Consider the following 55,587-nt stretch of genomic DNA (forward strand, 5'->3'; position numbering starts at 1 on the left):
AAGCCGAGCGGGCCGGATTTCAGGTAATCGCGCACGCCGGTCTCGACCGACTGGATGTACGTCTTCGGCACGACGCCGCCGGTGATCGTATCGGTGAACTGGAAACCGGACCCGCGCGGCAGCGGCTTGATCTCCAGCACGACGTCGCCGAACTGGCCGTGGCCGCCCGACTGTTTCTTGTGGCGGCCGCGCTGCTGCGTCGCTTTTCGGATAGTCTCCCGATACGGCACGGCCGGCACATGGCCTTCGACCGGGATCTGGTTCTTGCCTTCCAGCCGCTCGCGCACGACGCGCAGATGCATCTCGCCATGACCGGACAGTACGGTTTCGGCTGAATCCTGGTTGTGATGCAGACTGAGCGAGGGATCTTCCTCGGCCAGGCGCTGGATGGCCGCCGACATCTTGACCTCGTCCTTGCGCTCTTTCGGCCGCAGCGCGAAGGCGAAGACCGGTTGCGGCGGCGCCAGCGTAACCAGAGGCTTGATGCCGCCCTTGGTCGAGCTCAGCGTCTGGCCGGTCCTGACGGCGTCCAGCTTGCCGAGCGCCACCGTGTCGCCGGCCTTGGCCGAAGTCAGCTTGACCTGGTCCTTGCCGAGCATCTTGTAGATGCCGGAGACCTTTGCCGTCTCGCCGCTGGGAAGGAACAGCTCGGCGGCGTCGGCGACCTGACCGGACAGGATGCGCGAGACCGACAGCTTGCCGCCATGCGCGGTGTGGATGGTCTTCATCACCTGGACCACGGTGGCATTGCCGTCGGGAGCGCCGAGACGCTGGCGCGTCGCCGCGATATCGGGTGCGTCGTGACGGATCGCCTTCAACAGGCGCAGCACACCGTTGCCCTTCTCGGCGGTGCCGATCAGCACCGGCGTCACCGTGCCGTCGCGCAGATCCGCGGCGAGGTCATCGAAGATCGCGTCCTTTGGCGGTTCGATCTCGTCCAGCAATTGCTCCATCAGGCGGTCGTCATGGTCGGCGAGCGTCTCCAGCATGGAAAAGCGCGCCTCGAGCTCGCGCGCCTTGTCGTCGCTCGGGATCTGGGCGACCTCGCTCTCGGCATATTCGCGATAGATGTAGGCACGCTCCAGAGCGAGGTCGATCGAGCCGATGACGACGCCGTCCTTGCGCAGCGGGATCTGGCGCAGCAGCAATGGCACCGTGCTTGCCGGCTGCAGCATCTTCAGCGTGTCGCGCACGCCTGATATCGCCTTGTCGACCTTGTTCAGGAACAGCATACGCGGCACGCCGAGATCGTCGAGCTTGCGCATGATCAGCTGCAGGGCAGGGATCTTCTTCTCGTCAGCCTCGGCGACGACCACGGCGACGTCGCAGGCAGCCAGCACCGGCTCGGCTTCGAAGGAGAATTCGATGGAGCCGGGACAATCGACGAAGGTGAACGGCTCGCCCATGAAATCGGTTGTGGCGAAGGTCGCCTCGACGCTCATGCCGTGAGCGCGCGCTTCCGGCGAATGATCGGAAACGGTATTTCCGGACGAAACGGGATTCTGGCGGGGAATGGCGCCTGTACGGGCGAGTATGGCTTCGAGAAGTGTCGTCTTACCGCTTGCAAAGGGACCGACTATGGCAATGCATTTCGGTCCCGTGCGTCGTCCTCCGGCGCGAGTACCCATGGCTGACCTCCACTCAGGCGTTTCCCTGTGAGCGGCGGCCGGCCTGTCGGCCGTCGCGGGCGAGGCTTTTTTCAATTTGCCACCTACCCAAAGGGCATCGTCCCACGGGCAGGCCGGGAGGGCAAGGGATTTGAGGTTGAAGGGATTTGAAGTTGGGGCCGGTTCAGCCGGTGCCGGTTCGGCGCGACGCCAGTGGCGTTGCCTCAATGCGCTGCACTGACACCGTCTCGGCAAAGCGCGCGAGCAACGGATTGAACAGGTCCGCACGCTCCCAGAAAGGCGCATGCCCGGCACCGGGAATGATGTGGCAATGCTCCCACAGCGAGCCGTAGGCGAGCGTTTCAAAATAGCCGAGCCGGACGAACGGGTCGTTCTCGCCATTGACGACGGCGACCGGAAACGCGGCCTGCTCGATCACCTGTCTCTGGTCGGCGCCCTTGCCGGTGAGCATGCCGCGCGTCACCGCGGCGCGCAGCCGGCCGTCGGTACGCAGGATGGTTTTGCGAAAGGACGGGTCGGCGGTGTCTCCGAAGCAGAGCGTTTCGAAGCGCTCGGCATCGCGTTCGGAATACGTCTTTTTGGACGCCAGTAGCATGTCCCAATGCGCATGGAAGCCGCGCAGCATGCCGAAAGGACCCTTCGATACCGGCGGCGCGCCGGTCAGCATCAGCCCGCCGACGGCGCGGTGAAAACTCGCGAGCTCGATTGCCACGTGCCCGCCAAGAGACCAGCCGAAGACAACGGCGCGACCGATGCCCAAGGCATCGAGGAGCTGAGCCGCCGATTGGGCAAGGCCGGCGATGGTGTAGTCCGTCGCCGGATCGCGGGCGTCCGACGATTCGCCATGGCCGGGCAGGTCGAAAGCAATCAGCCGATGGGCGGCGGCCAACGGGCTGTCGAACTGGCGGGCGAATACGGTGCGCGAACTGCCCGAGCCGTGGATCAGGACAAGCGGGATGCCGGGTCCCGACGACTGGCTGAGGCGCAAATCCGCTTGCGGCGTGCGGATCGTGCGGTGGGAAACGGCCATATCCGGTTGGACCTTCGAATTGTCTCGAGGTCAACATCGCATGCTGAGGTCACCATGTTGTTTAGAACGGTGGTTAAGAAATGATTTCTCGGTTTCTGCCGGCTATGATGGCCGAATCCACCACAGCTAACCCCCGGAGCCTGATGATGGAATCCACGCTCGACCTTCTCCTCTCGATCAGCAGCATCGCGACGCTCGGCCAATATGCCTGGTCGATGCGCGGGCATTTCCAGTCGCCGAGCATGTCTCAAGGCGCCATGATCATTTCGGCCGTCGTGGTCGGCACGGCGCTGTTCTTTCTGGCGCTGCTATGGATCGAGCGGCAACCGGTTGCAGCGAAGATCGGCGGGTTTGCCGTCGAACTGGCAAGCTCGGCGCTGTTCTGGTGGGCGATCTCGGTTTCGCGCAAGGCGCGGCTGCGTTTCGCGTTTGATCCGGACAATCCCGACAGCCTGGTGACCGAAGGCCCTTATAGCCATGTCCGTCATCCGTTCTACACATCCTACATCATCTTCTGGATCGGATGGGGTATCGCGACCTGGTCGGTGTGGGCGGTCGTGCCGGTCGCCGGCATCGTTGCGATCTATGTGATCGCGGCCTTGGACGAAGAGCGAAAATTTTCACGTACAAGGTTGGCCGGTGCCTACCAGGCCTATAGCGGACGTGCCGGCCTGTTCTGGCCGCGTTTTGCCCGCAGCCGGCAGGAGATGCAGCCGGCATCGGACGAAAGTGGTAGTCTCTAAGACACTGGATTGGATCGAGGATTTGCGACGATGAAGATTATTGGCTGTGGCAGCGTGCCGACGATTGTTGCGCCGGAAAAATACTTCACTGGCCGGGTTTTGCAGACGCCGATCATCGAGAAGGAGGCACCGGCGCGGCTACGCGCCACGCTGGTCAGATTCGAGCCCGGCGCCCGGACCCACTGGCATACGCATCCGCTCGGCCAGACGCTCTACGTCACGTCCGGTGCCGGTCTCGCGCAAAGCTGGGGCGGGCCGATCCAGGAGATCAGGGCCGGCGACGTCGTCTCCTTTGCGCCCGGCGAAAAGCACTGGCACGGCGCCGCGCCGAAATCGGCGATGACGCACATCGCCATGCAGGAGGCGCTGGAGGGCGTGCATGCCGACTGGCTGGAGAAGGTCAGCGACGAGCAGTATGGCGGCTGAAACGTCTCAGACCAGCGCGGCGGTGAAGCGCTGGATGCGCGTGCAGGCTTCTTCGAGCAGAGCCTCCGACGTGGCGTAGGAGATGCGGAAGTTCGGGCCGAGGCCAAAGGCCGAGCCGAAAACAACCGCCACGCCCTCGGCCTCGAGCAGTTCCGAGCAAAAGGTTTCGTCGCTGTCGATCACCTTGCCGCTCTTGGTCGTCTTGCCGATCAGCTGGGCACAGGAGGGATAGACGTAGAACGCACCCTCCGGCGATGGGCAGGTGATGCCGCGCGCCTGGTTGAGCATCGAGACGACGAGATCGCGCCGGCCCTGGAAGATCGCCTTGTTCTTCGGGATGAAATCCTGCGGCCCGTTCAGCGCTTCGACCGCCGCCCATTGGGCGATGGTGCAGGCGCCGGAGGTCTGCTGGCCCTGGATCATGTCCATCGCCTTGATCAGCGGCACCGGGCCTGCCGCATAGCCGATGCGCCAGCCGGTCATGGCATAGGCTTTGGACACGCCGTTCATGGTCAGCGTGCGCTCATAGAGCTTAGGCTCGACCTCGGCGATGGTCTTGAAGACGAAGTCGCCATAGGTCAGGTGCTCGTACATGTCGTCGGTCAGCACCCAGACATGGGAATGCTTCAACAGTACGTCGGCCAGGCTCTTGAGCTCCGCTTCGGTATAGGCGGCGCCCGAAGGGTTCGACGGCGAGTTCATCAACAGCCATTTGGTGCGCGGCGTGATCGCCTTTTCCAGCACGGCCGCCGTCAGCTTGAAGCCGTTGTCGATCGAGGTGTCGGCAAAGGTCGAGGTGCCGCCGCAGATCGCCACCATTTCGGGATAGCTCACCCAGTAAGGCCGCGGGATGATCACCTCGTCGCCGGGGTTCAGCGTCGCCATGAAGGCGTTGAACAGGATCTGCTTGCCGCCGGTGCCGACGATGGTCTGCTCCGGTCGATAGTCGAGATTGTTCTCGCGCTTGAATTTTTTCGCGATCGCCTCGCGCAGCGGCACGATGCCGGAGACCGGCGGATATTTCGTCTCGCCGCGGCGGATGGCCTCGATCGCGGCGCTCTTGATGTTGTCGGGGGTGTCGAAGTCCGGCTCGCCGGCGCCCAGCCCGATCACGTCGCGGCCGGCGTTTTTCAGCTCGCGCGCCTTCTGCGTCACCGCGATGGTCGCGGAAGGCTTTACGCGGGAAAGGGCGTCGGCAAGAAAGGCCATGACAGATATCTCCAGGAAGACCGGCGCGGCGAAGGCGCCGCGGCGCCTCTCATGTCGCATCATCTGGTCAAGCGCAAGCCCAGCGCAGGCATGGTCGAATGAGCCAGCGCGCAATGCTGGCAACAATAAATTCATCAACGATCGGTAAAAGCTTGAACGGCAGGGACCGTAGCCGGTCCGCCAGTCTCGCATAGCGAGGAACCGTGACGCGCAGCATCGAGCTTGCCCATATCATCCGCCATGATGACGGCACCGCCAGCGGTGTCTGGGGGGTCTATACGCTGCAAAGCGCGTTCCAGCCGATCTTCGCCTTCAACAAGGGCAAGCTGTCCGTCGTCGCGTTCGAGGGGCTGATCCGGCCGTTCCGCGACGGCGAGCCGCAGCCGCCAATGAGTTTCTTCAACAGCTGTCCGGCGGTCGATCGCCTGCATATCGAGGCGCTGACACGGACGCTGCACCTGCTGAACGCCGGCGCCTGCCTGCCGCGAGACGCCTCCATCTTCATCAACTTCGATCCATCGGTGTTCACCGACCGCGGCATCGCCGACAAGGCGCTGCGCGACATGCGACTGGTGCTGCACGAGGCCGACATCGATCCGCGCCGCGTCGTCTGCGAGGTCACCGAGCAGAAATCGGCGTCGCAGGAAACGCTCTACAATTTCGTCGAGGCGCTCAGGGGCAATGGTTTGCGCATTGCGGTCGACGATTACGGCGCCGACGAATCCGACATCAATCGCATCAAGGAACTCAGGCCAGACATCGTCAAGTTCGACGCCGACTGGATCATGACGCTGATGGAGTCCGGTGCCGGCTTCGCCTTGCTGACCGCCATGGTGACAAGCTTCGAAGAGCAAGGCATCCGTACGGTGTTCGAGGGCATCGAGACGGGCTGGCAGCTCGAGCTTGCCGAAAAGTCGGGCGCCTCGATGGTGCAGGGCTATGTGCTGGCGCGCCCCGAGCTTGCGCCAACCAGCTTCCACGTCTTCGACAAGAGCGGGCAGGCGGCCGCGGTGCCGGCCGATGCTGAGAAGGTTTCTGCGGCCGTTTCGCCATCGCGGCGGCCGATGCGGGCCTTTGGCCGCAGGGTGACATCGTGACCGGGCGGGCCGACATGCGGCGCAAGGTCGGCGAGGCGATCTTTGCCGACGAGGTCGGCATCGAATATGGCGTCTACGGCGCATTCCGGCTGAGGAGCGCCTACCAGCCGGTCTTCGCGCCGCGCGGCAGGTTTCTCGCCGCCGTCGCGGTCGAGGGACTGATCGAGCCGCATCGTGCAGGCAGGCCGGTGGCGCCTCAAATCTTCTTCGAAGGTGTGCCGGCAGCGGATCGGCTGTTTGTCGAAACCATGTGCCGGGTGCTGCATTTGCGCAACTTCCGCAACATCGGCGTCGACGGGCTCGACCTGTTTTTCAACTACAATCCGCTGATCAACGATGACCCCGCACGGGCGCTGGCCGAAATCAGGCTGATGACCAGGCATCTGGCGGATTTCGGCCTGCATCCCGGCATGCTGGTCTGCGAGATCACCGAGCAGGCTGCCGGCGACAAGGTGCTTGTCAGCCTGGCGCGCGAGATGCGGCGCGACGGCGTCCGCATTGCCATCGACGATTTCGGCACAGGGCATTCTACCGAAGAAAGGGTCGCCCTCGTGCAGCCCGACATCGTCAAGATCGACGGCACCTGGTTCGCCGAATTCTGCCGCCATGCCGCCGCCGAGCGGTTTTTCCGGCCGCTGGTTTCGACGCTGCACGATCGCGGCGCCAAGGTGCTGGTCGAAGGCGTCGAGAACGCCACGCATCTGCGCGTCGCGCTGGATGGCGGCGTCGACCTGCTGCAGGGCTTTTACCTTGCCCGGCCGGCGCTGGCCGGAACGCTGTTCGACGAGGAGCCGCTGTCGATCGACAGGCTGCTTGGCAGGGACAGCAACGTCATCCCCTTGTTCGGCTAGGATATGCCGATATTCAAGTGATGCCGGCCTGCGAACGGGGGGTCCTGCGCTTCCAGTGCTCACGTACCCAAACAGTACGCTCCGGTTCTCGGAACCCGCCCTTCTCGGCTCGGCCTGACTTGAATCTCGACATATCCTGTAATGCATCAGCGGCGCTGATGGTTACGCCAAAACAAATCACTGGATGAAGCCGCCGCTGCCGCGATAGAGGCTGGATCAAGCCTTGAGACGGGTGGTTGCGAGCAAGGGGAGCATCGATGATACTCTATGGAATGATCGACAGCGGCAATTGCTACAAGCCGCGCCTGTTGATGGCCAAGCTCGGCATCCCTTTCACCAATGTCGAGGTCAGCTCGCATACCGGCGAGACGCGCAAGCCCGACTATGTCGCCAAGAACCCGAACGCCATGGTGCCGCTGCTCGAACTCGACGACGGCCGGCGGCTGGCCGAATCCAACGCCATCCTGCTCTACCTCGCCGAAGGCACGCGGTTTCTGCCGGCGGACAGATACGAACGCGCGCTGGCCTATCAGTGGCTGTTCTTCGAGCAATACAGCCACGAGCCTTATATCGCGGTGCGCAGAGCGCTGCTCACCTTTCCAGAACGCGCGAAAGACGCGACACCCGAGCGGCTGGCGGTGACGCTGGAGCGCGGCAACAAGGCGCTCGGCGTCATGGACCAGCACCTGGCCGGGAGCAGCTTCTTCGCGGGCAGTGCGCTCAGCGTCGCCGACATCGCGCTCTATGCCTATACGCATACGGCCGAGACGGGCGGGTTTCAGCTCGACGCCTATCCGGCGGTTGCCGCCTGGCTGCAACGGGTCGAGGCCGATCCGGGGCATGTGCCGCTGGACTGGTTGCCTTAGTCATGCTTGTCGCCGCTTCGCGGCTCGCTCCGGGCGTTGGGCTTGTGGCCTTCGGCCAGTGGCGTGAATGCTCGCACGCCTTTGCTCAACGAGGGCAGTTTTGCGTAGGCCTCCCAAAACGAGGGAGTGGCAAAATGATTCACAGAGGCCGGGTCCGGCCGGCGCGATGATCAGCCAAGGCCTGCTCGGCAAGCTTGTCCAGCCTGCCGCCCTTGGCGTCGGCTTCGATCTCCCGGTCCCACATGTCGGCTTGCAGCGCCTCGAACCATGCGGCAAACGCCTTGAGCTCTTCGGGGCCTTAGTTCGGCGACGGATTTCTCAATCTGTTCAAGCTTGCTCATGGTCGATGGTACAATGACCGGGGTAAAAACAACCACAAAGTGGTCCCATAGGACCAAGGCGACGGTTCACCGGATTTCAGACAGCAAAAAGGCGGGACAAAATCCCGCCTTCCCATGCTTGGTAGCCTGATCGGGAGCGTTTTGGCCGGGCCGGCAGCAATCTGCTGCTTCGGCTTGTCGGGTCTTTCGCTCCGGCGCGCTTCTCGCGCGACCGCCAGTACATCCGTGACTTGCCGCGCGCCCCGGGCTATCGCCCGGCGCGCGCCATTTTCAAGATCAGGCCGCCTTGCTCAGAGATCCAGCGGACGACTTGCCAGTGCGGCGGTCCTGCTCGATCTCGAAGTTGATCTTCTGGCCTTCGACCAGGGTCGACAGTCCAGCACGCTCGACTGCGGAGATGTGGACGAAAACGTCCGCGCCGCCGCTATCAGGCTGAATGAAGCCGAAACCCTTGGTGGAATTAAACCACTTGACCGTACCTGTTGCCATTTCGATAGTCCTTACGTTTGCTTTAGTTTGACTGGACCGAAACCCAGCCGGTTTGTATCGAGATTTTGGAGATAGAACGTCAGCAAACGCGAATATCGCGAGGCCCGGATCGATCGGCCGAAATATCAATGGACCGCATATAATATGCCTTCGCGCAAAAAACAAGACGGGGCGGAAAATGGCACGGCGGCAACGCTGCCCAACGGCCGCCCCAATCGCGTGAGAGCGTCGTCGTTGCGCGCCTGACGCGGGAGGATCGCGCCGGCTTCGGGCGCGACTGGGTTTTGGGGAGAGGGACATGAAAATCGTTCTGCTTGCCGCTTGCCTGACGCTGGTGGCCGCCGAGGCGCAGGCGGTCTCGCGCTACGACCCGACCCGCATGAGCTGCGGCAAGGTGCAGGCGACGATCGCGCGCGAGGGGGCGGTCATCCTGCGCTACAGATCGACGCGCGTGCCGGGCCTGGCGCTCTACGACCGCTATGTGCGGAGCCAGCAATTCTGCGACATCGGCGAGGTCAGGGCGCGGGCCTCGGTGCCGAGTGCCGATACGAATTCGTGCACCGTCTACAAGTGCAAGCGGGTGGAGATCGACCGGCGCTTCCGCCGGCGCCTGCTTCCGGATTAGGCTGGTCGAGATGGTGCGCGGGGTGCCGGCCTCACCTGAATATCAGCACAGCTAAAACCCGAACGACACCTGCGCTGGGGGCGGCGGGCCGACGCGTACGCCTTCCATTGCCAGCATCTTTTCCTTGGTGGCCGAGCCGCCGGGCGCGGAAAATCCGCCGATCTTGCCGCCGGCGGCAAGGATGCGATGGCAAGGGATGACCAGCGGCACCGGGTTGGCGCCGAGCGCCGCGCCTGTCTCACGCGCCAGCCCGGCATGGCCGGCGCGTTTGGCCAGTTCGCCATAGGTGGTGGTTTCGCCGAAGGCGAGTTTTCGCGCCGCGTCATAGATCGCCAGGCGGAACTCGTCGACGCCGCTGAGATCGACCGGCACGCCGGAGAAATCGACGTCCTCGCCGGCGGCATAGGCCTTGATCGACGCGATCAGTTCGGCAACCCATTGCGGTTCGGGCTTCACGGCTTGTTCGACGTCGGAGGCATGGCGCAGCAGCCGGCGCTCTACCGCGTCGCGGTTGCGCTGCGGCAGGCAGAGCCGGGTTAGCCCGGCTTCGCTCCAGGCGATACCCATGTAGCCGAGCACGGTTTCGAAGACCGCGTGGCCGGCGGTGGCATGAGAGGCGTCCATGGCGCTGCTCCTTTCCGGAATCCTTCGAAGTACAAATCCAGAACAATATCGCATTTCCCGGCCCGGCTCGCCACCCGAAAACCACCGGGTACCGCGGATTGCCCGAGGAAAGATGCTGGTGTAAGGACTTCTTAACACCCGACGAACCGGACCCGAGCGCCGCTTGCCAGCAAAATTCCTCTTTCCCGTCCTAGCGGCGGTGTTGGCCGTGGCCGCTCTCAGTGGCTGCACCTCGACTTCGCCGGCGACCCCGGCCCCTGCCTTCACGGAAAACTCGGCCAACACCGATGCCGGCTTCACGCTGGCGCTGCCCGACACTGTTTCGGTGCTGCCGGAACCGTCCGGCCTCGCCCAGACAGCAGCACTGCCGGTCGAGCCGGCCGCCGCCTTTGCCGGGCCGACGCCGCTGACGGCAACGACCCCGGCCGTCATGACCACCAGTGCCCAGCCAGCCACCGCGGTGGCTGCCGTCGCCATGCCGGTCACCGGCCAGACTGCCGCCATGCCCGGCATTCAGCCGGTCGCCTACACGGTGCCGCAAAACCCGGCCGTTCTGGCCGCGATCGACCCGGCAGAGGCCCAGTCGAACGCCGGCGCCCGCAGCGAGATCGAACGGCTGATCGAGAAATATTCCGCGCTTTATCAGGTGCCGGTCGATCTGGTGCGCAGCGTCGTCAACCGCGAGAGCACCTTCAACCCGAAAGCCTACAATCACGGGCATTGGGGGCTGATGCAGATCAAGCACGCGACGGCGCGCGGCATGGGCTATGACGGGCCGGCGAGCGGCCTGTTCGACGCCGAGACCAACCTGAAATATGCGGTGAAATATCTGCGCGGCGCCTGGCTGGTGTCGGGCGGCAATCCCAAGCGCGCCGACCGGCTCTACCAGAGCGGCTATTACTACGACGCCAAGCGCAAGGGAATGCTGGGCGAAACCGGCCTCGGCAGCGACCGCCTGCGGCGCCGTATGCAACCCGATGCCTGAGCCGCGCCCACCGGCGCCGAACGACATAAGACTGCGCAAGATCCTCGACGACACGCTTCTGGCGCCGCGCTGGCCGGAAGGTTTTTTCATGCGCGGCTTCGAAGCCTCCGATGCGCTCGCTTTGCATGCGCTTTTGACCGCGGTGTTCGACGACGGCGCCGATGGGCCGTTCGACCAATGGTGGCCGCGCATTTCGGGCGACGCGGAATTCGATCCCGCTTTGTGTTTCCTGGTCATCGACGGCAAGGGGCGGCTGGCGGGCGCCGCGCTCTGCTGGACGACGGGGTTCGTCAAGGATCTTGCCGTTCATCCCGAGGCGCGCGGCAAGGGCATAGCCGAGGCGCTGATGCGCCACGCCTTCGCGGTGTTTCGTGTGAGGGGTGCTGCGCATGTCGACCTCAAGACCAACACCGTCGAGAACGCGGCCGCCGTCAGGCTCTATCAGCGGCTGGGGATGATCGAGGTGGATTGGGCGGGGTGAGGAGCGCCGTTCGTCCTTTTGAAGGCGGCAGCCCGGGTTCTCGTCGCCACGGCGCCTGCGCAAAAATGTCGGAACCGTTTCGCGCGATGCGTCCTTGGGAGGCAAGGCGCGTTGCCACGAACGGCGCGCCGCCAAAAAGCACGGCAGATGGAGATGACGATGATCACCTTTCCCAACGAGTCCCAGGAATACCGCACCGCCCGCGAAAAGCTGCTGCGGAAGGAAATCGAGCTGCGCCGTGCCATGGAGGATGTCGCCGTCGCGCGGCGCGCGCTGCCGCCGGGCGGGCTGGTGCCACAGGACTATGTCTTCGACGGGCTGGGGCCGGACGGCAAGCCCGCCAGGATCAAGCTTTCGGAACTGTTTGCGCCGGGCAAGGACACGCTGATCGTCTATTCTATGATGTTTCCGCGCCATCCGCAGGAGACGCGCGACGTGGCGACGAGCGGCGCCACGGCGAAGCTGCCCAGACCGGACCAGCCTTGCCCGTCCTGCACGGCGCTGCTCGACCAGTTCGACGGCGCCATTGGCCACCTCGAGGCCGCCGGCTACAATTTCGCTGTCGTGGCCAAGACCGCGCTGGAAAACCTGCTGACGCTCGGCCGCGACCGCGGCTGGAAAAATATGCGGCTGGTCTCGTCGGCCGGCAACAGCTTCAAGCGCGACTATCACGCCGAGGCCGAGGATGGCGCGCAGCTCCCCGCGCTGTCGGTGTTCCACCGCGACGGCGACGGCATCCGCCACTTCTGGAGCTCCGAACTCGGCTTCGCGCCGCCCGAACCCGGCCAGGACCCGCGCGCCATAGGCACCTGCGAGATCCTGTGGAACCTGATGGATTTTACCCCGGAGGGCAGGGCGCGGAGCTGGCAGGAGCAGCTGCAGTACAGAGAGGCTTGCTGCCACTAGCGTAGCTCGGCGCCGCCCTCATCTGCCTGCCGGCATCTTCTCCTCGTAGAGGGACGGGAGAAGGGGGCTGGCGTCAAACTCAGCTCACTTTCTTCAACTCTGGAGATTGGCGAAATGCGTGGCGACGGCAACCTTTCTCCCCGTCACTATACGGGGAGAAATGCCCGGCAGGACAATGAGGGGCGGCGCAGACCCTATGTGATTTGACGCTGCGGCGCGCTGACCTACCCTCTAATGCCGGAACCGAGGAGACGAGCGATGCTGTCACCTTTCATTCGGGGCGCCACGCTGGCAGCGGCGGTGATGCTTGCCGCCGGCACCGCAGCCTATGCCCATCACGGCTGGTCGTGGACGCAGGACGGGTTTTTCGAACTCAGGGGCAGGATCACGGCCATCTATATCGGCAACCCGCACGCCACGCTCGATGTTGACGCGAAGGGAGAGGCCTGGCGGGTGGAGATGGCGCCGCCGTCGCGCACGATCGCCGCCGGCTTCACCGAGGAGGTCGCCAAGGTCGGCGACGAGGTGACCGCGATCGGCCACCGCTCGCGCGACGAGAGCGAAAAGCGCATGAAGGCGGTCCGCATCATCGTCGGCGGCAAGACCTATGACGTCTATCCCGACCGCGTGCCGCCGGCCTGAATGGACGGGTTTTTCGCCGGCATCGAGCAACTCGCCTTGGTGCGGGGACTGAGGGCCTCCTTCGTCGCCTACCCCATAGTCAATGCGCTGCACATCATGTCGATCGGCGCGCTGCTGACCAGCGTCGGGCTCATGGACCTCAGGATCCTGGGCGCCTTCCGCTCGCTGCCGCAGGCGCCGTTGGTCGCGCTGCTGCGCCGCACGGCGTTGAGTGCGTTTGCAGGCGCGCTTGTGACCGGGGCGCTGCTGTTTTCAGTCAGGGCGAGGGAGTATGCGGCGATGCCGGTTTTCCTCGCCAAGCTGGCGCTCATCCTTCTCGCCGGCGCCAACTTCCTCGCGTTTATGCGGGTGTGCCGGGCAAGGGGCGGAGAGGAGCCGGCGGGTGGGGGCGCTACCGTGCTGGCGGTGGTTTCGCTGATGCTGTGGACGTCCGTGCTTTTCGCCGGACGAATCATCGGGTTTCTCTAGGAAATCGGGCGTGGGCACTGGCCTTCGCCGACCGGCAGAATAGTCTCCAAGCAATCGCGGAGTCGGCGCAGGCCCCCTCATCCGGCCGCTTCGCGGCCACCTTCTCCCCGAGGGGAGAAGAGGTTGGCGCCAGCGCTTCAAGTCTCCTCCCCCTCGGGGAGAGGTCGCCCGAGCGAAGCGGAGGGCGGGTGAGGGGCTTTGCGCCAACGTCGATCCCAATCCATGGAGATCGTCATGACCAAGGAAATCGTCGAAGCGCCGTAATGGCACGAGCGGATACTCGTCTGACGAGCGTTGTAGATATGGACAACGTCTATTCAGACACGAAAATCATTGCAACTTATCCAGAATCTGCTAAGCCTATCCGTGAAAGGATGGTTGCAATGAACGGAAAGCGATCACGCGAAGCCCTTCTTGAGTTCCTCGACTACCTTGCGAGGAAGGGTTTGATGAACACGACGACTGCCCGCTCTCGCAAGGCATCGGCGAACAAGGTTCTGTCTATACTTGAAAAAGATGAGGCGGAAGACGTCACGATTTTAGATCTAGATCAGCTTCTTGTTCGGTTTTCGAATATTTCTGGTGCAAACTATACCCCAGACAGCCTAAACACATATAAAAGTAGGATAAAATCAGCTATTGATGATTTTAAGAATTATTTAGATAACCCGATGTCGTTTAGGCCGTCTACGCAGGCGTCCGGAAGAAAGTCTTCTGAGCGGCCGAAATCGATTAACACAGCAGACAGCAAGTCGCCCGACGAAATTCCTCAAAAAATATTCGCTAATTTCTCGCCACCGCCGCCTACTTCAGTTTCGATACTGCCTATCCCAATTAGACCGGACTTGACGATACAGGTGCAGGGGCTGCCCTACGATCTGACACCAGCGGAAGCGGCCAAGATTGCGAACGTAATACGCGCGATGGCGTCCACAGATTGATTCCCGGTCCAAACGGGAATTAAGCTCAGCTCGGCTGAGACCACGGGAGCCGCTGGCTCGGCGTCCAAAGCCGATGTCCAGCGGCCCTCTTTGCCCGTCTAAATACAGGCTGAGGGACTATAGCTCACAAGCCCAATTGTCGCAAACCGAGTTGCCTCGAACCGATTTGGTATACAATGACCGCCCCAGATGCGAACCGGCAGAAAGAAGCATGGCGAGAGATTGACAGCATTTTTTCAGATGCAAAAAATACGTGGGTTATTCACTACTCTTGCGAAAGTTTCTATGATCGAGGGGCGTTCGCCCAGGGTCACGTCCATTGCAGTTCGCAAGTTGAGTGACGCGCAGACGCACTCATTTTCTATCCATCAAATTGCTGAGCGCCAAGGCGTAGCGTTTGGGGAAATTGAGCAGCATTATGATAGATTGGAGCGCCTCATGCTGGACGCGTTCTTTTCATTTGTGGGCTCGTACCGGAACAGTCATTTCATGCACTGGAATATGCGTGATGCGAACTACGGATTCGCGGCAATCGAGCATCGGTATACAGTTCTTGGCGGTACGTCTGTCGTAATTGACGACGAACGAAAGCATGATTTATCGAGAATTATCATAAATATATATGGGAAGGGTTACATATCACACCCACGAATGGAGTCTTTAATTGAAAAGAACCAGATACGACCTTTGGACTTCATGACGGGCTCGCAAGAAGCGGCAGCGTTCGAAGAGCGAAATTTTAGCGGACTGCATCAATCCACATTGCGCAAAGTGGATATTCTAGCGAATCTCGCAACGTTGGTGAAAGATCGTTCTCTAAGGACGAATACCACACGCTGGGAGATGCATGGCGGTCGTATTCGAACTAGCGTCTCTTGGGTTCTTGAAAACAAACTTGTTGCTTTTTTTGCCAGTATCGCAAGCATCGTTGGCTTAGGTTTGGCAATTTACGCTCTAAAGTAAACGGTACAATCCTCATCGGCCCGCTTCCCGCCGCAGGGTAATCACATATGTGGCGCTGTCATATGCGGTTCCCTGCCGAAAAGGAGGAGAAGCCCCTCACGCAAAATACTCCTGCAGCGGCCGCACCTCTAGGCTCCCCGCCCGCAACGCCGCTATCGCCTCGGCCACCGCCGCCGCGCCCGACAGCGTCGTGTAATACGGCACCTTCTGCATCAGCGTCGCCCTGCGCAGCGATTTCGAGTCCGACACCGCCTTCTGGCCGTCCGTGGTGTTGAAGACGATCTGCACCTGGCGGTTGCGGATGGCGTCCTCGATGTGCGGGCGGCCTTCCAGCACCTTGTTTATCTTCTCCGCGACGACGCCGTTCTCGGCGAGGAAGCGCGCCGTGCCTGAGGTGGCCAGCACTTTAAAGCCCTGGCCGGCGAGACGCTTGACCGCCGGCAGGATGCCTTTCTTGTCCTCGTCGCGCACCGAGACGAACAGCGTGCCCGCGCGGGGGAGATCAACACCCGCGCCGAGCTGGCTCTTGGCGAAGGCCAGCGCGAAGTCGCGGTCGAGACCCATGACCTCGCCGGTCGAGCGCATTTCCGGGCCGAGCAATATATCGACGCCGGGGAAGCGGGCGAAGGGGAAGACTGCTTCCTTGACGGCGATGTGGCCGGGATTGCGGGGGTCGGGCATGGCGCCGTAATGGGCGAAGGCGTCTTCCAGGCTTTCGCCGGCCATGATGCGGGCGGCGATCTTGGCGATGGGCCGGCCGATGGTCTTGGCGACGAAGGGCACGGTGCGCGACGCGCGCGGGTTGACCTCCAGCACATAGACCGTGCCGTCCTTGATCGCATATTGCACGTTCATCAGGCCGCCGACATTGAGTGCGCGGGCAAGGGCCGCCGTCTGGCGCTCCAGCTCGTCGACGAGTTTCGAAGGCAGCGAATGCACCGGCAGCGAGCAGGCGCTGTCGCCCGAGTGGATGCCGGCCTCCTCGATGTGTTCCAGGATGCCGGAGACGTAGGTCGACTTGCCGTCACAGAGGCAATCGACATCGACCTCGATGGCGCCTGAGAGATAGGTGTCGAACAGCAGCGGGTTCTTGCCGAGCAGCGTGTTGATCTGGCCGGTCTTGTCGTTGGGGTATTTCTGCTTGATGTCCTCCGGCACCAGGCCGGGCACGGTGTCGAGCAGGTAGGATTGCAGCATGCTCTCGTCGTGGATGATCTGCATGGCGCGGCCGCCGAGCACATAGGACGGGCGCACGACCAGCGGGAAGCCGAGCTCGCCGGCGACGAGGCGGGCCTGCTCGACCGAATAGGCGATGCCGTTCTTCGGCTGGCTGAGGCCGAGCTTGTGCAGCAGCTTCTGGAAGCGGTCGCGGTCCTCGGCGAGATCGATCATGTCGGGCGAAGTGCCGAGGATCGGGATGCCGGCCTTCTCCAGCGCATCCGCCAGCTTCAGCGGCGTCTGGCCGCCGAACTGGACGATGACGCCGACCAGCTCGCCCGAGGCCTGTTCGGTGCGCAGGATCTCCAGCACGTCCTCCGGCGTCAGCGGCTCGAAATAGAGCCGGTCGGAGGTGTCGTAGTCGGTCGAGACGGTCTCCGGGTTGCAGTTGATCATGATCGCCTCGAAGCCGGCGTCGCGCAGCGCAAACGCCGCATGACAGCAGCAATAGTCGAACTCGATGCCCTGGCCGATGCGGTTGGGGCCGCCGCCGAGAATGACGACCTTTTTGCGCGACGAGACCTGCGCCTCGTTGGCGAGCACGCCGGCGAACGGCACCTCATAGGTCGAATACATGTAGGCGGTGGGCGAGGCGAACTCGGCGGCACAGGTGTCGATCCGCTTGTAGACCGGATGAACGTCGAGCTTGTCGCGAATCTTCTGGATTTCTTCGACGTCTTTCCTGACCAGGGAGGCGAGGCGGGCATCGGAGAAACCCATCGCCTTCAGCATGCGCAGATTGCCGGCGTCATCAGGAATGCCGTGCTCGCGGATGCGGTCCTCCATGGCGAGGATGCCGGCGATCTGTTCGAGGAACCACGGGTCGATCTTGCACATTGCGTGCACGTCTTCCAGCGAGGTGCCCATGCGGATTGCCTGCGCCACCATGCGCAGCCGGTCCGGTGTCGGCGTGCCCAAGGCGGCGCGAATGGCGTTGCGGTCGTCGACATGGCTGGCGGGCGCGCTGCCGTGGCCGATGCCCGGAATCTCGATCTCGTCCAGACCCGTCAGTCCGGTTTCCAGCCCGCGCAGCGCCTTCTGCAGCGATTCCTGGAAGCTGCGGCCGATGGCCATGACCTCGCCAACCGACTTCATCGAGGTGGTCAGCACCGGCTCGGCGCCGGGGAATTTCTCGAAAGCAAAGCGCGGGATCTTGGTGACGACATAATCGATGCTCGGCTCGAACGACGCCGGCGTCGCCCCGCCGGTGATGTCGTTCTCGAGCTCGTCCAGCGTGTAGCCGACGGCGAGCTTGGCGGCGATCTTGGCGATCGGGAAGCCGGTCGCCTTGGAGGCCAGGGCGGACGAACGCGAGACGCGCGGGTTCATCTCGATCACCACCAGACGGCCATCGGCCGGGTTGACGGCGAACTGCACATTGGAGCCGCCGGTCTCGACGCCGATCTCGCGCAGCACCGCGATCGAGGCGTTGCGCATCATCTGGTACTCTTTGTCGGTCAAGGTCAGGGCAGGGGCGACGGTGATCGAATCGCCGGTGTGCACACCCATCGGGTCGATGTTCTCGATCGAGCAGACGATGATGCAGTTGTCGGCCTTGTCGCGGACAACCTCCATCTCGTACTCTTTCCAGCCGAGCACGCTCTCCTCGATCAGCACTTCGGTGGTCGGCGAGGCGTCGAGGCCGGACTGGACGATCTCGAAGAATTCAGCCCGGTTGTAGGCAATGCCGCCGCCGGTGCCGCCCATGGTGAACGACGGGCGGATGATGGCGGGCAGGCCGACATGGTCGAGCGCCTGTGCTGCAATCGCCATAGCATGGCTGATATAGCGCTGCTTGCGGTCACCTTCGCCGAGGTTCCAGCGGGTTTCCAGCGCGTCTAGCGCGGCGTCGAGGTTTTCCGGCTTCTCGGCTTTCAGCGCGGCGCGTTCGGCCTCGTGCGTCTTGCGGTCGGCATTCTTGACGTCGGTGGCGTTGGCCAGCATCGACTTCGGCGTTTCCAGGCCGATCTTGTTCATCGCCTCGCGAAACAGTGCACGGTCCTCGGCCTTGTCGATTGCCGTGGCGTCGGCGCCGATCATCTCGACATTGTAACGGTCGAGCACGCCCATGCGGCGCAGCGACAAAGCGGTGTTGAGGGCGGTCTGGCCGCCCATGGTCGGCAGCAGCGCGTCGGGCCGCTCCTTGGCGATGATCTTGGCAACCACTTCCGGGGTGATCGGCTCGATATAGGTGGCATCGGCCAGCTCCGGGTCGGTCATGATGGTGGCCGGATTGGAGTTGACCAGGATGACGCGAAAACCCTCTTCCTTCAGCGCCTTGCATGCCTGGGTGCCGGAATAGTCAAACTCGCAGGCCTGGCCGATGACGATGGGGCCGGCCCCGATGATCAGGATCGACTTGATGTCGGTGCGTCTTGGCATATCGAAGGTCCGTTCGGCAGGCGGCTTGCACGAAAAACCGGACGGGAAGACCCGGCCGGTTGTGCTCGCGATTCTGGTATCAGGCTAGGAGGGCCTTATAGGGAAGAGTTTTGCCGGATGTAACCCCGAAAATGAGGCAGTAGGGCAGAGGTTCGAGCGGCCTTTAAACATATTGCCCTACTGCCCTACTGCCTCATTCCCCTACCACTATCCCCCAGCGCGAACTGATCCGTAATCTCGAAGCGCTCGGCAACGCCGACGCGGATCATGTTGAGGCTGCCTTCGCGCGTGAAGCGGAATTCGCCCGGCCCATTCGAACCGGCCGGCTTGCCGGCGTAGAAGCTGATGATGCGCGTGCCGCCGTCGGGCCAGGTCACGGTCACGTCGGTTTTGTCGCCGGTGCGCGCGACGCCTGCCTTGCAGTTGGTCATCGGCTGGCCGAGATAGCGCGCGCAAGGAATGACGTTGCCGGCACCTGGGAATGGTGTCCCCGGCGGCTGTAGCCGTGCAACGGTCTGTGCGTCGGGCGGAGGCGCCGCATTGGTCGCGCCGAAATTCTGGACGGGATCCACTGCCGCGGGCGCCGATCCATCAACCTGTCCAGTCGAGGGATTGCCAGCGGCCAGGGCCAGGCGGTAAGCGTCCTCGATAGCCACCCTGCCGATTGCGTCAGCGGAGTTCAGCGACGTTTCGGGAGCAGTTGCGCCGAGGCGCGTTGTCAGATCGGGCAGCGGTTGAGAGGCAGGGCTCTCCGCATTGGCCGCCGCCTGGGGTGTCACTTGCCGGGGATTGATGGGGTCGAGGTAGCGTGCGGGTGCCCATCCGCTCAGCTTCGGGTCGTCAATGTCTTCGACCTTGCACCACTTGTAGCCGCTGACCTCGCCACAGCCGAGATTTTTCACGCTCGATCCACTCGGCAACCGCGCCTCGATCTTGCCCATGGCCGACGCCGTGGCGCGCACGTTCAGAAGGTCATCGGGAGCGAGACCCGTCACAATCGAGATGATGGGCTCCGGCTCCTGGCCGTTGGCCGGCAGCTCCGCCAGCATCAGCGGAGCGGCCACCACCGCAAGCAGCGTCGTCGGGAGTGTTACTGTGCGCCTAATCATCTGCCATGGGCGGTAAGTTCAATTGCCGAAGGCGCGGCCAGGCACGAAAGCGCCGCCGCACGCCAGCCGGTTTTTATAGGCGACGAGGCGGCGCTGTGTAAGCCCGAAAAGGCGCCGCGTGTTGAATCGCGACCAGGCCGCTTCCGTAAACTAACAGCCGGCAAAATATTGCACATTTCATGTAAATATGCACTCTCTCAAGTAAGGTTGAGGAGGGCAATATGGTCGACCTTGAAATATTCGCGCAAGTGGAAAACATAGTTCGCCAGCGTATCAAGAAAACGCGCGCCGAAATTGAGGCTTCACTTTGTCACATCGCCAACGGCAATCCGCTGGCCGCCGAACAGACCCTCTCCAGGCGCCTCGACAGGTTGCAGGTAAAGGCGTCGCTCAGCCGCACCGAAGCGGAGATGATATCGGCAGCAATCGACATGAGATCTGCCGGGGAAAGAAAGGCCGCCGCCAAACAGCCAGGACCGGAGGCAGTTCTCGGCCCAACGCTCGATTTCATCGGGGTCGCATTTCTGGAGCGTGGGCGCCGTGCTGCCGACGCGGTCGGGCGCGTTGCCTTTCTCAACGGCAATCCGCAAGGATCGGGTTTTCTGGTCGGGCCAAGGCTGTTCCTCACAAACAACCATGTGATTTCGTCGCCGGCGGATTCCCGGCGCTTCCAGGTCCAGTTCGATTATGAGCAGGACGGTGCAAATGCCGTGCGCACGCCGACGACGTTCCTGTTCGATCCTGAATCCTGTTTCGTGACCGATAGCATAGAAGGTCTGGATTACACGCTGATCGGGGTCGGCGAGCGGCGTTCCGGCCCAAAGGAACTGGGGGAGTTCGGTTTTATCTCGCTGTCGGACGCGCGCGACAAGCATATGCTCGGCGAAATTGCCAACATCGTCCAGCATCCCGATGGCCGCTTCAAGGAACTGGTGCTGCGTGAAAACCGGCTGGTGGCCCGCGACGAAACGGTTCAAGTGCTGCACTATGTTGCCGATACCGAACAGGGTTCGTCCGGTTCACCGGTCTTCAACAACGAATGGGAGCCCATTGCCCTACACCATTGGGCCGGCCCGTCCCACGAGGTGACGGGCATAGCTGGCTATGCGCTTGCGCGCGAGATCAACGAAGGCATACGGATCAGCGCCATCGTTGACGATCTGGGCGCTAGAAAGTCCAGGCTGCCGGGCTCGTCGGCATCGGCGGTTTCGGAAGCTCTGGCGATTTGGTCCGGCACGCCGCGCATGATGGATGAGAAAGTTCGGCTGAACGCCGACAGTCGCGGAGACGTGCCGGACAAGCCGGTGCAGCGGCCTGAACCGGATCGCGGCGCGCCGGCGATGAGACATAATGCCGATGGCTCGGTCACGTGGACTTTTCCCGTCGAGATAAATGTCCGGGCGCCGTTGATCGACGGCGACGGAGGCGATGCGAGACGAAACGACGGTCCAGCAAGCGAACCCGCCAAGGTCGTGGCCATCGCCGAGGCCGCGGGTTGGAAAACAGAGGACTTCGACGATCGTGGAGGGTATGAGCCCGGCTTCATACCGGGCTTTGTCCTGCCAATGCCGACGGTTGCCAATTCACCCTACCGGTTGGCCAAGAACCTTCTTGCCAAACCGGGCGAGGAACCACACGAATTGCGCTACCATCATTTTTCGATCTTGATGAACGCAAATCGCAGGATTGCCTTCGTCACCGCCTGCAATATCGATGGGTCCCGTACCAAGGCGGTCAATCGTGAGGACAAGACGGTCATCGACAACCCGTCGCTTGTCGAATTGGGGGTGGAGTCGATTTCCGGTTCGGAAGCCAGCGATGCTTTCCGGCCCGATCGCCGCATCGACCTTGGCGAGCAGATGACCCAGGAATTCTATTCGAGCCAGAATGTGCCCGGATTTCCCGTCGCAAAATCCAAGGAACGAATAGCTCGAATGTTCCAGAAGGGCCATATTACGCTTCGCGGCGACCCCGCATGGGGCGTCGATCAGGAGGCGGTCGCGGCAGAACGCGACACGTTCTTTTATACCAATGCTGCGCCGCAAGTCGGCTTCTTCAATCAGGGAAGCTCGCTTGACCATCCCGGCTCCAAGGGGAAGCTGAGATGGCGCGCGGTGGAAACGTATGTGCTGCGCAACGCTTATACGACGCGAGGCCGGGTCACAGTGTTTGCCGGGCCAGTGTTCCGCGAGGACGATCCTCCCTACCGCTTCGACAGCCATGTTCCGCTGAAGTTCTGGAAGATCGCGCTGTGGTCCGATCAAGGTGGCCTGCGCGCCATCGCGCTGCTGGCGGACCAGAAGCCGGTTTTGGAAGTGATGCCCGAAGCGTTCGGCGAGCGTGCCGAGGCATTCGACGACCCGCTTGAAATTGCCAGGGTATCGGAGTTTCTTTCGACGGTGGCCGAGATCGAACAACTGACCGGTCTGAACTTTGGCCAGCAGGTGCGCGACGCCGACATTCGGGCCGGTTCCGAATCGGCTCCAGCACAGACTTTCAACCCAAGGCATCTAACGCCCAGTACGTCACGGCCAAAGGCTTCATCGCCCAAGACTTCGACGCCCAAGACTACGGCGGCCAGCGCCCGACGTCCTGCCAGGCGATCGAAGCGATCCGCGTCCGACAACTGAAGATTGCGGCTTCTGCCGCTCGAAGGCGGTCATCCGTTCAGCCCGGCATGACCAAGCTCAGCCTGGCATGAGCAAGCTCAGCCTGGGATGAGCAAGCTTAGCCTGGCGGCATGAACGCGTTCCGCGTTCAGCCGGACATAAATCCGGTGCGCAGCGCGTGAGCCCATTCGGGCCGTGCCGCCTGCTCGGCCTGACGCGCCGCCGCCTCATGGTCATAGTCGACGGCGATGGATTCGAAACGATCGCGGTGCAAGTCGACGATGCCATAGCGGGCGTGCGGCGAGCCTTGCTCGGAGACATGCGCCGGCGGGGTCGAATCGTCATAGGCCGGGCAGCCGATGCTGCCCGGATTGAAAATGACCGGACCGCCGGGAATGCGGATCAGCTCGCTGCGGTGGCTGTGGCCGCAAAGCATGATGCGGCAGGCGGGATCGACCGCGCCGAGGCGCCGCTCGATTGCGGCCAGCGGCGCGCGCACCAGCCGGCCCTCGACGATCGCGTCAGTCAGGTATTTTTCGTCGTGGTCGGGCCGGGCATGGAAGGCGATCACGCCGGGCGCCACCTCAAGCGTGACGGGCAGCGCGAACAGCGCCTCACGCTGGGCTGCCGTCAGCCGTTCCTGCGCGTAGCGGTCGGACGGCCACAGGTCTCGTCGGCAGTGTCGCGGGCAACGCGGCGGTCGTGATTGCCGCGTACCGTCGGCAGGTCGAGCGCCTCGAGCCGGTCCATGGTCTCGCGCGGCCACAGCGGGCCGGAAACGCAATCGCCGAGATTGACGATGAGGTCGGCGCCGCCGCGCTGCCGCAGATCGTCGAGCACGGCGTCGAGCGCCAGGACATTGCCGTGGATGTCGGCGAGGACGGCAATGCGCATGGCAGGCTCCGTTAATTGGAATGGCTGGAGGGCAGGTAAGTTACTTTGCTCGTCTGGCGAAGCGGGCGAGAGCGGAACCCAGCTTTGCGCCGGTCAGGCGCGGACTTCGATCTCGTGGCCGCCGACCGCCGGTAACGATACGTCGTCGCCGGCCGCGGCAATAACGCTGTCGAGCAGGCCCGGGAAGCGGCGGTCGAGATCGTCACGGCGCAGCGTGATCAATCGGCTGGTGCCAACCGCCTCGGTGCGGGTGACGCCGGCCTCACGCAGCTTGGCCAAATGGTAACTCAGATTGGTTTTCGAGGCGAAGTCGAGGAACCGGCTGCAATTCAGCGGCACGCCCTCTTTGCTGGCGAGATAGCGCACGATGGCCAGTCGCGTCGGGTCGCCGAGCACAGCAAGCACGTTCGGCAGGCTGATCTGGTCGGCGGTGGGATGGGGCAAGGTCATGCCCAGGAATTAAGCACATTTGGAGCCGATTTCAACGCATCTCCTCTCGTGGCCAATGGACACATAGTTTCGTCCCGTCGCCCCGTCCTGACACCGGGCTGTCAGGATGGTTCGGCTATTTTGCAGCGGCTTTATTGACATCATGCCCTGTTATGTCCAATTGTTCAATAACCTTTGAACTAAGGAAATTGCCATGGATAAGCGCCTCATCTGGCTTGCGCTCGGATCGTTCACGATTTCGACCGAAGGTTTCGTCATCTCCAGCCTTTTGCCCGATATTGCAAAGGATGCCGCCATCTCCGTTCCGCTCGCCGGCACGCTGATCACCGCGTTTGCGCTCGCCTATGCGATCGGCACGCCGATCCTGGCAACGCTGACCGGCGAATGGGACCGTCGCCGCGTCATCCTGTGGACGCTGGTGTTCTTCGTGTTGGGCAACGTCGCCGCGGCGCTAAGCTCCTCCTTCGAATTGCTGTTGATCGCGCGCATCGTCATGGCGCTGTCGTCAGGCCTGTTTGCGGCGACCGCACAGGGAACGGCCGTTGCGCTTGTCGACGATCATCACCGCGCCCGCGCCATTGCCGTGGTCGTCGGCGGCACTACGGTTGCGGTAGCGGTCGGAGCACCGCTGGGCGCGCTCGTTGCGACGGTTGCCGGCTGGCGCGGCACCTTCTTTGCCATTGCCGGCCTTGGTGCGCTCGCCGGCGCGATCCTGTGGTACCGGCTGCCGCGCGGCATCGTCGGCACAAGGCTGCCGCTCCGCATGCGGCTGGCAGCGGCACTTCGCCCCGGCGTCATGCCTATCCTGGTGACGACCATCCTGGCCCTGATCGGCGCCTTCACCGTCTTTGCCTTTGTCGCGCCGCTCGCCATCGAAGGTGGCGGTCTGAACCCGATCGCGCTTCCCGGAATGCTGCTCGCTTTCGGCGTTGGCGCGGTCATCGGCAATATCGGCGGCGGTCAGGCCGCCGACCGTTTCGGCGCGACACGCACCGTCTGCTGGTCGTTGGCGCTGAGTGCCGCCATGCTGGTCACGTTTTCGCTGATCCCGATGTTCCTGCCGCGCGAGATCGCCGGGCCGGCATTGATGGCCATGATGGTGCCGTGGGGCATCGTCGGCTGGGCATTCCCGCCGGCGCAGGCGAGCCGCATCATCAAGCTGGCGCCCGATGCCGCGCCCATCGTGCTGTCGCTGAACGCTTCGGCGCTCTATCTCGGCGTCGCACTGGGTGCCGTGGTCGGCGCCGCGGTGCTGCGCTATGGCGCACCGGCCGACCTCGGCGTGGTCGCGGCGGCATTCCCGATCATCGGTCTGGGCGTAGTGCTGGCGGGCCACCTGGCGGCGCGACCGGTGGCGATGCCGGCCGAATAGGGCTGTTGGCGGAGCTTGTCTGCCGGCCGCCGATAATTCAACTCGCGGCCGGCGGTACGTCGAAATCAAGCGCGGCGATTTCGTCCAGCGCCGCTCGCAGGCTTGCGGCCTGCTCTTTTCCAAACATCTCCTCGAAGCGCTGCTGAGCGACTTGCCACAGCTTCAGAGCTTCTTCGAGCTTGATCCGGCCCTGCGATGTCAGCCTGACGCGCCTGATGCGGCGGTCGGCAGGGTCGGAGAAGGTCTCGATATAACCATCCCTGATCAGCGGCTTCAGCGTATGACCGAGGGCCGACAGGTCCATGACGAGTGCCGCGGCAATGGCACCCATCGTCGGTTCGTTGCCGATGTGGATCTGGTAGAGCAGGCCCTGCTGCGTGGCCTTCAGACCCGATGGGGCCAGCACATCGTCATAGAACTGGCCGAGTTTCCGCGTCGCGCGGCGCAGCATGGCGTTGTTGCAAAGCGCCAGGCCGGGCAGGGTGGTTTGGGACATTGGCGGATTTCCGATGAGGGACCGGAAGGGCCCCCTCGATGCAAACCATAAATAGTCCTTCTTCCCCGGATTGACAAGATGGTGGCATATGCCTACGTTCCAATAGTGGCATATGCCAATAATTCGTGTGCCAGTCGAAGCAGGGATGTTGCCCTGCGGCACCGGCATTTGGAATCGAACCAGAAGGAACAAGACAATGAGCAATCAGGACAAAGGTACTGCGGTCGTCACCGGCGCCTCGTCCGGCATCGGTGCGATCTATGCCGACCGGCTCGCCGGCCAAGGTTATGATCTGGTGCTGGTGGCGCGGCGCGCCGATCGGTTGGAGGAATTGGCCGAGAGGCTCCGCTATGCGTATGGCATAAAGGTCAGCGTCATCGGCGCCGACTTGGCCGACGACGGCGATCTGCGACGGGTCGAGCAGGCGATATCAACCGACGACAGCGTGACGCTGCTGGTCAACAATGCCGGCCTTGGCGGCGCGCAGGTGGTGGCAACGGCTGAAGCCGATGTCGCCGAGCGCATGATCAAGGTCAATGTCGTGGCGCTGACTCGGCTGACGCGCGCGGTGCTGCCGGGGCTGCTGTCGCGCAACCGCGGCGCCATCGTCAACATCGCCTCGGTGCTTGCCTTCGATACCTCGTTCGGCGGCATCTACAGCGGCACCAAAGCCTACGTCGTCAACTTCACCGAGGCCTTGCAGCGGGAAGTCGCGGGCACGAAGGTCGCCGTGCAGGTGGTCTTGCCGGGGGCCACGCGGACAGAATTCTGGGAAGTTGCGGGAAGCGATATTGCCAATGTGCCGCAAGAGATCGTGATGACGGCCGACGATCTGGTCGATGCAGCGCTGGTTGGCCTGGCAAAGGGTGAAGCGTTCACGGCACCGGGTCTTGCCGACGTTGCCGGGGTGGATGCCTTTCTTGGCGTTCGGCAAGGCTTTTTCGGCAGTCTTCTGGCCGGCAAGCCGGCGGCGCGTTACACTGCCTGACATAGCTAAAGACTAACCTTACGCTGTCCGCCACATCGGAATGATCGAGGCGGCCAGCAGCAGGCCAAGCACGGCGTTGAGCATGCGCCACTGCCGCTCGGTTCGCAGCAACCGGGCGAGCAGCGTGCCCGCCACGCACCATGCCGCCAGGGATAGAGCCGCTGCAAGGCCGAAGACCGTGCCGAGCAGCAAGGCGAGCTGCAGCGGCCCTTTGGCGAGCGCGGCAAAAGATGCCGCCGCTCCCAGCCCCATGGCCCAGCCCTTTGGGTTCATCCATTGCAGGCCGGCGCCGCCCAAAAAGCTGTTCGGCTTTGCCATGGCCACGTCGAGACTGGGCGGACCGCTGCGGCCGATCTTGAGGGCAAGCCATACCAGATAGAGGGTACCGGCCATTTTCATTGCCAGTTGCAGCGAAGGAGCGGCGGCCAGCAGACCAGCGAGCCCGGCAGCACCTGCCGCAGCCACTGTGGCCAGGCCGGCCGCACTTCCGGCCATCAGCGGGATAGAGCGGCGGAAGCCGAACTGCGCGCCGGACGCCGTCGACAACGTCGTGGCCATGCCGGGCGTTGAGGTAGAGACCAGCGCGAACAGGACGAGCGGAAGGACGGTTTCAAACATGCTGCTTCCTTTGAAGCCTGCACGGTAGGCTGTTTGGCTCATCAGTAAATTCAATGTTTGCTATGACATGCATTAGCAAATATAATGGCTAGATGCTCCGCAACCTCGACACTGCCCTGATCCGAACCTTTGTCACCGTTGCCGACAAGGCCAGCATGACGGCGGCGGCCAACGCGCTGCATTTGACGCAAGGTGCCGTCAGCCAGCAGGTCAAGCGTTTGGAAGAGGTTCTCGGCTGTAGGCTGTTCGACCGCGATCGGAGCGGATTGCGGCTGACCCGCTCCGGCGAGCGGCTGTTCGGCAAGAGCAAGCGCCTGCTTTCGCTCAATGACGAGATCCTGGCGGAGATGGCGGGCGATGCAGTTGCCGGTCAGGTGCGGCTTGGCGTGCCGTACGACCTTGTCGGCACCTTGCTTGCACCGGTGCTCAAGGCCTATGCCGAGGCGTATCCGCAGGTCGAGATCTCGCTTGTCTGCGCCTCGTCGCCGGAGCTGGCTGCGGCCTTCGCGGCCGGCACGATAGAGCTCGCAGTGATCGAGGAGCCGGTCGGTCGGTCGGCCGGCGAATGCCTTGTTGTCGACCGGCTGGTCTGGGTCGGCGCCAAAGGCGGCGGCGCCCGCAGCAAACGCCCCTTGCCGGTTTCGATGGTCGCCGAGACCTGCGCGTTCCGTCCGGTTGTACTGGAGGCGCTTAACGAGCACGGGCTGGCATGGCGCACCGTATTCGAAAACGGCAGCATCGACGCGACGACGGCGACAGTGCGTTCGGACTTGGCCGTCACCACCTGGTTGGCGTCGACCGTACCTGCGGACCTCGATATTTTGGCCAACGATCCGGATTTGCCGTCATTGCCGAATTTTGCAATCAATCTGCATTTGCCGAAGCACAGCGTTGCGCCGGCCGTACTGGCATTCGCGGGCCACCTCCGCGACGGGTTGGCGCGGCGACGAGAGGCGGCTTAAAAACAGCAAAAAGGACGGCCAGTGTTCAGCCGTCCTTGATTGCCCTGCGGCATCTACTTCCAGTTCTTGCGCCGCTCGATCTCGGCTTCGGAAGGCTGTTCCGGAGCAAAGGACCCGGTCTTGATCTCGCCGGAGCGCTCATAGCTCGCCATGAGGACGCCGGTGGTCGATGCCTGCGAACGGGTCAGCTTGAAGGCGGCAGGTATCGCGCCGCTGCCGAACAGTTTTTTGCCCTTGCCCAGCACCAGCGGGAAAATCAGCAGGCTGATCTCGTCGATCAGGTCATTGGCGAGCAAGGTCTGGATCAGCTCGCTCGATCCCTGAATGAGCAGGTCGGGGCCGTCGTCCTGCTTCATCCGGCGCAACGTCGCCACGATATCGCTGCCGAGCGGCCGGCTGTTTTGCCAGGACAGCGTATCCGGCCTGTGCGTAGCCACATATTTCGTGACGGCGTTGAAGCTGTCGGCGATCGGGTCATTCTTCTGGTAAGGCCAATGGGCGGCGAAGATGTCGTAAGTCTTGCGGCCGAGAAGCAGCGCGAACGGTTTTGAAAACGTCTCGCCCATCGCGGCGCCCATCACATCGTCCCAGTAGTGAAACGTCCAGCCGCCGAATTTGAAGCCGCCGACAGGGTCCTCTTGCGGGCCGCCGGGCGCCTGCATGACGCCGTCGAGGCTGACGAATGTTGCGGCGATGATCTTCCTCATTGGAGCTCCCTTTCCCTGATCCGTGCCGTCATGGCTGGACTTCGAGCCAAGGACGGGCAGACGGACATTTGTCCGACAGCGGCCGGCAAAATTCCAGGGCTGGAAGGACGGATGATTGCCGACGTTGTTGGGTCAGTTTGGAGCAGACGCTCAGCCTAAACCGACGACCGTGTCGTAGAGCAGCTTGAAGTTGAGCACCAGGATGAGGGCGGCAACCACCCAGGCCAGCACGGCAACGGCGCGGGAAATGGCGAAATTGCCCATTTTGCGCTTGTCCGAGACGAACTGCACCAGCGGGACGACCGCGAAGGGAAGCTGCATCGACAGGATCACCTGGCTGAAGACCAGCAACTGGCCGGTGCCCTTCTCGCCATAGAGGGCGGTGACGACCACCACCGGGATAATGGCGATGCCGCGCGTCAGCAGGCGGCGCGCCCATTGCGGGATGCGCAGCCGCAAGAAGCCTTCCATCACGATCTGGCCGGCCAGTGTCGCGGTGACCGTCGAGTTCAGGCCGGAGGCAAGCAGGGCCACGGCAAACAGGATCGAAGCGATGCCGAGGCCGAGGAGCGGCGACAGAAGCTCGAAGGCCTGGCCGATCTCGGCAACGTCATGATGACCGGTGCCGTGGAACGCCACCGCCGACACGATCAGGATGGAAGCATTGACGAACAACGCCAGTATCAGCGCGATGGTCGAGTCGGTCGTCGCCCATTTGATGGCGTCGCGCTTGCCGCGATCGGTGCGCTCGTAGGCGCGGGTCTGCACGATCGAGGAGTGCAGATAGAGATTGTGCGGCATCACCGTGGCGCCGATGATGCCGATGGCGATGTAAAGCATCGCTGGATTGGTGACGATCTCGGACGACGGCACGAACATGGCGTGCAGGATGGAGCCGACCGGCGGCGCGGCGGCAAAGATCTGAATGGCGAAGCAGCCGAAGATGACAATCAAAAGTGCTATGATGAAGGCCTCGAGGAAACGGAAGCCCTTGTTCATCAGCAGCAGCAGCAGGAAGGCATCGAGCGCGGTGATAATGGCGCCGCCGATCAGCGGAATGCCGAACAGCAGTTGCAAGGCGATTGCCGTGCCAATGACCTCGGCCAGGTCGCAGGCGATGATGGCCAATTCGCAAGCGACCCAGAGCATGAAATTGACCGGTCGCGGATAATAGGCGCGGCACGCCTGCGCAAGGTCACGGCCGGTGGCGATACCGAGCCGGGCGGCGAGCGCCTGCAGCAGGATCGCCATCAGGTTCGACAACATGATGATGAAAAGCAGCGTGTAGCCGAATTGGGCTCCGCCGGCGAGGTCGGTCGCCCAATTGCCCGGATCCATATAGCCGACCGAAACCATGTAGCCCGGCCCCATGAAGGCGAACAGCCGGCGAAGCCAGATCCCCGAGTGCGGCACCGCGATCGTTGCGTTGACTTCGCGCAGGCTGGGCTGCTCGTCGTCCTCCGGGCGGGCAAATCGCCACATGGACCGGGGGGCTGAGGTGGCTTCGGCTTCCGACATGAAATGGCTTTCCACTGGAACGATCGATGTTCTCTCTTTATCTATGCCACGGCTGAACATTATGCAATATGCTATATTTCATTGTCGGAGCTTTTTCGTGTAGCCGCTTGGCCGTGCGACCGGACCGTAGTGACCGCCGGTTGCGCCGGTCACCGAATGGAAATAAACGGCCAGAACAAATAGGGTTCCGTGTTATGACTGCAATGTCGATTCAAACTGCCGGGAGGAGCGCGTATTGGCGCTGAAGAAAAGACCGGTTCCTCGCGAAAAGCCGCTGCCTGATGCAGAAATCCACTCGGAAGGCTTCAGGCAGACGCGTGAAGCGCGCCGCAGCGCGCTGGTCGAGGATTATGTCGAGCTCATCGCCGACCTGATCGAGGATGGCAACGAGGCGCGCCAGGTCGATATCGCGGCACGGCTCGGCGTCGCTCAGCCGACGGTGGCGAAAATGCTGACGCGGCTGTGCGCCGACGGGCTGGTCTCCCGGAAGCCTTATCGCGGCGTGTTCCTGACCGAGGCCGGCCGCAAGGTTGCGGAAGAGAGCCGCATTCGCCACCAGACGGTCGAGGCCTTCCTGCGCTCGCTCGGCGTCAGTGCCGAGACGGCGCGCATCGACGCCGAAGGCATCGAGCATCATGTCAGCGCCGAGACGCTCGAAGCCTTTCGCAAGGCAATAATCGCCGCCCGCTGAAAAGCACGTGGCGCGACTCGCTTCCCACGAGCAGGGCGAACGCCACAGACCTTGCGATGTTTCGGCCAGAGCAAACAAGCGTCAGCAAGCATTGCTTGTTCGCACGAAAAATACTGTGACTTGGCGTAACCGTTGAGATAATTGTGGTCGTGTCCGATCGAACCGGGACACGGCCCGATCGGCCGGAAGAAATTGCGTCATGGGGGTTGCCATGCTCTGGAAGGGCCGTCGTCAGAGTGACAATGTCGAGGACGAGCGCGGCCAGAGCGGCGGGTTTGGCGGTGGGCCGGGGCAGTTTCGCATCCCGATCGGCGGTCGCGCCGGCGGCGGCGGCATGTCGGGCATCATTATCGTAGGGTTGATTTTCCTGGCAGGGTGGTATTTCGGCTTCGACCCGAGCCAGATCCTCGATGACAGCGGCTTGCAGCCCGGTGGCGGCGGCCAGATCACCGACAATAGCGGCGGCCAGGGCGGCGGCACCGGTGCGCCCGCGTCCGACGAAATGAAGCAGTTCGTGTCGACCGTGCTGGCCGAGACCGAGGATACCTGGACCGGTATTTTCCAGTCCGAGGGCCTGACCTATCAGGATCCAAAGCTGGTCCTGTTCAGCGGCCGGATCGGCTCTGCCTGCGGTTCTGCCTCATCGGCGGCCGGACCATTCTACTGTCCCAATGATCGCAAGGTCTATCTCGACACCACCTTCTTCCAGCAGCTCGATCAGCAGTTCGGTGCCTCCGGCGATTTCGCACAGGCCTATGTGATCGCGCATGAGGTCGGCCACCACGTGCAGAACCTCGTCGGCATCCTGCCCAAATTCAACCAGATGCGGCAGAATATGAGCGAAGCCGACGCCAACCACATGTCGGTGCAGGTCGAGTTGCAGGCCGACTGCTTTGCCGGCATCTGGGCACATTTCACCGGTCAGAAGGGCATCTTGGAACAGGGCGACATGGCGGAGGCACTGAACGCCGCCAAACAGATCGGCGACGACACGCTGCAGAAGAAGATGCAGGGCTACGTCGTGCCGGAAAGCTTCAACCACGGCACGTCGCAGCAGCGGCAGACCTGGCTGGCGCGAGGTTTCCAGAACGGCAAGCTTTCGGACTGCGACACGTTCAACAACCCGATCTGAGCCGACAGTTTTCTCGTAATTATCTGAGAGACTGCATCGCAGTCAGGGGATGTCAGGATGAAAACACTCTGCCCGTTCCCTCATTGTTCCCGGCGATGTGCTCGCCTATAAGGTGTGTCCCCGTTCGCTCGGGCGGCCCGAGGAGATACCATCATGATAGACCCCAAAACCGCCAGGCGGGGCCTTGCGCTTGTTTTCACCACCCTGCTGCTCGACGTCATCGGCTTCGGCATCATTATGCCGGTGCTGCCGGCCTATCTCAGGGAATTGACCGGCGTCGGCATCAGCGAGGCGGCTATCGAGGGCGGCTGGCTGTTCTTCGTCTATGCGGCGATGCAGTTCGTTTTCGCACCAGTGATGGGTGGGTTGAGCGACCGGTTCGGACGGCGGCCTATCCTGCTCGCCTCGGTGCTGACGTTCGCTATCGACAATCTGATCTGCGCTATCGCCTGGTCCTATCCGATGCTGTTCATCGGCCGCGTGCTGGCCGGCATTTCCGGCGCCAGTTATTCCACGACATCGGCATTCATCGCCGATATCTCGACCGACGAAAATCGTGCGAAGAATTTCGGGCTGCTCGGCATTGCTTTCGGCGTCGGCTTCGTCATCGGGCCGGTTCTGGGCGGGTTGCTCGGCACGTTCGGGCCGCGTGTGCCGTTCTATTTCGCTGCCGGGCTTGCCTTCGCAAACTTTCTGATCGCGCTGTTTCTGTTGCCGGAAACACTTGATAACAAGCACCGTCGCCGCTTCGAGTGGAAACGCGCCAACCCGGTCGGCACGCTCGTCCAGATGCGCAACTACGAAGGTATCGGCTGGATCGGACTTGTCTTCTTTCTGATGACGCTGGGGCACATGATGTATCCTGCGGTCTGGTCGTTCGTCTCCAGTTATCGCTATGGCTGGAGCGAACAACAGATCGGCTTCTCGCTCGGCGCTTTCGGCCTGTGCGGGGCGATCGTCATGGCGACTGTCCTGCCGCGCGTGATCCCTAAGCTTGGCGAGTGGAAGACGGCGGTAATCGGTCTGGCATTTACCGCACTCAGCGCCTTAGGCTACGCCTTCGCGTCACAAGGCTGGATGATCTATGCAGTGATCGTCGTCGGGTGTCTCGAGGCGTTGGCCGACCCGCCGCTCAGAAGCCTTGCGGCCGCCAAGGTGCCACCTTCCGCCCAGGGCGAACTCCAGGGCGCAATGACCTCGATCTTCTCGATCACCTCGATCATCACACCGCTGCTTTATACGGCGATCTTTTCCTGGTTCACGGGGCCGAACGCGCCCGTAGCTTTCGGCGGTGCCCCGTATCTGCTCGGCGCGATTTTCCTCACGCTGGCGCTCGTCGTCTTCGTCACCAAGGTGGCCAAGCCGACGCCGAAGGAAGTCAAACGCATGCACGCGCAGGAAGCGGTGACGGACGGGGCTTGATCGGCGCCGGGAGCCCGGCCGGCGCCGTCAGTCAAATCCGTTTTTACGCAATGCGCTAAACACGCTCGGCCAGTGCCGGCTCGCCGCGCTTTTCGCGGATCAGATTGACGAAGCGGCGAAACAGATAGTGCGAATCCTGCGGCCCGGGCGAGGCTTCGGGATGATGCTGGACCGAGAAGACCGGTCTGCCGGTGAGCGCAATGCCGCAATTCGAACCGTCGAACAGCGAGACATGGGTTTCCTCGACGCCGCTCGGCAACGAGTCGGCGTCGACGGCAAAGCCATGGTTCATCGAGACGATCTCGACCTTGCCGGTGGTGTGGTCCTTGACCGGATGATTGGCGCCGTGGTGGCCCTGATGCATTTTTGCAGTCTTGCCGCCCAGCGCCAGCGCCAGCATCTGGTGGCCGAGGCAGATGCCGAACAGTGGGATATCGGTCTTCAAAAGATCCTGAATGACCGGCACGGCGTAGTCGCCGGTTGCTTCCGGATCGCCAGGGCCGTTGGATAGAAAAATGCCGTCGGGCCGCATCGCCAGGATCTCCTCGGCGCCGGTTTTTGCCGGCACCACAGTTACCTTGGCGCCGAGGCCGGCCAGCAGGCGCAATATGTTGCGCTTGACCCCGTAGTCGATGGCAACGACGTGCATCGACGGATCAGCCTGTTCGCCAAAGCCCTCGTTCCAGACCCAGGGCGTCTCGCGCCAGACCGAGGATTGACCGGAGGTGACTTCCTTGGCCAGATCAAGCCCGATAAGCCCCGACCATGCGGCGGCGCGGCGCTTGAGATCATCGACGTCGAAGATACCGTCGGGCGCGTGCGCGATGACGGCATTTGGCATGCCCTTTTCGCGGATCAACGCGGTCAGCGCCCGCGTGTCGATGCCTGAAAGTGCGACGATGCCGCGCTTCTTCAGCCACTGGTCGAGACCGGTTCCGGCGCGATAATTCGACGGGTTGGTGACGTCGGCCTTGAACACGGCGCCGACGGCGCCGGCGCGGGCCAGCGGGTTGAGGTCCTCGATATCTTCGTCGTTTGTGCCGATATTGCCGATATGCGGAAAGGTGAAAGTGACGATCTGGCCGGCATAGGATGGGTCGGTGAGGATCTCCTGATAGCCGGTCAGCGCAGTGTTGAAGCAGACCTCGGCGACGGCGGAGCCGGCGGCGCCCAGACCGCGGCCCTCGATGACGGTGCCGTCGGCCAGCACCAGCAGGGCAGTCGGCTTGTCGGTGGCCCAAGGGGGGGGCGATGCGGCGGTCATCGTTGCCACGGCGGCACTCCTAAAGGTGCGCCCTCAGTCGGCGCAACAAAAAGCGCGAAGCGGCGATCTCACAGCCTCGGCGCGCTAAGTTTTCACTTGTGCATGTCGTTGCCCCAAAACAGCTACGCACTTTTGGGCGACGTGCACTAGAATTCAGTTCATGCAAGGACCAGTACATAGGGGAAGGCGCCAAGGCGGTCAATGATGCCAGGAAGTGCGAGCCCGGATTTATTTCGTCGAACAATATCAAGGATTTGCCGGTAGTGTCGCATTTGCGTTGGGCTTTCGGCACGGCTATTGTCCGCCGCATTCGAAGGAGAAAGCACTATGCGAGGCAAAATCGCCGAATCCCTGAAGAGCGCGATGAAGGCGCAGGACAAGCGCCGGCTGCCGACATTGCGGCTGATCCAGGCGGCCATTCACGACCGCGACATCGCCAATCGCGGCGCCGGCAAGGAGCCGGCCAGCGACGACGAGATCCTGCAGATCCTGGCCAAGATGGTGAAGCAGCGCGAGGAATCGGCCAAGGCGTTCGATGACGGCAAGCGGCCGGAGCTTGCGGCGCAGGAGCGCGACGAGATGGCCATCATCCGCGACTTCCTGCCGACGCAACTGGGCGAGGTTGAGACGGAAAGCGCCGTCCGTTCCGCGATTGCCGAGACCGGCGCCAGCGGCGTCAAGGACATGGGCAAGGTGATGGCGGCGCTCAAGGAGAGATACGCCGGTCAGATGGATTTCTCCAAGGCGAGCGGCATCGTCAAGAGCCTGCTTCAGTAAGCTGCCGAAGGCCCTTGCCGTCGCGCCCGCAATCCGGCAGCCAAAAGCTCGCGCCCGTGATCGAACTCGTCAAACCGGCGCTTGAACACCTGCCGTCCTACAAGGCGGCTCTCGAGCGCGGCTGGTCGCCGGACAATGTGCGGCTGCTCGAGGCGACGCGCGAGCAGCTTGCGGCTATCGAAAAGGATCCAGCGACTTTCCTTGGCGATCTCGACGATTCCGATGGCAAGGGACCGCCGATCACCTTGCCCGACGGTTCGACGGTGCCGCGGCTGCCCGGATTCCGGCGCTGGATCTGGGACGGGGAAGTCGCAGGCCCAATCGGTTTGCGCTGGCAACACGGCACCGCGGCGCTGCCGTCGCATGTGCTCGGCCACATCGGCTATGCGGTGGTGCCGTGGAAACGGGGACGCGGCTATGCGACCGAGGCCCTGCGGCTGATGCTGGTGGAGGCGAGGGCTGTTGGCCTGCCCTTCGTCGAAATCACCTGCAAGCCTCACAATGTGCCCTCGCAGAAGGTCGTTCTGGCCAATGGCGGCCGGCTCGTCGGACGTTTCTTCGAGGACGCCGCCTATGGCGGCGCGGAAAGCCTGCGCTACCGGATCGATCTGTAGCCCTATTCGGCGGCAGCCGGCAGCGGCGGCGCAGCCCGGCTTCGCCATTCCCAGACATGCGAGGCAAGCGCAACCGCGACCGCGACCAGCATGGCGACCGCGCCAACCACCGGCAGGCTGCGATAGCCATAGCCGGCATTGAGCATGGCCGCGCCGAGCGATGCGGCGAGCGCGATGCCGACATTGAAGCCCGACGGAATGAGCGACGAGGCAAGATTGGAGGCATCCGCGGTCCAGGTCAGTATCCGGGTCTGGATCGGCGTGCCGATGGCGAAGTTGAGGCCGCCCCAGACGAAGATCGCTATCACCATCGGCAGTGGGTAAGAACTGACGGCATAGATCAAGGCGAGCATCACCGCCTGCAGGAAAAGCATGGCGATGAGCGACGGCATCAGCTTCCAGTCGGCGAGCCGCCCGCCGACGAAGACGCCGATCGTTGCGCCGACCCCGTTCAGCAAGAGCACCCAAGGTATCCATTTCTCGTCGAGGCCTGTGACCTCAAGCAGCGTCGGCGTGATATAGGTGAACAGGCCGAACTGGCCGATCATCAGCATCAGCATGATAATGAGCGAGGTCCAGACCTGCTGACGTGCGAGCACGCGGACCTCGCTTCCAAGGCTCACTGACGGGCTCGACGATCCCGTCTTGCGCGGCAGCAGGGCGCCGATTGCCGCGAAGGCCACCACACCGAGCGCGCACATCACCCAGAATGTTGCACGCCATCCCCAGATGTTGCCGATTGCCGTGCCGGCCGGAACGCCGATGACGTTCGATACGGTGAGGCCGGACAGGATCAGCGCCACCGCCATGCCGCGCTGGTCTTCGCGCACGAGGCCGACGGCCACCACCATGGCAACGCCGAAATAGGCGCCATGCGCCACGGCCACCGCTATCCGCAACAGCAGCATCGAGGCGAAGTCGGGCGCCAGCGCGCAGGCGGCCTGGCCGATGGTGAAGGCTGCAGTCAGTCCAAGCAGCAGGGCCTTGCGGGAGAACCTTTTGGTGGCGAGCGCCAGCAGCGGGCCGCCGACTGCAATGCCGCCGGCATAGCCGGAAACGAGATAGCCGGCGGTCGGAATCGCGACGCCAAGGCCATCCGCCACCTGCGGCAGCACGCCGGCGATGACGAATTCGGTGGTGCCGAAGGCGAAGGCAGCTATGAACAGGGCAATGAGGGGCAGCATGGCGCGAAGGAGATCCTCGGACAAGCTGGCCTCAAACCACGGATGAGGGCGGCGGGCAATCCAGAAATTGGCGACGCCGCTTTAGCTTTTCTTGATCGCCGGTCTGGCGCCCGCCGCGGAGGCAAGAGCTAGGCGGCTGCCTTCCTCCCGTAAGGAATTTTCAGCCACGCCCGTTCGTGAAGATAATAGAGCAGCGACTTGGTGACGACCTCGGTCAGGCCGATGGCCGCGGCGAGCTTGATGCTTCCGGTCACGACGAGCGAGATGATCATTGTGTCGATGGTGCCGGTGACGCGCCAGGAAAGCGCCTTGGCGAAACTGCGAGAATGGGTGTCCATCGACTTTCCTCCCGGTAGATATGGGACGATCCTTTAGCCGACAGACGGGAAAACGCGCAAAGATAATTTTTGCGCATTGGCCCACAGCAATTTTCATAGGCGATGTTCTGAAGCTACCTGGCCTGTGGACGCAATCTATCCAGCCTTCAGCCGTGAACCGGTGAGCAGACCGCGCTCCTCAAGCACGGGATAGGCCATCGAGGCGAGCAGCGAGTTGATCTGCTTGAGGTCCCGAATGGTGTCGAGATGGATGGAACTGGTCTCGACACTCTTGGCGGTGCCGTCGCGCAGCCGCACGAAATGGCTCTGGCTGGTTTCCTTCTCGCGGTCGCGCAGCCGGTCCTTTTCCAGCACCAACTGGCGAGCGGTCTCCGGATCGCGAGACACCAGCACGTTGAAGGCAAGCCTGGCATTGGCAAGCACCAAGGCATGGAAGGCGCAAAGCTCACGCCATCCTTCCGGCGTGAACTCCAGCCCGCGCTCGAATTTCTTCTTCACGTGGACCAGCATGTTGCGCACGATGATGTCGCCGACCTGCTCCAGCTTGACGCAGGCGCCGATCAGCTCCTGGCAACGCAGGGCCTCGTCCTCGCTCAGCGGGTTCTTGGTGACCCTGGCCAGATAGAGCTTGATCGCCGCGTGCTTTCTGTCGACACGGTCGTCGAGTGCGGCCAGCGCGCCAATCTTGTCGGCATCGGCGCTCTCATAGAGCTCGATGATCCGTTTCAGCATGATCTCGACCGTTTCGCAGACCCGCACCACCTCGCGGGTGGCGTTGGCTAATGCCTGGCTCGGCACGTCGAGCGCACTTTCGTTGAGCGCGGAAAGCTCAACGACGTCGAGCGCGTCGGCGGGCTGCGGCTTGGTGCCCAGCGCCACGATCTTTTCCGAGGCGCGATAGACCAGGCGCGCCAGCGGCACGCCGGCGATCAGGATCAAGATGTTGAAGGCGATGTGGGCATTGACGATCTGCTCGGGCACGGTGCTGCCCAAGAAGGCGACCCGCGGCTTGAACGTCAGGAACAGGATCAGCATGATCAGCGAACCCATACCGCGCATCAGGAGATTCCCGATCGGCACGATGCGAACGCCGGGCTCTGCGTTGCGGGTTAGAAGCGGCGCGATGATCGAAGAGCCGAGATTGACGCCGAGCACCAGCACGATGCCGAGTTCGGGCGGGATGAAACCGCGACCGGCGAGCGTCACCATCAGCAGCACCGCGGCGATCGAGGAATGGAACAGCCAGGTGACCAACGCCGCCAGAAGATAGGCGGTGACCGGATCGCCGGAGAAGTAATCGACGATGAGCGGCATCAGCGTGCTCTGGCGCAGCGGCTCCGACGCCTGGCCGATCATCTCCAGCGACAGAAGCAGCAGGCCGATGCCGACCAGGATGCGGCCGAACTGGCGCCAGTCGCGCCGCTCTGTGGCCATGAACATGACCGTGCCGGCGACCAGGCAGACCGGCACCAGCAGCGACAGATCGAAGGTAAGCAGCTTGACCACCAGCGCCGAGCCGATCTCGGCACCGCGCACCGCAAGCTGGCCCGACATGCCGCTGACAATACCGGAGCCGGCGAATGAGCCGACCAGCAAGGTGACGGCGGTCGAGCTTTGCAGTGCGACAGCCAGGCCGCAGCCGGCCAGAACCGCCATGAAGGGATTGCGCATGGTGGCGCGCAGTTTGTGGCGCAGCACATCGCCGTAGGCGCGCTCGACGCCGGTCTTCACCAGACGGGTGGCAAACAGCATCAGTGCCACCGCACCGGCAAGGTGCAGCAAAACGACCGAGCCACTCATGCCAGGCCCCGCAACGCCACAGGCGCCGGCGACGCGGGCGCGGTGAAGTCGAAGGGGCAAAAGCGGGCGCGAATCGTGTACATTGCAGAGGTCGATATTACTCCGATTTATTTTAGCCGAATAATAAATTTTGCCCGGTTCGGACGCCTGTTGGCACGCGACGGGGCGTGTCGGAAATGGATGGCTGACAAAATGGTTGCATAGCCTGCGAGGTTGCGGAGGGTCATGCGTCCATTCTCGGACGGTCGCTTTAAAGGTATCGCTGAATTAGTCGTGCTAAATATAGGAAATCATTACGAAAACGTAATCTATGCATTCAGTTTCGGTTCATCCTTCCGGCTCTATTCCGGAGGCATCGACAACCAAGGAGTACCCGCCATGAAACGTATCGTTCTTTCCGCCATTGCCTTCTCGATGCTGGCTGCAACCGCCTTGCAGGGCCAGGCTGCACCACTGAACACACCAAACGCGCCGCAGTCGAACTACAGCCAGGTCGACTGGCAGAAGCCCGGCAGGCATGTGAACAAGCATGTCGACGTGAACAAGCGCGTCATAGTGAAGAAGAAGATCGTCGTGAGACGCAGCCATTGGCGCAACGGCCAGAGATATTCGAGCTGGAAGCGTCATCAGCCGATTCGCGATTATCGCCACTATGGCCTGCGCCGTCCGGGTCCCGGCCAGGAGTGGATCCGGGTCGGTAACGACTATCTGCTGTCAGCGTTCTCTCCGGCCTGATCTTCGGTGCCATCGCCGCGCAGTGAGCGCGGAACGGCTGATCGGCGCTGCGCCGGTTTAGACCACGAAGGCGGTCCGCGGGCCGCCTTCTCTTTTTGACCTGTGAAAACCGGGTATGGTCGCCATTAGGAGTCGTCGGGCTTCGCCCGTGTGATTATATGAAGGCCAAACGAGCTGTCCCCATGCGCTTTCCGCCTGCTTTCCTCGACGAGATACGCGACCGCGTACCGATTTCTTCGGTGATCGGCCAGCGCGTCGCGTGGGACAGGAAGAAGACCAACGCGCCGCGTGGCGATTATTGGGCGTGCTGTCCGTTCCATGGCGAGAAGAGCCCGTCCTTCCATTGCGAGGACAAGAAGGGCCGTTATCACTGTTTCGGCTGCTCGGTTTCGGGCGACCATTTCAAGTTTTTGACCGAACTCGATGGGATGAGCTTTCCCGAGGCCGTCGAGAAGATCGCCGACATGGCCGGCGTGCCGATGCCGGTTCGCGATGCCGATGAGGAACGGCGCGAAAAGGAACGCGCCAGCCTGACCGATGTCATGGAGATGGCGACGGTGTTCTTCCAGGAACGGCTGCAGGGACCGGAAGGGGCAAAGGCCCGCGCCTACCTGCGCGACCGGGGGCTGACACCGGCGACGCAGCAGTCTTTCCGCCTCGGCTATGCCCCTGACAGCCGCAACGCGCTGAAGGAGCACCTTGCCGCCAAGGGCGTCCCCAAGGCCGACATAGAGGCGTGCGGGCTGGTGCGACATGGCGACGACGTGCCGGTCTCCTATGATTGGTTTCGCGACCGCATCATGTTCCCGATCCCGGATTCCAGGGGCAAGATCATCGCCTTCGGCGGGCGGGCACTGGCGCCGGATGCGCTGGCCAAATACATGAACTCGCCCGACACGGAGCTCTTCCACAAGGGCAACGTGCTCTACAATTTCGCCCGTGCGCGCCAAGCGCTCGGAAAGGGAGCGCTGGCCAAGGGCGGCACGGTCATTGCCGTAGAGGGCTACATGGATGTGATCGCGCTGGCGCAGGCCGGCTTCGAGAACGTGGTGGCGCCGCTCGGCACCGCATTGACTGAAAACCAGCTCGAACTTCTGTGGCGCATGGCCGGCGAGCCGGTGCTGTGCTTCGACGGCGACCAGGCCGGGCTGAAGGCAGCATGGCGCGCCGCCGACATGGCGCTGCCGGCGGTCCAGGCGGGCCGCTCCGTGCGGTTCGCCCTGCTGCCGGAGGGCAAGGATCCCGACGATCTGGTCAAGGGTGACGGACCGGATGCGTTCCGCGCCGTGCTTTCCGAGGCGCGGCCGCTGGCCGACCTCTTGTGGATGCGCGAGACCGCCGGCGGCATCTTCGATACGCCGGAACGGCGGGCGGAGCTCGAAAAGACGCTCCGCGAACTGACCAGCCGCATCCGCGACGAGAGCCTTCGCTATCACTACCAACAGGAAATGCGCGAGCGCGTGCAGAGCTTCTTCGGTGCCCAGCGCGGACGCCAGGGACGTCAGGACGGACGGCCCGGTGAGCGCTTCCCGGGCAGGGTCTCAGCACCCGGCGGACAGTTTGCACGTGGCGGCGGTGCCGGTGGGCGCACCGCGATCACCGAAAGCCTCGGCCGCTCGGCGCTGGTCAAACGCGGCGGCGAGGGCATGTCGGTGCGCGAGGCGACGATCATTGCGGCCCTCGTCAACCATCCCGTGCTGATCGACGAGAATTTCGCCCATGTCGAGTTCCTCGATCTCGCCAATTCCGATCTGAAGCGGCTGCATGCGGCCATCCTCGACGCCATGGCGCACGATATGGCCAACAACCGCGAGGCTGTAATCGCGACGATCGAGCGGGCCGGCTGCGGTGAGATCTGGCGGCGCGCGGTGGCGCTGATCAAACGTGCGCGGCAATGGCCGGCGCTGGAAACGGCAGCACTCGACGATGCTCGTGATGCGTTCAGCCAAGCTCTCCACTTGCAGCGCAGCGCGCGCACCTTACATAAGGAGCTGAAGCAGGCGGAAGCAGCGCTCGCCAGCGATCCCACGGACGAAAATTACCGGCACCTGGTCGAAATCCAGGCGCAATTTCGTGATGTGCAGGCAACGGAAGCGCTGATCGAAGGGTTTGGCGTATCGTCGGGCAGAGCTGGGCGCGTTTAGATCGAAGCCTCCAGAAGACTGAAATGTAAGGACGTGCTTGCGCGTTGAATCAAGCGTGCGGTGCTCTAAGTCGGGTAATTGATTCGCTTTTTTCATGCGAATCATGCGAGAGGCGCTTGACCTTCCGGCAGAATGGCGGAATCAGGTCGATTCGAAACGTTAACCCGCCCCGGCATCGACGGGAATGCAGCGATGTAAGGTACTGATCACTGGACAGGCAGTCTGCTTGCCACAGATATCAGGGTTAATCTGGACTTAACGAGAGATGCAGTTACTGGCCCGGTAAAGCGCGTTCTGGAAGGAGCGCATCCAATTTGACCGGACCGGCAGCTTACGCGGCTTTGATACTCAGCCGCTTGGAGAAAATAAAGACTATGGCGACAAAGGAAAAGGAAGAAGTCGAGACCGAACGCGAGGCCGCGACCGATGGCCCTCTGCTCGACCTTTCCGACGATGCTGTCAAGAAGATGATCAAGGCCGCCAAGAAGCGCGGCTATGTCACCATGGACGAGCTGAATTCGGTGCTGCCCTCGGAGGAAGTGACCTCCGAGCAGATCGAGGACACGATGGCCATGCTTTCCGACATGGGCATCAACGTGGTCGAGGACGACGAGCAGGGCGAGGAGCCCGAAGCCGCCGATACTGCCGCTGACGCCGAGGAAGACGCGAACGAACTCGCCGAGCAGACCGGCACCGCCGTCGCCGCCACCACGACCAAGAAAGAGCCGACCGACCGCACCGACGATCCGGTCCGCATGTATCTGCGCGAGATGGGCTCAGTCGAGCTTCTGTCGCGCGAGGGCGAAATCGCGATCGCCAAGCGCATCGAGGCCGGCCGCGAGACGATGATCGCGGGCCTGTGCGAAAGCCCGCTGACCTTCCAGGCCATCATCATCTGGCGTGACGAGCTCAACGAATCGAAGATCCTGCTGCGCGAGATCATCGACCTCGAGGCGACCTATGCCGGGCCGGAGGCCAAGCAGGCGCCGGTTGTCGAGCGTATCGAGGAAGCCAAGACCGAGGAAAAGTCGCGCCGTTCGCGCGAGGACGAGGACGACATCACCAACGTCGGCGGCGACACCCGTGGCCTGGTGGACGATGACGAGGAAGACGATGACGAGGCGAGCCTGTCGCTTGCGGCGATGGAAGCCGAACTGCGCCCGCAGGTGATGGAGACGCTCGACGTCATTGCCGACACCTACAAGAAACTGCGCAAGCTGCAGGACCAGCAGGTCGAGAACCGGCTGGCTGCCGCCGGCACGCTGTCGCCCAGTCAGGACCGCCGGCTGAAGGAATTGAAGGACCAACTGATCAAGGCGGTGAAGTCGCTGTCCTTGAACACGGCGCGCATCGAGGCGCTGGTCGAGCAGCTCTACGACATCAACAAGCGCCTAGTGCAGAACGAAGGCAAGCTGCTCAGGCTGGCCGAAAGCTATGGTGTGCGCCGCGAGGAATTCCTCAAAGAATATCAGGGCTCGGAGCTCGATCCCAACTGGACTCGCTCGATCGGCAATTTGACTTCACGCGGCTGGAAGGAATTCACCAAGAACGAGAAGGACGCCATCCGCGACCTGCGCGCCGAGATCCAGAACCTCGCCACCGAGACGGCGATTTCGATCCAGGAATTCCGCAAGATCGTCAACCAGGTGCAGAAGGGCGAGCGCGAAGCCGCGATCGCCAAGAAGGAAATGGTCGAGGCCAATCTGCGCCTCGTCATTTCCATCGCCAAGAAATACACCAATCGCGGCCTGCAGTTCCTCGATCTGATCCAGGAGGGCAATATCGGCCTGATGAAGGCGGTCGACAAATTCGAATACCGCCGCGGCTACAAGTTCTCGACCTACGCGACGTGGTGGATCCGGCAGGCGATCACCCGTTCTATCGCCGACCAGGCGCGCACCATCCGCATTCCGGTGCACATGATCGAAACGATCAACAAAATCGTGCGCACCTCGCGCCAGATGCTGCATGAGATCGGCCGTGAGCCGACGCCGGAAGAGCTGGCGGAAAAGCTCGCCATGCCGCTGGAAAAAGTGCGCAAGGTGCTGAAGATCGCCAAGGAGCCGATCTCGCTCGAAACGCCGGTCGGCGACGAGGAGGATTCGCATCTGGGCGACTTCATCGAGGACAAGATGGCGATCCTGCCGATTGACGCGGCGATCCAGGCCAATTTGCGCGAGACGACGACGCGTGTATTGGCCTCGCTGACGCCGCGCGAAGAGCGCGTGCTCAGAATGCGCTTCGGCATCGGCATGAACACCGACCACACGCTTGAAGAGGTCGGCCAGCAATTCTCGGTCACCCGCGAGCGCATCCGCCAGATCGAAGCCAAGGCGCTGCGCAAGCTCAAACACCCGAGCCGGTCGCGCAAGCTGCGGAGCTTCCTCGACAGCTGAGGCCGGGTGACGGATAAGCAGTTTCAAGGGCGCCGGTGGCGCCCTTTTCCGTTTGGGCACATGCGATCACGTTTGAACGCGCCGCTCTTGCGGGTCGTGCCCTACGAGAGGATAATTCCGCGACGGACGCATTCTCTGGGCGACAAACCCGGATGCCCGCCCCGGCGGTTGGACGCCGTGCTCCGTGGCACCGGAGGGAGGTGTGCCATGACAACTTACATCGTGCTGATCAACTGGACGGAGCAAGGCGCCAAAAACGTGCGCGAATCGCCGAAGCGGCTCGATGCCGCCAAGAAGCTGCTGGGAGACATGGGCGGGTCCTTCAAGGCATTTTATCTTACCATGGGGGATTGCGACATGGTGGCCGTGCTCGAAGCGCCCGACGATGCCGTCCTGGCTCGTTTCTCGCTGATGCTGGCGACGGCCGGAAACGTCAGGACGCGGATACTCAAGGCTTTCCCGGAGGATGCCTATCGCGAGATCATCACCTCGCTCGGGTAAGTTGCGCTCCAGGCCTAGCCGGCCATTCCGCGGCTGTCGTGTTGCGTTGCGGCGCAATGGCGTTTGCCGGATAGTCGGTGCGCGTCCCTCTGGTGCCGTCTCGAAACATGAGCAAGCCTCTGCTGACCGTCTGGTATAATACGCGCTGTCCGGTCTGTGATGCCGGCATCAGCCGGCAGAAGCGGCGGCTGGTCGAGGCGGTCAAGGCCGGGCGGATCGAATTTCGCGACATCAATGCCGAACCGACGGCGTTGGCCCGCTACGGCATCAGGCTGGAGGATATCCGGCGTCGGCTGCATGCGACCGACGCCGGTGGCAAATTGCTGGTCGGCGCCGATGTTGCAGTTGCGGTGTGGCTGATAACGCCGGGCGAGGGCTGGTTGGCGACGCTGTTCGGCAATCCCGCCGCACTGCCGTTGACGCGCTATGCCTATGATCGTTTCGCCGATCTGCTCTATGCCTGGAACCGGCGCAAAGGCCGCTGGTAACAGGTATCCATTCCTCCCGCACCGAGCGTTTCGCATGCCCCGCTATCAAGCCGCGGGGTCGCGAAGCCAGCCAACGATGCGGCGCACCGCAGGCAGCACCAGCAGCAGCGTCGGAGGCAGCTTTCTGCGCGAGGTTTTCACATTCGTCTGGGATTTCGCCGAAGCATCCGGTTCGTCGCCTTGCATCCATTCGCCGGTCTTCGGCGTAACTGGAACGGGGGTGGATGCGTTGCTTCACGTTAGACGCCTGGGGAGTGGCCTTCGGCCCCTCGCGCGCTTCCTGACCGCCCTTGCCGGCGAAAACCAATCCTGCTGGCGCTATCTTCAGATACATCGTAAGATATATCTTGACTCCGCCGCTGTGAATACGTAGTTGAGATATATCTTAAGACATAACTTAAGGAGCAAACAATGCACAAAGACAATCATTTCGGGCGTCATCGTTTTGGCGAACACGCCGAGCGCGTTTTCATGCATATGGCCGGCAAGTTCGGCGGACGCGGCGGCGGCTTCGGCCCGTTTGGGCATGGCATGAGAGGCGGACGCGGCGGGCCGGGCGACATGTTCCGCGCCGGGCGCATGCTGGCCGACGGCGACCTCAAGCTGATCACGCTGTCGCTTCTGGCCGAGGCGCCGCGGCACGGCTACGACATCATCAAGGCGCTGGAGGAGCGCACCAGCGGCTTCTACAGCCCGAGCCCCGGCGTGGTCTACCCGACGCTGACCTTCCTGGAAGAGGCCGGCTACGCCGTTTCTGCGGCGGACGGCAACAAGAAGGTGTTTTCAATCACCGAGGCTGGGCAGGCGCACCTCAACGAAAATCGCGAGATGATCGACCACGTGCTCGAACATCTCGAGCGCTTCGGCCGCAAGATGGCAAAGGCGCGCGACTGGTTCGGCTGGAACGATGACGGCGACGGTGGCCGGCGCGGCCGCGGCCGCTCGGAAAAGCGCGACGAGTTTCGCGCCGTGCGCCACCGGCTGCGCGCCGCGCTCGGCGAAATCGTCGATGCGCCTGAAGCAAAGCAGGCCGAGGCAATCAGCATATTGGAAGCTGCCGCAGAGGCCTTGGAAGCGTTGTCGCGCGACTGACCTCTGAGTGCCAAGCCAGTTGCGGCCCTTGCCCGCTCGGCCAAGGACCGGTACTGAAAATCATCCTGCACCGCGCTATGTGGTGCAGGATGATTGCCGTTGGAGGATACCCCCATGTCTTTTCTGAAGCGTCTTTTCGGCGGAGGCAACGAAGCCGCCGAGCCAAAGACAGCGGCGCCGGCAAAGCAGATCGAGCACAAGGGATTTTTAATCAGCGCCACGCCCTACAAGGCGGAGGGCCAGTACCAGACCTGCGGCGTGGTTTCGAAGGAGATCGACGGCGTGATGAAGGAGCACAAATTCATCCGCGCCGACCGCTTTGCCGGGCTTGACGACGCTGTCGACATCTCGATCAAAAAGGGCATCCAACTGGTCGACGAGCAAGGCGAAAAGATCTTCGGGTAGATCGGCTACGACAGCCTTGGGTCGATTGGCCCGCTTTCCAACGCCAGCACGGCGAAGACACACTCGTGAACCCGGCGTAGCGGCTGCTTGGCGACAAATCGCGTTAGCGCTTCGTGGCCAAGCGCGAACTCTCTGAGCGCCAAGGCTGCGCTTGCCGGCCAGGCCGCGTTCTCGGAGGCGCACGAGATTGTTGGGCGCGTCATATTCGGGACCATAGATGATGCGCAAAATATTCCGGGCCGCGGACCTTCAGCGCCGGCTGGATGAGCCCCTTCTTGCCACGGCTGACGAATAACCAATGGCAGTTGTGTGGCCCACCACAATAGGTTGTCGCCAACGACAACAAGGGCAGGCGCCGGGCGCCTGCCCTTGTACAATTCAGACTATGCTGACGCTTTACGCCGCGGTGGCGACGCGCTCGGCATTTCCGGTCGCAGCCACAATGGCGTCGACCTTCGTCGAGGCCTTGGCCAGCGCTGCTGCCACCGCATCGGCGCCCATCCCGACTCCTTCGATGCGGATGACCTCGACATCGTTCATGCCGAGAAAGCCGAGTACGCTGCGCAGGTAGGGAATGGCGTGATCGAACTGCACGGCCGCACCTTCGGAATAGATGCCGCCCGAAGCCAGCACGATATAGACCTTCTTGCCGGTGACGAGGCCCTTGGGGCCGTTCTCGCCATAGGCAAAGCTCTTGCCGGAACGGGCAATGTGATCGACCCAGGACTTCAGCGTCGAGGAGATGTTGAAGTTGATGAAGCCGGTGGCGAGAATGACGGTGTCGGCCGCAAACAGCTCGTCCAGTACCGTGTCGGAAACGCCGACGGCCTCAGCCTGGCGCTGGCTGCGCGCTTCGACCGGCATATATATGCCGGTCGAATAGTCGGGGTCGATATGCGGCAGCGGGTTGGCTACGAGGTCGCGGGCGACAAGCCTGGCCGAGGGATTGGCGGCAAGCAGCTTCTCGGCGAGTTCGGTGGCGATGCGGGTCGAGTGCGAGGCGGCGCCGCGTGGGCTGGATGTGACAAGAAGGATCGACATGATGGGTCTCCAGGGTTGGACTTAAAATCTCCCGGCAAATATGTGTGCGCAGACCCATTTGAAAAACTGGTATATTTTGTATATGATCCATCTAAATTGTGGATTGAACGATGCAACCGAACCCGACGCTTGACCAACTGCAGATCCTAGTTGCGGTGGCCGAGACCGGCAGCTTCTCGGCCGCCGGGCGCAAATTGAATCGCGCGCAATCGGTGATCAGCTACGCTATCGCCAACCTCGAAGCGCAGCTCGGGCTGAAACTGTTCGAGCGCGAGGGCGCGCGTGAACCGCAACTGACCGATGTCGGCAAGGCGACGCTGGAAGATGCGCGACGCATGGTCGGCGTGCTGCAACGCATCCGCTCGCGTGTCGACGGATACCGGCAGGGATTGGAGGCGGAAGTTACGCTGTCGGTCGACGTGACACTGCCGTCGCCGGTGCTGGTTCGGGTGCTAAAGGCATTCGAGGCGCAGTTCCCGGCAGTGACGCTGCGTCTGCATATCGGCTCGCTTGGCCTGATCCTCGATCATGTTGTCGGCGGACAGGCCGATCTCGGCATCGGGGGGCTTCTGGGTGAGACGGACGTGAATCTGCTTCGCATCGGCTTCATCTCCCTGGTGCCAGCTGCAGCGCCTGAACACCCGCTGGCGCTGCTGCCGAGACCAGTGGCGCTAGAGGATGTCCGCGAACACATCCAGCTGGTCGTCTCGGACCAATCCGAGCGTACGCGCGGGCGTGACTATGGTGTCTTCGCCTACCGCACCTGGCGGCTGACGGATGTGCGCACCAAGCACGTGCTGATGCGCGAGGGGCTGGGCTGGGGCGGGCTGCCGCGATGGCTGATTGCCGATGATCTGGCGAACGGCCGGCTCGTCGAACTCGATCTCGAGCCTTACAGCGAAGTCCGTTCGCCGCTCTATGCCATGCATCGCGCCGATCGCAGCCCGAAACCGGCGGCCGCCTGGCTGATCGACCAGTTCAAGCGCCAGCTCGGCTGTTTCAACGAGTTCGAGCCGGGTGAGATGCGTGCGAAGGAGCCGGAGACAGGCCGTCGATCAGCGCCATGAGAACGGCGCGGTAATCCTCGATCGAGGCTCCAGCTTCAATGGCGAGCGCTGCGCGGTCGAAGGCAGCGGCGAGCAAAGCGGTCAGTGCTTCCACAGGCAATCTCTTCATGGAGTGCGACCGCATCGTGGCAACAAGGCTGTCGCGCAGCGAACGGTTGCCATGGCGATTGTCGATCGCATCCATGGCGGCGCGGCCGAGCACGGCCGGGCCATCAAGCAGCAAGAGTCGAGTTCGGCCGGGGGCACGCATGGCAGCCAGATAGGCATCCGAGCCGGCAATCAGCGCATCGTGGGCAAATAGCGAAGGCGGCGACGCGCGTTCGATCTCTTCCGCGATGGCTTGCGCCTCTTTTTCGACCACAGCGGCAAACAGCGCCTGCTTGTCGGCAAAGTGATGATAGAGCGCGCCGCGCGTTACGCCAGCAGCGGCGACGATCTCGGGTGTGCTGGTCTCGGCATAGGATTTTTCGGTGAACAGTTTTCGCGCCGCGGCGATGAGCTCGGCGCGTGTCGCCTCCGTGCGATCGCGGTTGGAGCGGCGAGCGGATCGTTGTTGCATACATGCAGCCTGTATGTTAGTTCAATTTAGATGCAGACTGTATGTTATTCGCCGGGAGAAGGAAAGATGAGGACGACGAGCTATTATCCGGTGCTGATGACGGGCGATGTTGCCGGCACTGCAGCCTTTTATATCGCGCATTTCGGCTTCAAGCCGCTGTTCGAGGCCGACTGGTACGTCCATCTGCGCTCAGCCGAAGATCGTCGCGTCAACCTCGGCATCGTCCAGGGCGATCATGAGACGATCCCGAAGGAGGGGCGGGGCCGCACCTCCGGCCTGCTGATCAATTTCGAGGTCAGGGATGCGGATGCCGTCTATGAGCGGATCACCGCCGCCGGGCTACCGATCCTGCGAACGCTGTGCGACGAACCCTTCGGCCAGCGCCACTTTATCACCAAAGATCCCAACGGCGTGCTGATCGACGTCATCAGGCCGATCCCGCCGAGCCCGGAATTCCTAGCGCAATACGCCGATGGCGCGGCGGGCTGAGCGAGACAGCGGCCGCTGGCAGGAACTGTCGGCAGACGCGACGTGAGGGCTTTAGCCGCGTGGCCGGTCACGCCTTTGCGGTTTATGCTTAGGGGTTAATCAACCCTGGGCCTTCTCCATGCGTGAAATCTGCCTTGTCCGCGCACCCTCCAACCTTGGCCTCCGCCCGCTCCGGCCGGGGCATATTCCGGGGACCTGGCGCGCGCCGCAGGCGCTTACCGAAGCCGGCTTGGTCGAGATGCTTTCGCCCGCCAAAGTGGTTGATCTTGATCGGCCCGCCTATAGCACCGAGCCACAGCCGGGCACCCGGCTGCGCAACGGCAACGCCATACGCAGCTTCAATCTCGCACTCGCCGAAATCGTTGCCGGCGCGCTGGGACGAGGCGAGTTTCCGCTGGCCGTGGGCGGCGACTGCGCTGTCCTGCTTGGCGCGCTGGCCGCAGCACGGCGATCTGGTCCGGTTGCGCTGGTCCATGTCGATGGCCACAGCGATTTCCGCCATCCGGGCAATTACGACGTCAACGCCTCACTCGGCTCGGCCGCCGGCATGGACCTTGCGCTCGCAACCGGACGTGGTGAGCCGTTGCTGACCGACTGGCCCGGCATCGAAAGACCGCTTGTCGCGGACGAACAGGTGATACAGATCGGCGAACGCGAGAACCGCAACGCCAACTTCGGCTGGCCGGACATCCATTCGACCGCGATGACGTTGATCGACGTCTTTGCCGTGCGCGAGCTTGGCGCGGCGAAGGTCCTGGACAAGACCTGGAGCACGTTGGCGCGAACCGGCTGGCCCCACTGGGTGCATTTTGACGTCGATGCGCTCGATCAGACAGTCATGCCGGCAGTGGATTCACCGGGCAGCCCCGGCATCGATCCTGACGATCTCGTCGACATTCTCACGGCGCTGGTGGCGGATACGCGCTGCACCGGAATGGATATGACCATTTTCGATCCGGATCTCGATCCGACCGGCGAACTGGCCGCGCTGCTGGTTTCGCTGCTTGGCCGGATCTATGCGCCGCGATAGAGCCTGCCCATTCCGATAGGTTCGGGATGGGCTCTATCTTGTTTGACCATGATGTTGTCCGAAAAACCGGTTCCCACTTTTTGCTGCGCTGACCTTCGGTTCGGGATCAAGGTCGAGCACTCAGCTTCGCGCCACTGGCATCACCGTGACCTGAGTAATGCCGGAGCGGCGCACCACCGTGCACAGCGTCTCGTGGCCGATGCGCTCGGCGTCGAGCATGCGCACCAGATCGTCGACACCGGTGACCGGGCGGCCGTCGATGGCGGCAATGATGTCGCCTTCCCTGAGGCCGGCCTTGTCCGACGGGCTGTTCTTTTCGACGGTGCGCAGGCGCACCGCCGTGCGGCTCGATACTTGCGACAAAAGGGCTGCGCGGCGCGGCAGGTTGGTGGTGTCGGCTGAAACGCCGATGAAGGCACGGCGCACGCGGCCGAAGCGGATGATTTCCGAGATGACGAAATTGGCCGTGTTGGAGGCAACCGCGAAGGCGATGCCTTGCGCACCATGGATCATCGCGGTGTTAACGCCTATCACCTCGCCGGCCGAGGACACCAGTGGTCCGCCGGAATTGCCGGGGTTGAGCGCGGCGTCGGTCTGGATGACGTCGTCGATCAGCCGGCCGGTGGAGGCACGCATCGAGCGGCCGAGTGCCGAGACGACGCCAGTGGTGACGGTCCATTCGAAGCCGAGCGGGTTGCCGATGGCAATTGCAATCTGGCCGCGCCTCAAACGCTTGGAATCGCCGAGCGGCGCAACGTCGGCAAAGTCACCGTCGGCGCGCACCAGCGCAATGTCGGTGTCGGGGTCGCGGCCGAGCACGCGGCCTTCCCTGGAAGCGCCGTCCGGCATTGATACGCGCACGCTGCGCGCATCGCCGACGACGTGGAAGTTGGTGACGACCAGCCCGTCCGGCGCGATGACGAAGCCGGAACCATGGCCGCCCGGGCCACCGATGCGCTCGATGCGGCAGACGGCGGGCCCGATGCGGTCGACGGCATCGGCGACCGTCGCCGAATAGGCATCGAGAAGGGCATCGTCATATTGCAATTGCTGAGCGGGCAGGGCCACCTGAGGACTCCGTTTGGAACAAGATGAACAATGCCTATATGTGCGGAGCAGCCGGACCGGCCGCGACCTGACCAGATGGCCAGTCAAATGCTCAACTAGCCGTCAGGCGAGTATCCGCCAACCCCCGCCGGGCGATATCTGGGTCACGAAGAACCCAGGAGACAAATCATGAGCGATTTCAATCTGAGCATGTTATCCGACGCCATTGCCGACATCGCGGCAGCTGCGGCACCAGCGACGGCCAGCTTCGCGACGCACCAGCGGACGTCAACTGCTTTCCACTGGCGGGACGGCTATTTCGTCACTGCCGAGGAGGCGGTCGAGGCCGGCGAGGAGATCGAGCTGACGTTTTCTTCGGGCCAAGCCGTCAAGGCCGAACTGGTCGGCCGCGACCCGTCCACCGGCACGGCCGTTTTGAAACCGGCCGGCGCGCCGAGCGCCCCGTCATTGGTAAAGGCGGAGGCGGTGCGGCCGGGCAATCTGGCAATCATCGCGGGCAATAGTGACGGTACGTCACTCGCCACCTGCGGCACGGTCGGCGAGGTCGGTCCGGCCTGGCGCTCGATGCGGGGCGGCACGATCGACCGGCGCATCAACCTTGCCGTCAATGCCGGCGGCCGTTTCGAGGGCGGCCCTGTGCTCGACGCCAAGGGCGGACTGATCGGCATGCTGCTGTTCGGGCCACGCCGGCGGGCACTGGTCATGCCTTACGAAACGATCGAACGGGCAGTCACGACACTGCGCGAGAAGGGTCATGTGGCGCGCGGCTATCTTGGCGCCGGCCTGCATCCGGTCCGCAATGGTGATACACAGGGCGCCATGGTGATGAGCCTGGACGATAACGGCCCGGCGAAAGCAGCCGGTCTCAGCCTCGGCGACATCATCGTGTCGTGGAACGCAGAGGCGGTGCATGGCCCGCGCGAGCTGATCCGCAAGCTCGGGCCAGACAGTGCCGGTGCCCTGGTGACACTCGGCGTGGTGCGCGGCGGCGAGAATCGTGAGGTTTCCCTGACCATCGGTGAAAAACCACTGAGCTGAGGGATAGATGGTAAGCGGTGAGGTCGCTGGCAGACGGCTGACGGTGCTGATCGCGCTCGCTGACGCCGAGCGCGCACGAAGTCTGTCCGCGGCTCTCGCCGCGACCGATGATCTGCGGCCGGTTCTGGCGGGCGATGTCGACGGGCACGGGGCGGCGGATGTCGCCATCGTCGATGACCATGGAGTACAAGGCGGTCTCTTCGACGCGGCTATGCCTCGCGTGCTGCTATTATCGCGAGCGGCCCGTGAACGGCCGGCCGATACAGTGTTTGCCGTGCTGCCGGTGCAAGCGGACGAGTTGCTGATCGCCGCCGCCGCGCGGCTGGCGGCGGCGGGCTACCGGATTTCGCGCGACAGCCATGCTCTATCCGATCTGCATCACGATTTGACCTTCCACGACAGCGGCCGGTTCGAGGAAGAACCAACTGACGAGCATATCGTCCGGCCGACGCTTTCGCCGCGCGAAAGCGAGGTGCTGGCGCTGCTGGCCGAAGGCGCGCCCAACAAGGTTATCGCGCGACGACTGGACATCTCCGTGCACACGGCGAAGTTCCACGTCGCGGCTATCTTGACCAAGCTCGGTGCCGTCAACCGCACCGATGCGATCGCCATCGCCATGCGGCAAGGCTTGGTGCTGGTCTAACGTGGATCAAAGGGCCGGTTCGATGTCGGTCAGCCGGAAGTCGTCACCCTTGAACAGCAATGGCATGGCTTCGAGACGGGCCGTAGCATAAGCAATGCAGTCGCCGAAGTTCAGAGCGGCAGGATGCCGGCCTTTGCCGTAGCGCAGGAAAGCCTGACGGGCGACAGCGGCGTGGTCGGCCGTGAAGGGTATCGTTTCGATCGAGGCAGTGCGCAAAAAGGCTTCGAAACGATCGATAATCTGATCCTGCCAGCGACCGACAAGCACCATTGTCGTTTCGAGCAATGTCGGTGCCGCAAGCAAACGTCTTTCAGCCTGGGCGATTGCCAAAACGAATCGATCGTAGCCCGGTTCCGCGCGCAAGATGGCGACCAGCGCCGAGGAATCGATGATCATCGCGTCGGGATGCCCAGCTCATCGTAACCGAGAATTTCATCTTCGCTCATCGCGTCTTCGCGCTCCGGTATTCGTGCGGCCCGTTCGGCAATGGCCATCAGACGTTGAAAGAGATCACCGGTCTCCTCGCGGGGCACAAGCCGTTCGCGCGCAACTTCCCGCTCAAGGCTTTGACGGATGGCCTCCGTCACCGATACCCGGCGGCGGCGGGCGAGCTCACGCGCCAATTGCTCGACCTTGGTATTCTTGATAGACAAAGCCACTTATATATTCTTCCTGTTTAGGTAGAATATAACAATTTTGCTCGGCGATTCAACGCGTCTCACGAAATCCACAACCCTCCGTGGCGTCACACCGTTACGGCCGCAGGCCCTTGTATCCGTCGTTGGTGCGGGCAAGGATCGCAAAGAGAAAAGATAGCGGAAAAGAGCGTAGCACAAGGAGACGCAACGATGTCGCTCAAGGGAAAGACGCTATTCATCTCCGGCGGGTCGCGCGGCATCGGACTGGCGATTGCGTTGCGCGCGGCGCGCGACGGCGCCAACGTGACGATCGCGGCCAAGACCGCCGAGCCGCATCCGAAGCTGCCGGGGACGATCTACACGGCGGCGCAAGAGATCGAGCAGGCCGGCGGC

At 62.9% G+C, this 55,587-nt stretch carries 55 protein-coding genes and 3 pseudogenes (2 of these 58 running past the window's edge); 35 read left to right on the forward strand and 23 right to left on the reverse strand.

Annotation, left to right across the window (positions count from 1 at the left end; genetic code table 11):
- Together NKH42_RS15415 and NKH42_RS15420 are read right to left on the reverse strand one after the other, a co-directional pair.
- Positions 1–1,628 carry the 5' portion of an elongation factor G gene (locus NKH42_RS15415; protein ID WP_352687804.1) on the reverse strand. Its footprint begins 424 nt before the window's first position, so only the first 1,628 of its 2,052 coding nucleotides appear in the window; it begins with the start codon at positions 1,626–1,628; the stop codon falls past the left edge of the window.
- Between the two features lie 163 nt (positions 1,629–1,791).
- A complete protein-coding gene (locus NKH42_RS15420; protein ID WP_352506732.1) occupies positions 1,792–2,658 on the reverse strand; it encodes an alpha/beta fold hydrolase in 867 nt (288 codons plus the stop codon).
- 146 nt (positions 2,659–2,804) lie between these two features.
- Between NKH42_RS15420 and NKH42_RS15425 the strand changes: the two genes are divergently transcribed.
- Positions 2,805–3,401 carry a methyltransferase family protein gene (locus NKH42_RS15425; protein ID WP_352687802.1) on the forward strand — a complete coding sequence of 199 codons (597 nt, stop codon included), beginning with the start codon at positions 2,805–2,807 and terminating at the stop codon, positions 3,399–3,401.
- 30 nt (positions 3,402–3,431) lie between these two features.
- Positions 3,432–3,827, forward strand: a complete 396-nt coding sequence (locus NKH42_RS15430) for a (R)-mandelonitrile lyase (RefSeq protein ID WP_352687800.1) — start codon at positions 3,432–3,434, stop codon at positions 3,825–3,827.
- Positions 3,828–3,833: 6 nt separating this feature from the next.
- On the opposite strand, the gene NKH42_RS15435 is transcribed toward NKH42_RS15430, so the two are convergent.
- The gene (locus tag NKH42_RS15435; RefSeq protein WP_352687798.1) at positions 3,834–5,036 is read right to left on the reverse strand and encodes a pyridoxal phosphate-dependent aminotransferase; all 1,203 of its coding nucleotides are present in this window, start codon (positions 5,034–5,036) and stop codon (positions 3,834–3,836) included.
- Between the two features lie 203 nt (positions 5,037–5,239).
- Here NKH42_RS15435 and NKH42_RS15440 point away from each other — a divergent pair, with 203 nt between their 5' ends.
- From NKH42_RS15440 to NKH42_RS15450, 3 genes are all read left to right on the forward strand, one after another.
- The gene (locus NKH42_RS15440) at positions 5,240–6,133 is read left to right on the forward strand and encodes an EAL domain-containing protein (RefSeq protein WP_352687796.1); all 894 of its coding nucleotides are present in this window, start codon (positions 5,240–5,242) and stop codon (positions 6,131–6,133) included.
- Positions 6,130–6,984: an EAL domain-containing protein gene (locus tag NKH42_RS15445; RefSeq protein WP_352506737.1), complete on the forward strand. Its 855-nt coding sequence runs from the start codon at positions 6,130–6,132 to the stop codon at positions 6,982–6,984. The genes NKH42_RS15440 and NKH42_RS15445 overlap by 4 nt, the downstream gene beginning before the upstream one ends.
- Before the next feature lie 257 nt (positions 6,985–7,241).
- Positions 7,242–7,850, forward strand: coding sequence for a glutathione S-transferase family protein (locus tag NKH42_RS15450; protein WP_352506738.1), 609 nt, complete (start codon positions 7,242–7,244; stop codon positions 7,848–7,850).
- Positions 7,851–8,467: 617 nt separating this feature from the next.
- On the opposite strand, the gene NKH42_RS15460 is transcribed toward NKH42_RS15450, so the two are convergent.
- Positions 8,468–8,680 (reverse strand): cold-shock protein, encoded by a 213-nt coding sequence (locus NKH42_RS15460; RefSeq protein ID WP_023678332.1) that lies wholly within the window; start codon positions 8,678–8,680, stop codon positions 8,468–8,470.
- Between the two features lie 298 nt (positions 8,681–8,978).
- On the opposite strand from NKH42_RS15460, the gene NKH42_RS15465 reads away from it, so the two are divergent.
- Positions 8,979–9,305 carry a hypothetical protein gene (locus NKH42_RS15465; protein ID WP_352477837.1) on the forward strand — a complete coding sequence of 109 codons (327 nt, stop codon included), beginning with the start codon at positions 8,979–8,981 and terminating at the stop codon, positions 9,303–9,305.
- A gap of 51 nt (positions 9,306–9,356) precedes the next feature.
- Here the strand turns inward: NKH42_RS15465 and NKH42_RS15470 are convergent, their stop codons facing one another.
- Entirely contained in the window at positions 9,357–9,929 is a 573-nt protein-coding gene (locus NKH42_RS15470) for a methylated-DNA--[protein]-cysteine S-methyltransferase (protein ID WP_352751923.1), read from the reverse strand.
- A 208-nt stretch (positions 9,930–10,137) separates the two neighbouring features.
- Between NKH42_RS15470 and NKH42_RS15475 the strand changes: the two genes are divergently transcribed.
- The 7 genes from NKH42_RS15475 (at position 10,138) to NKH42_RS15505 (ending at position 15,315) form a co-directional block, all read left to right on the forward strand.
- Positions 10,138–10,914, forward strand: coding sequence for a transglycosylase SLT domain-containing protein (locus NKH42_RS15475; RefSeq protein WP_352751925.1), 777 nt, complete (start codon positions 10,138–10,140; stop codon positions 10,912–10,914).
- Positions 10,907–11,395 carry a GNAT family N-acetyltransferase gene (locus NKH42_RS15480; protein WP_352751927.1) on the forward strand — a complete coding sequence of 163 codons (489 nt, stop codon included), beginning with the start codon at positions 10,907–10,909 and terminating at the stop codon, positions 11,393–11,395. Before NKH42_RS15475 ends, NKH42_RS15480 begins: the two co-directional genes overlap by 8 nt.
- 159 nt (positions 11,396–11,554) lie before the next feature.
- On the forward strand, positions 11,555–12,301 hold the full coding sequence (locus NKH42_RS15485) for a DUF899 family protein (RefSeq protein ID WP_352751929.1): 747 nt from the start codon (positions 11,555–11,557) through the stop codon (positions 12,299–12,301).
- A 258-nt stretch (positions 12,302–12,559) separates the two neighbouring features.
- On the forward strand, positions 12,560–12,943 hold the full coding sequence (locus tag NKH42_RS15490) for a DUF6152 family protein (protein WP_352751931.1): 384 nt from the start codon (positions 12,560–12,562) through the stop codon (positions 12,941–12,943).
- Positions 12,944–13,411, forward strand: a complete 468-nt coding sequence (locus tag NKH42_RS15495) for a hypothetical protein (protein ID WP_352751933.1) — start codon at positions 12,944–12,946, stop codon at positions 13,409–13,411. It abuts the gene before it with no gap.
- A 302-nt stretch (positions 13,412–13,713) separates the two neighbouring features.
- Positions 13,714–14,352 carry a hypothetical protein gene (locus NKH42_RS15500; RefSeq protein WP_352740186.1) on the forward strand — a complete coding sequence of 213 codons (639 nt, stop codon included), beginning with the start codon at positions 13,714–13,716 and terminating at the stop codon, positions 14,350–14,352.
- A 222-nt stretch (positions 14,353–14,574) separates the two neighbouring features.
- Positions 14,575–15,315 (forward strand): hypothetical protein, encoded by a 741-nt coding sequence (locus NKH42_RS15505; protein WP_352753894.1) that lies wholly within the window; start codon positions 14,575–14,577, stop codon positions 15,313–15,315.
- Between the two features lie 96 nt (positions 15,316–15,411).
- Here the strand turns inward: NKH42_RS15505 and carB are convergent, their stop codons facing one another.
- Positions 15,412–18,915, reverse strand: a complete 3,504-nt coding sequence (gene carB / locus NKH42_RS15510) for a carbamoyl-phosphate synthase large subunit (RefSeq protein ID WP_352751936.1) — start codon at positions 18,913–18,915, stop codon at positions 15,412–15,414.
- Positions 18,916–19,100: 185 nt separating this feature from the next.
- Entirely contained in the window at positions 19,101–19,964 is an 864-nt protein-coding gene (locus NKH42_RS15515) for an SH3 domain-containing protein (RefSeq protein ID WP_352751937.1), read from the reverse strand.
- 281 nt (positions 19,965–20,245) lie between these two features.
- Here NKH42_RS15515 and NKH42_RS15520 point away from each other — a divergent pair, with 281 nt between their 5' ends.
- The gene (locus NKH42_RS15520) at positions 20,246–22,654 is read left to right on the forward strand and encodes a DNA/RNA non-specific endonuclease (protein WP_352753898.1); all 2,409 of its coding nucleotides are present in this window, start codon (positions 20,246–20,248) and stop codon (positions 22,652–22,654) included.
- Positions 22,655–22,781: 127 nt separating this feature from the next.
- On the opposite strand, the pseudogene NKH42_RS15525 reads toward NKH42_RS15520, so the two are convergent.
- Positions 22,782–23,527 (reverse strand): annotated as a pseudogene (locus tag NKH42_RS15525) (metallophosphoesterase family protein).
- Between the two features lie 93 nt (positions 23,528–23,620).
- On the reverse strand, positions 23,621–23,977 hold the full coding sequence (locus NKH42_RS15530; protein WP_352751940.1) for an ArsR/SmtB family transcription factor: 357 nt from the start codon (positions 23,975–23,977) through the stop codon (positions 23,621–23,623).
- A gap of 193 nt (positions 23,978–24,170) precedes the next feature.
- Between NKH42_RS15530 and NKH42_RS15535 the strand changes: the two genes are divergently transcribed.
- Complete coding sequence (locus NKH42_RS15535; protein ID WP_254820339.1) at positions 24,171–25,349, forward strand: MFS transporter; 1,179 nt, start codon at positions 24,171–24,173, stop codon at positions 25,347–25,349.
- Between the two features lie 37 nt (positions 25,350–25,386).
- Here the strand turns inward: NKH42_RS15535 and NKH42_RS15540 are convergent, their stop codons facing one another.
- Positions 25,387–25,845, reverse strand: coding sequence for a MarR family winged helix-turn-helix transcriptional regulator (locus NKH42_RS15540; protein ID WP_254820340.1), 459 nt, complete (start codon positions 25,843–25,845; stop codon positions 25,387–25,389).
- Between the two features lie 196 nt (positions 25,846–26,041).
- Between NKH42_RS15540 and NKH42_RS15545 the strand changes: the two genes are divergently transcribed.
- Positions 26,042–26,833: an SDR family NAD(P)-dependent oxidoreductase gene (locus NKH42_RS15545; RefSeq protein ID WP_254820341.1), complete on the forward strand. Its 792-nt coding sequence runs from the start codon at positions 26,042–26,044 to the stop codon at positions 26,831–26,833.
- A gap of 18 nt (positions 26,834–26,851) precedes the next feature.
- Here NKH42_RS15545 and NKH42_RS15550 read toward each other — a convergent pair whose 3' ends face one another.
- Positions 26,852–27,451 carry a LysE family translocator gene (locus NKH42_RS15550; RefSeq protein WP_352751941.1) on the reverse strand — a complete coding sequence of 200 codons (600 nt, stop codon included), beginning with the start codon at positions 27,449–27,451 and terminating at the stop codon, positions 26,852–26,854.
- Between the two features lie 92 nt (positions 27,452–27,543).
- Between NKH42_RS15550 and NKH42_RS15555 the strand changes: the two genes are divergently transcribed.
- On the forward strand, positions 27,544–28,413 hold the full coding sequence (locus tag NKH42_RS15555; RefSeq protein ID WP_352751943.1) for a LysR family transcriptional regulator: 870 nt from the start codon (positions 27,544–27,546) through the stop codon (positions 28,411–28,413).
- 53 nt (positions 28,414–28,466) lie between these two features.
- On the opposite strand, the gene NKH42_RS15560 is transcribed toward NKH42_RS15555, so the two are convergent.
- Both NKH42_RS15560 and NKH42_RS15565 read right to left on the reverse strand, forming a co-directional pair.
- The gene (locus tag NKH42_RS15560) at positions 28,467–29,120 is read right to left on the reverse strand and encodes a dihydrofolate reductase family protein (protein WP_352751945.1); all 654 of its coding nucleotides are present in this window, start codon (positions 29,118–29,120) and stop codon (positions 28,467–28,469) included.
- 150 nt (positions 29,121–29,270) lie between these two features.
- Complete coding sequence (locus NKH42_RS15565) at positions 29,271–30,638, reverse strand: Nramp family divalent metal transporter (RefSeq protein WP_352704212.1); 1,368 nt, start codon at positions 30,636–30,638, stop codon at positions 29,271–29,273.
- A 235-nt stretch (positions 30,639–30,873) separates the two neighbouring features.
- Between NKH42_RS15565 and mntR the strand changes: the two genes are divergently transcribed.
- From mntR to NKH42_RS15580, 3 genes are all read left to right on the forward strand, one after another.
- Complete coding sequence (gene mntR, locus NKH42_RS15570; RefSeq protein WP_254820344.1) at positions 30,874–31,329, forward strand: manganese-binding transcriptional regulator MntR; 456 nt, start codon at positions 30,874–30,876, stop codon at positions 31,327–31,329.
- A gap of 211 nt (positions 31,330–31,540) precedes the next feature.
- Positions 31,541–32,461, forward strand: a complete 921-nt coding sequence (ypfJ, locus tag NKH42_RS15575) for a KPN_02809 family neutral zinc metallopeptidase (RefSeq protein ID WP_352478094.1) — start codon at positions 31,541–31,543, stop codon at positions 32,459–32,461.
- Between the two features lie 153 nt (positions 32,462–32,614).
- Positions 32,615–33,883, forward strand: coding sequence for a TCR/Tet family MFS transporter (locus NKH42_RS15580; protein ID WP_352506759.1), 1,269 nt, complete (start codon positions 32,615–32,617; stop codon positions 33,881–33,883).
- Positions 33,884–33,938: 55 nt separating this feature from the next.
- On the opposite strand, the gene carA is transcribed toward NKH42_RS15580, so the two are convergent.
- Complete coding sequence (carA, locus tag NKH42_RS15585; protein WP_352506809.1) at positions 33,939–35,147, reverse strand: glutamine-hydrolyzing carbamoyl-phosphate synthase small subunit; 1,209 nt, start codon at positions 35,145–35,147, stop codon at positions 33,939–33,941.
- A 327-nt stretch (positions 35,148–35,474) separates the two neighbouring features.
- Here carA and NKH42_RS15590 point away from each other — a divergent pair, with 327 nt between their 5' ends.
- Positions 35,475–35,924, forward strand: a complete 450-nt coding sequence (locus NKH42_RS15590) for a GatB/YqeY domain-containing protein (protein ID WP_352506760.1) — start codon at positions 35,475–35,477, stop codon at positions 35,922–35,924.
- Positions 35,925–35,980: 56 nt separating this feature from the next.
- Positions 35,981–36,538 carry a GNAT family N-acetyltransferase gene (locus NKH42_RS15595; RefSeq protein WP_352506761.1) on the forward strand — a complete coding sequence of 186 codons (558 nt, stop codon included), beginning with the start codon at positions 35,981–35,983 and terminating at the stop codon, positions 36,536–36,538.
- 2 nt (positions 36,539–36,540) lie between these two features.
- Here the strand turns inward: NKH42_RS15595 and NKH42_RS15600 are convergent, their stop codons facing one another.
- From NKH42_RS15600 to NKH42_RS15610, 3 genes are all read right to left on the reverse strand, one after another.
- A complete protein-coding gene (locus NKH42_RS15600) occupies positions 36,541–37,722 on the reverse strand; it encodes an MFS transporter (RefSeq protein WP_254820371.1) in 1,182 nt (393 codons plus the stop codon).
- A gap of 128 nt (positions 37,723–37,850) precedes the next feature.
- Positions 37,851–38,060, reverse strand: a complete 210-nt coding sequence (locus NKH42_RS15605) for a DUF2061 domain-containing protein (RefSeq protein ID WP_023678301.1) — start codon at positions 38,058–38,060, stop codon at positions 37,851–37,853.
- 135 nt (positions 38,061–38,195) lie between these two features.
- Entirely contained in the window at positions 38,196–39,860 is a 1,665-nt protein-coding gene (locus NKH42_RS15610; protein WP_352506762.1) for a Na/Pi cotransporter family protein, read from the reverse strand.
- A gap of 378 nt (positions 39,861–40,238) precedes the next feature.
- Here NKH42_RS15610 and NKH42_RS15615 point away from each other — a divergent pair.
- The 7 genes and pseudogenes from NKH42_RS15615 to NKH42_RS15645 all read left to right on the forward strand — a co-directional run bounded on the left by NKH42_RS15615 (position 40,239) and on the right by NKH42_RS15645 (position 47,621).
- Positions 40,239–40,621: pseudogene (locus tag NKH42_RS15615) on the forward strand (RcnB family protein).
- A 156-nt stretch (positions 40,622–40,777) separates the two neighbouring features.
- Positions 40,778–42,739, forward strand: coding sequence for a DNA primase (gene dnaG, locus NKH42_RS15620; protein WP_352506763.1), 1,962 nt, complete (start codon positions 40,778–40,780; stop codon positions 42,737–42,739).
- 374 nt (positions 42,740–43,113) lie between these two features.
- Positions 43,114–45,135, forward strand: a complete 2,022-nt coding sequence (gene rpoD / locus NKH42_RS15625) for an RNA polymerase sigma factor RpoD (protein WP_023678297.1) — start codon at positions 43,114–43,116, stop codon at positions 45,133–45,135.
- Between the two features lie 207 nt (positions 45,136–45,342).
- Positions 45,343–45,636, forward strand: coding sequence for a GYD domain-containing protein (locus NKH42_RS15630; protein WP_352506764.1), 294 nt, complete (start codon positions 45,343–45,345; stop codon positions 45,634–45,636).
- A 107-nt stretch (positions 45,637–45,743) separates the two neighbouring features.
- A complete protein-coding gene (locus tag NKH42_RS15635; RefSeq protein ID WP_352506765.1) occupies positions 45,744–46,124 on the forward strand; it encodes a thiol-disulfide oxidoreductase DCC family protein in 381 nt (126 codons plus the stop codon).
- 411 nt (positions 46,125–46,535) lie between these two features.
- Positions 46,536–47,216: a PadR family transcriptional regulator gene (locus NKH42_RS15640; RefSeq protein ID WP_352506767.1), complete on the forward strand. Its 681-nt coding sequence runs from the start codon at positions 46,536–46,538 to the stop codon at positions 47,214–47,216.
- Between the two features lie 114 nt (positions 47,217–47,330).
- Complete coding sequence (locus tag NKH42_RS15645; RefSeq protein ID WP_023678291.1) at positions 47,331–47,621, forward strand: HlyU family transcriptional regulator; 291 nt, start codon at positions 47,331–47,333, stop codon at positions 47,619–47,621.
- An 89-nt stretch (positions 47,622–47,710) separates the two neighbouring features.
- On the opposite strand, the pseudogene NKH42_RS15650 reads toward NKH42_RS15645, so the two are convergent.
- Together NKH42_RS15650 and NKH42_RS15655 are read right to left on the reverse strand one after the other, a co-directional pair.
- Positions 47,711–47,804, reverse strand: a pseudogene (locus NKH42_RS15650) (hypothetical protein); the annotation flags it as partial.
- A 213-nt stretch (positions 47,805–48,017) separates the two neighbouring features.
- Positions 48,018–48,662, reverse strand: coding sequence for an FMN-dependent NADH-azoreductase (locus NKH42_RS15655; RefSeq protein ID WP_352506768.1), 645 nt, complete (start codon positions 48,660–48,662; stop codon positions 48,018–48,020).
- 110 nt (positions 48,663–48,772) lie between these two features.
- Here NKH42_RS15655 and NKH42_RS15660 point away from each other — a divergent pair, with 110 nt between their 5' ends.
- Positions 48,773–49,729 (forward strand): LysR family transcriptional regulator, encoded by a 957-nt coding sequence (locus NKH42_RS15660; RefSeq protein ID WP_352506769.1) that lies wholly within the window; start codon positions 48,773–48,775, stop codon positions 49,727–49,729.
- On the opposite strand, the gene NKH42_RS15665 is transcribed toward NKH42_RS15660, so the two are convergent.
- Positions 49,662–50,288: a TetR/AcrR family transcriptional regulator gene (locus NKH42_RS15665; protein ID WP_352687768.1), complete on the reverse strand. Its 627-nt coding sequence runs from the start codon at positions 50,286–50,288 to the stop codon at positions 49,662–49,664. The genes NKH42_RS15660 and NKH42_RS15665 overlap by 68 nt on opposite strands.
- A gap of 66 nt (positions 50,289–50,354) precedes the next feature.
- On the opposite strand from NKH42_RS15665, the gene NKH42_RS15670 reads away from it, so the two are divergent.
- Both NKH42_RS15670 and NKH42_RS15675 read left to right on the forward strand, forming a co-directional pair.
- Positions 50,355–50,777 (forward strand): VOC family protein, encoded by a 423-nt coding sequence (locus tag NKH42_RS15670; protein ID WP_352506771.1) that lies wholly within the window; start codon positions 50,355–50,357, stop codon positions 50,775–50,777.
- A gap of 118 nt (positions 50,778–50,895) precedes the next feature.
- The gene (locus NKH42_RS15675; RefSeq protein ID WP_352687766.1) at positions 50,896–51,807 is read left to right on the forward strand and encodes an arginase family protein; all 912 of its coding nucleotides are present in this window, start codon (positions 50,896–50,898) and stop codon (positions 51,805–51,807) included.
- Positions 51,808–51,927: 120 nt separating this feature from the next.
- Here the strand turns inward: NKH42_RS15675 and NKH42_RS15680 are convergent, their stop codons facing one another.
- Complete coding sequence (locus NKH42_RS15680) at positions 51,928–52,875, reverse strand: S1C family serine protease (protein ID WP_352506773.1); 948 nt, start codon at positions 52,873–52,875, stop codon at positions 51,928–51,930.
- Positions 52,876–53,043: 168 nt separating this feature from the next.
- On the opposite strand from NKH42_RS15680, the gene NKH42_RS15685 reads away from it, so the two are divergent.
- Both NKH42_RS15685 and NKH42_RS15690 read left to right on the forward strand, forming a co-directional pair.
- Positions 53,044–53,913, forward strand: a complete 870-nt coding sequence (locus NKH42_RS15685; protein ID WP_352506774.1) for a S1C family serine protease — start codon at positions 53,044–53,046, stop codon at positions 53,911–53,913.
- 7 nt (positions 53,914–53,920) lie between these two features.
- Positions 53,921–54,556 carry a helix-turn-helix transcriptional regulator gene (locus tag NKH42_RS15690; RefSeq protein ID WP_352506775.1) on the forward strand — a complete coding sequence of 212 codons (636 nt, stop codon included), beginning with the start codon at positions 53,921–53,923 and terminating at the stop codon, positions 54,554–54,556.
- Positions 54,557–54,562: 6 nt separating this feature from the next.
- On the opposite strand, the gene NKH42_RS15695 is transcribed toward NKH42_RS15690, so the two are convergent.
- Together NKH42_RS15695 and NKH42_RS15700 are read right to left on the reverse strand one after the other, a co-directional pair.
- Positions 54,563–54,952 carry a type II toxin-antitoxin system VapC family toxin gene (locus NKH42_RS15695; RefSeq protein WP_352506776.1) on the reverse strand — a complete coding sequence of 130 codons (390 nt, stop codon included), beginning with the start codon at positions 54,950–54,952 and terminating at the stop codon, positions 54,563–54,565.
- Positions 54,949–55,215, reverse strand: a complete 267-nt coding sequence (locus NKH42_RS15700; protein ID WP_352506777.1) for a type II toxin-antitoxin system VapB family antitoxin — start codon at positions 55,213–55,215, stop codon at positions 54,949–54,951. Before NKH42_RS15700 ends, NKH42_RS15695 begins: the two co-directional genes overlap by 4 nt.
- A gap of 189 nt (positions 55,216–55,404) precedes the next feature.
- On the opposite strand from NKH42_RS15700, the gene NKH42_RS15705 reads away from it, so the two are divergent.
- Positions 55,405–55,587 carry the start of an SDR family oxidoreductase gene (locus NKH42_RS15705; RefSeq protein WP_352506778.1) on the forward strand. Its footprint extends 684 nt past the window's final position, so only the first 183 of its 867 coding nucleotides appear in the window; its start codon is at positions 55,405–55,407; its stop codon lies off the right edge, out of view.

This window comes from Mesorhizobium sp. M1142, from assembly GCF_040318565.1.
Lineage (GTDB): Bacteria > Pseudomonadota > Alphaproteobacteria > Rhizobiales > Rhizobiaceae > Mesorhizobium.

Coding starts and splice junctions, on each gene's coding strand:
- NKH42_RS15485 (WP_352751929.1), top strand. CDS start 11,555: ATGATCACCTTTCCCAACGAGTCCCAGGAATACCGCACCGCCCGCGAA.
- NKH42_RS15670 (WP_352506771.1), top strand. CDS start 50,355: ATGAGGACGACGAGCTATTATCCGGTGCTGATGACGGGCGATGTTGCC.
- NKH42_RS15695 (WP_352506776.1), bottom strand. CDS start 54,952: ATGATCATCGATTCCTCGGCGCTGGTCGCCATCTTGCGCGCGGAACCG.
- NKH42_RS15560 (WP_352751945.1), bottom strand. CDS start 29,120: ATGAGGAAGATCATCGCCGCAACATTCGTCAGCCTCGACGGCGTCATG.
- NKH42_RS15600 (WP_254820371.1), bottom strand. CDS start 37,722: ATGCTGCCCCTCATTGCCCTGTTCATAGCTGCCTTCGCCTTCGGCACC.
- NKH42_RS15675 (WP_352687766.1), top strand. CDS start 50,896: ATGCGTGAAATCTGCCTTGTCCGCGCACCCTCCAACCTTGGCCTCCGC.
- NKH42_RS15495 (WP_352751933.1), top strand. CDS start 12,944: ATGGACGGGTTTTTCGCCGGCATCGAGCAACTCGCCTTGGTGCGGGGA.
- NKH42_RS15580 (WP_352506759.1), top strand. CDS start 32,615: ATGATAGACCCCAAAACCGCCAGGCGGGGCCTTGCGCTTGTTTTCACC.
- NKH42_RS15465 (WP_352477837.1), top strand. CDS start 8,979: ATGAAAATCGTTCTGCTTGCCGCTTGCCTGACGCTGGTGGCCGCCGAG.
- NKH42_RS15590 (WP_352506760.1), top strand. CDS start 35,475: ATGCGAGGCAAAATCGCCGAATCCCTGAAGAGCGCGATGAAGGCGCAG.
- dnaG (WP_352506763.1), top strand. CDS start 40,778: ATGCGCTTTCCGCCTGCTTTCCTCGACGAGATACGCGACCGCGTACCG.
- NKH42_RS15555 (WP_352751943.1), top strand. CDS start 27,544: ATGCTCCGCAACCTCGACACTGCCCTGATCCGAACCTTTGTCACCGTT.
- NKH42_RS15565 (WP_352704212.1), bottom strand. CDS start 30,638: ATGTCGGAAGCCGAAGCCACCTCAGCCCCCCGGTCCATGTGGCGATTT.
- NKH42_RS15645 (WP_023678291.1), top strand. CDS start 47,331: ATGTCTTTTCTGAAGCGTCTTTTCGGCGGAGGCAACGAAGCCGCCGAG.
- NKH42_RS15430 (WP_352687800.1), top strand. CDS start 3,432: ATGAAGATTATTGGCTGTGGCAGCGTGCCGACGATTGTTGCGCCGGAA.
- NKH42_RS15450 (WP_352506738.1), top strand. CDS start 7,242: ATGATACTCTATGGAATGATCGACAGCGGCAATTGCTACAAGCCGCGC.
- NKH42_RS15490 (WP_352751931.1), top strand. CDS start 12,560: ATGCTGTCACCTTTCATTCGGGGCGCCACGCTGGCAGCGGCGGTGATG.
- ypfJ (WP_352478094.1), top strand. CDS start 31,541: ATGCTCTGGAAGGGCCGTCGTCAGAGTGACAATGTCGAGGACGAGCGC.
- carA (WP_352506809.1), bottom strand. CDS start 35,147: ATGACCGCCGCATCGCCCCCCCCTTGGGCCACCGACAAGCCGACTGCC.
- NKH42_RS15610 (WP_352506762.1), bottom strand. CDS start 39,860: ATGAGTGGCTCGGTCGTTTTGCTGCACCTTGCCGGTGCGGTGGCACTG.
- NKH42_RS15530 (WP_352751940.1), bottom strand. CDS start 23,977: ATGACCTTGCCCCATCCCACCGCCGACCAGATCAGCCTGCCGAACGTG.
- carB (WP_352751936.1), bottom strand. CDS start 18,915: ATGCCAAGACGCACCGACATCAAGTCGATCCTGATCATCGGGGCCGGC.
- NKH42_RS15550 (WP_352751941.1), bottom strand. CDS start 27,451: ATGTTTGAAACCGTCCTTCCGCTCGTCCTGTTCGCGCTGGTCTCTACC.
- NKH42_RS15460 (WP_023678332.1), bottom strand. CDS start 8,680: ATGGCAACAGGTACGGTCAAGTGGTTTAATTCCACCAAGGGTTTCGGC.
- rpoD (WP_023678297.1), top strand. CDS start 43,114: ATGGCGACAAAGGAAAAGGAAGAAGTCGAGACCGAACGCGAGGCCGCG.
- NKH42_RS15425 (WP_352687802.1), top strand. CDS start 2,805: ATGGAATCCACGCTCGACCTTCTCCTCTCGATCAGCAGCATCGCGACG.
- NKH42_RS15640 (WP_352506767.1), top strand. CDS start 46,536: ATGCACAAAGACAATCATTTCGGGCGTCATCGTTTTGGCGAACACGCC.
- NKH42_RS15605 (WP_023678301.1), bottom strand. CDS start 38,060: ATGGACACCCATTCTCGCAGTTTCGCCAAGGCGCTTTCCTGGCGCGTC.
- NKH42_RS15500 (WP_352740186.1), top strand. CDS start 13,714: ATGGACAACGTCTATTCAGACACGAAAATCATTGCAACTTATCCAGAA.
- NKH42_RS15435 (WP_352687798.1), bottom strand. CDS start 5,036: ATGGCCTTTCTTGCCGACGCCCTTTCCCGCGTAAAGCCTTCCGCGACC.
- NKH42_RS15420 (WP_352506732.1), bottom strand. CDS start 2,658: ATGGCCGTTTCCCACCGCACGATCCGCACGCCGCAAGCGGATTTGCGC.
- NKH42_RS15635 (WP_352506765.1), top strand. CDS start 45,744: ATGAGCAAGCCTCTGCTGACCGTCTGGTATAATACGCGCTGTCCGGTC.
- NKH42_RS15535 (WP_254820339.1), top strand. CDS start 24,171: ATGGATAAGCGCCTCATCTGGCTTGCGCTCGGATCGTTCACGATTTCG.
- NKH42_RS15520 (WP_352753898.1), top strand. CDS start 20,246: ATGGTCGACCTTGAAATATTCGCGCAAGTGGAAAACATAGTTCGCCAG.
- NKH42_RS15515 (WP_352751937.1), bottom strand. CDS start 19,964: ATGCTGGCGGAGCTGCCGGCCAACGGCCAGGAGCCGGAGCCCATCATC.
- NKH42_RS15470 (WP_352751923.1), bottom strand. CDS start 9,929: ATGGACGCCTCTCATGCCACCGCCGGCCACGCGGTCTTCGAAACCGTG.
- NKH42_RS15630 (WP_352506764.1), top strand. CDS start 45,343: ATGACAACTTACATCGTGCTGATCAACTGGACGGAGCAAGGCGCCAAA.
- NKH42_RS15655 (WP_352506768.1), bottom strand. CDS start 48,662: ATGTCGATCCTTCTTGTCACATCCAGCCCACGCGGCGCCGCCTCGCAC.
- NKH42_RS15480 (WP_352751927.1), top strand. CDS start 10,907: ATGCCTGAGCCGCGCCCACCGGCGCCGAACGACATAAGACTGCGCAAG.
- NKH42_RS15685 (WP_352506774.1), top strand. CDS start 53,044: ATGAGCGATTTCAATCTGAGCATGTTATCCGACGCCATTGCCGACATC.
- NKH42_RS15540 (WP_254820340.1), bottom strand. CDS start 25,845: ATGTCCCAAACCACCCTGCCCGGCCTGGCGCTTTGCAACAACGCCATG.
- NKH42_RS15660 (WP_352506769.1), top strand. CDS start 48,773: ATGCAACCGAACCCGACGCTTGACCAACTGCAGATCCTAGTTGCGGTG.
- NKH42_RS15665 (WP_352687768.1), bottom strand. CDS start 50,288: ATGCAACAACGATCCGCTCGCCGCTCCAACCGCGATCGCACGGAGGCG.
- NKH42_RS15690 (WP_352506775.1), top strand. CDS start 53,921: ATGGTAAGCGGTGAGGTCGCTGGCAGACGGCTGACGGTGCTGATCGCG.
- NKH42_RS15545 (WP_254820341.1), top strand. CDS start 26,042: ATGAGCAATCAGGACAAAGGTACTGCGGTCGTCACCGGCGCCTCGTCC.